Below are 56697 nucleotides of genomic sequence, written 5' to 3'. Positions count from 1 at the left end.
GGCTATCGCTTGTCTTTCAGCTGTCCGGCCCCTAGGGTGCGCGCCACCTCGGGGTGCGTCATCGACGCTGAGATCACACCCGTAGAACCTGAACCGGCTAGAACCGGCGGAGGGAAGGTATGGAATGGCTCCACCCTTGCCCCACGTCGCATTGGAGGCCGCATTGGAGGATGCCATGAAACATCTTGTACTTGCAGCGGGACTGCTGGGCGCAACGGCAGCCTATGCCGAAACGCCTGAACTTATTGTCTACACCTACGACAGCTTTGTCTCTGACTGGGGTCCCGGGCCTGCGGTGGAGAAAGCCTTTGAGGCGACCTGCGGCTGTGACCTGAAACTGGTCGGCGCAGGTGACGGCGCGGCGCTGCTCGCACGGGTGAAGCTGGAAGGGGCGCGGTCCGATGCGGATGTGGTGCTGGGGCTCGACACCAATCTGACCGCAGCGGCGAAGGCGACCGGTCTTTTTGCCGAGCACAGCATCAGCGCCGATTATGCACTGCCGTTCGAGTGGGAAGACACCACCTTTGCGCCCTATGACTGGGGGTATTTTGCCTTTGTGCATAATGCGGATGCCACGGCACCGAAGAGTTTTACCGAGCTGGCTGAGAGCGATCTGAAAATCGTGATTCAGGATCCGCGTTCCTCCACCCCCGGCCTTGGCCTCTTGATGTGGGTGAAGGCTGCCTATGGCGACAAGGCCCCTGAGGTCTGGGAGGGGCTGGCCGACAATGTGCTGACCGTGACCAAGGGCTGGTCGGAGGCCTATGGGCTTTTCCTGGAGGGCGAGGCGGATATGGTGCTCTCCTATACCACCTCGCCGGCCTATCACCTGATCGCCGAGGATGACGCCAGCAAGGCGGCGGCGGTCTTCGATGAAGGTCACTACATGCAGGTTGAGGTTGCCGGCAAGCTGGCGGCCAGCGACCAGCCGGAACTGGCTGATCAGTTCCTGGCCTTCATGGTCAGCGATGCGTTCCAGTCAATCATTCCGACCACCAACTGGATGTATCCGGCGGTGACGCCGACAGCTGGCCTGCCGCAGGGGTTTGAGACCCTCGTTGCGCCGGAGAAATCGCTGTTGCTGGGTGCAGAGGAAGCGGCGGCGCTGCGTGATGCGGCGCTGGAAGAATGGCTGACCGCGCTCAGCCGCTGAGATCCCGCTGGGGGCTGGGCGTCGCGGCCCTGGTCGCGACGTTCATCCTTGGGGCCTTGGCCGCTGTTATCCTGCGGGCCGAGGTCGGGCGCGGTCTTGGGGTCGCCGATTGGGCCGCGATCCGCTTTACCATCTGGCAGGCGGTTCTGTCGGCGGTTGTGAGCGTGACGCTGGCGGTGCCGGTGGCGCGCGCGCTGGCGCGGCGACGGTTTCGCGGGCGGCGGCTGCTGATCGCCCTGATGGGGGCGCCGTTCATCCTGCCGGTGATTGTTGCGATCCTCGGCATTCTGGCGGTGTTTGGCCGGTCGGGCTGGCTGAGCGATCTGCTGGCGGTTTTCGGGCTTGGACCGCTGCAGATCTATGGTTTGCACGGCGTTGTGCTGGCTCATGTGTTTTTCAATCTGCCGCTGGCGACACGGCTGATCCTGCAAGGCTGGCAGGAAATCCCGGCGGAGCGCTTTCGCCTTGCGGCGCAGCTCAATGCCGGACCATTGGCAATGTGGCGGCTGCTGGAGGCACCGATGCTGCGGCAGGTGGTGCCCGGTGCGCTGGCGGTGGTCTTTGCGATCTGCCTTTCCAGCTTTGCGGTGGCGCTGACGCTGGGGGGCGGACCACGTGCCACCACCATCGAACTGGCGATTTATCAGGCGTTCCGCTTCGACTTCGATCTGGGGCGGGCGGCGATGCTGTCGGGTGTTCAGCTGTTGCTGACCGGGGCGGCGGCGCTGGTGGCGCTTCGCGTTGCCAGCGGCGAAGGATTCGGAGCCGGGCTGGACCGGCCCGTGCGGCGCTGGGATGGCGAGGGGCGCTGGGCGCGGGGGCTGGATGCGATCTATCTGTCGGGGGCGGCGCTGTTCCTGGTGTTGCCGCTGAGCGCCATCGTCATCGCGGGGCTGCCGGGGCTTCTGTCGATGGGGGCGTCGGTCTGGATGGCGGCGGCGACGTCGGCGTTGATTGCCGGGCTGAGTACGCTGGTTCTGCTGCTGATCGCCCTGCCGATGGCAATTGCCGTGGCGCTGGGCCGGGGGGCGGCGGTGGAGGTTGCCGGGCTGCTTGGTCTGGCGGTGTCACCGCTGGTGATCGGCACCGGGCTGTTTATTCTGATCTACCCGGTTGCCGATCCCTTTGCGCTGGCGCTGCCGGTCACGGCATTGGTCAATGCGCTGATGGCGCTGCCGTTTGCGCTGCGCATTCTGATCCCCAGAGTGCGCGAGATCCTGGCGCGCTATGGCCGTTTGTCGCTCTCTTTGGACATGCGCGGCGGGGTGTTCCTGCGCCGGGTGCTGTTGCCACGGCTGCGTCCTCAGCTTGGCTTTGCTGCGGGACTGGCGGCTGCGCTGTCGATGGGCGATCTCGGAGTCATTGCGCTGTTTGCCGATTCTGAAACCGCAACGCTGCCCTTGCAGGTCTATCGCCTGATGGGAGCTTACCGAATGGAGGCAGCCTCGGGCGGGGCGCTGTTGCTGCTATGCCTGTCGATGGGGGCGTTTTACATATGCGACCGGGGAGGTCGGCGTCATGCTGAAACTTGATCACTGCAAAATGGATAACGGCGGCTTTATCGTGCGTGCGGATCTGTCGGTTGCGGCGGGTGAGCGGGTGGCGGTGATCGGTCCCTCCGGCGCGGGCAAGACAACGCTGATCGAGGCGATTGCCGGTTTTGTGCCGATCATCTCAGGGGGGCTGTCGTGGCAGGGGCGCGCTTTGACGGATGTGAGACCGGGTGCACGGCCGATTGCGATGTTGTTTCAGGACGGCAATCTGTTTCCCCATCTGAGCGTGGCGCAGAATGTCGCGCTGGGCATTCGCCCGAACCTGCGGCTGAGCCGCGAAGAGCAGGACAGGGTGCGCGCAGCGATTGCCCGGGTCGGACTGGCCGGAATGGAAGAGCGCAAGCCCGCCGCCCTGTCCGGTGGTCAGCAAAGCCGGGTGGCGCTGGGACGGGTGCTGGTGCAGGGCCGCGATCTGCTGCTGCTGGACGAGCCGTTTGCGGCGCTGGGGCCCGCGCTGAAGGCCGAGATGCTGGATCTGGTGGCGGAGCTGGCTCAGGAGACCGGGGCAACGGTTCTGATGGTCAGCCATGACCCGGCGGATGCGCGGCGGATTGCGGATCAGGTGATACTGGTGGCGGATGGCGTGGCGCATCCGCCGATGGCGACGGCGGAGCTACTGGACAATCCGCCGCCGGTGCTGAAGGCCTATCTGGGCTGATCGCTTGGCCGGGCCTGTAGCGGCCCGACCCGCGCTGCGTCGTGCCCCGTTTAGGCGCCAAGCGCCTCCTGCCGGGTTCTGACGATCATCAGCGCAGCATTGGCGGCCTCGCGTCCCTTGTCGACAAAATGGGCGCGGTAGATGGCGTTGTGGTGATCGGTTTCCTGATAGTGGTGCGGCGTTAGCGAGACGGACAGGACGGGCACGCCAGTCTCCATGCCTGCCTGCATCAGGCCATCCACCACAGCCTGTGCCACGAAGTCATGGCGGTAGATGCCGCCATCCACCACAAAGGCGGCGCAGGCGATGGCGTCGTATTTTCCGGTCTTGGCGAGATCCTTGGCCAGCAGCGGCATTTCAAAGGCGCCGGGCACATCAAACACGTCGATCTGCTCCGCCGGGATCAGCTGCTGAAAGCCCTCCAATGCGCGATCAACGATATCGGAATGCCAATGTGCCTTGATGAAGGCAAAGCGGGTGTGTGTCATTGTGGTATCTCCTATAGGTTTGACACGTCACCCAAGGCGATCACGAGTGATGAGGGCACACGTCCCCCGTGGCCCTGTCACACGTTCTCTTTCATCCGGACTATGACCGTCGGCTCTGGAGTTACACCAGATCTGCTGGACATCATTTCCAGCGCGTTCACAGCCCGAAAAGGGGGAACCGGTTGTCGGTTCAAGCTGTGACGGAACTCAAAATGACCGCTCGCGGGCTTACGGGGACATGCCCGCTTACCGCCGGTGGGGAATTTCGCCCCGCCCTGAGAACAGCGCGAACATGGCCGCTCGATATGGCAAAGGCAAGAGGAAGCGTGACCGAAGATGCCGAAGGGGGTGGTCCTGCCGTGAGGCCAGGCTAGAGTGTGCGCAGCCGCGCCCCATGTAAGACATGGTATCATCGTCGTGGATCTGTCTCCAAACCCCGTTCAGAAGGATTTCCGCAATGAAACTCTATCACGCGCCCACCTCCCCCTATGTGCGCAAGGTCATGGTGGTGCTGCATGAAACGGATCAGCTGGCGGATGTCGAGCTGATCCCGGTGGCCACCACGCCGATTGCCCCGGCGAGCGACCTGAAGGCCGCCAACCCGCTGGCCAAGATCCCGGCGCTGGAACGCGCGGAGGGCGCGACGCTGTATGACAGCCGGGTGATCTGCGCCTATCTGGCAGAGCGTGCGGGTGGGGCGCTTTATGAGGGCGGCTGGGACACGCGGGTGCTGGAGGCCACGGCGGATGGCATCATGGAGGCGGCAGTGCTGCTGTCCTATGAAAAGCGCCTGCGCCCCGCGGACAAGCAATGGCCGGAGTGGATCGAAGGGCAGAGCGGCAAGGTGCTGGGCGGCTGCGCGGCGCTGAACGCGCGCTGGATGGCGCATCTGAAAGGATCGCTGCGGATCGGGCAGATCGCTGTGGCCTGTGCATTGTCCTATGTGGATTTCCGGCACCCTGACATGGGCTGGCGCAAGGGGAACGAGGCGCTGGCGGATTGGTTCGCCGAATTCGATTCGCGCCCGTCGATGCAGGCGACGCGACCACCGGAAAGCTGAGATCAGGCGCGGGCGCTCCCCTTGAAATACGGCGTGCCCGCGCAAATATGTGAGGCTGTTTGCAACAGTTGCGCATAATTACTTGCGTGTGCGTCCATCTGCGCGCCTATGACCGCTGGACGAAAGCCCTTCTCCCCGCTAGATACCCGCGATGAGTCACTGCGTTCATTGCGCGGTGTATGCGCATGTTTGCCCTAAACGGGCGCTGGAATTGGAGAAAACCTCGTGTCCCACGCAGAAGACAACGAAGGAACCCGGAGAGATTTCCTCTACTACGCCACTGCCGGCGCCGGGGCAGTGACTGCGGGCGCCGCTATTTGGCCCCTGGTCAACCAGATGAACCCCTCGGCTGACGTTCAGGCTCTGTCCTCGATTATCGTGGACGTGGCAGGTGTGGAAGTCGGGACCCAGATCTCGGTTATGTTCCTTGGCAAGCCGGTGTTCATCCGCCGCCGCACCCAGGAAGAGATCGAAGCGGCACGTGCTGTTGATCTGGCCGACCTGCCCGATCCGGTTGCCCGGAACGTCAACGCAGGCGATGTGCCGGCCACCGACGAAAACCGCACCATGGACGAAGCTGGCGAATGGCTGGTCATGATGGGTGTCTGTACCCACCTCGGCTGTGTGCCGCTGGGTGATGGCGCTGGCGAGTTCAATGGCTGGTTCTGCCCCTGCCACGGGTCGCACTACGACACTGCCGGTCGTATCCGCAAAGGTCCCGCGCCCGAGAACCTGCCGGTTCCGACGGCCGTGTTCCTTGATGAAACTACGATCCAACTGGGATAAGGGAGACATTCATGTCCGGCATTCCGCACGATCATTATGAGCCGAAAACCGGTGGCGAGAAGTGGCTGCACAGCCGCCTGCCCATCGTTGGCCTGATCTATGACACCATTATGATCCCCACGCCCAAGAACCTGAACTGGTTGTGGATCTGGGGTATCGTCCTGGCATTCTGCCTGGTCCTGCAAATCGTCACCGGTATCATCCTGGTGATGCATTACACACCGCATGTCGATCTGGCGTTTGCCTCCGTTGAGCACATCATGCGCAACGTGAACGCCGGCCATATGATCCGCTATCTGCATATGAACGGCGCATCGCTGTTCTTTGTCGCGGTCTACATCCACATTTTCCGGGGTCTCTACTACGGGTCCTACAAGGCACCGCGCGAGATCACATGGATCATCGGCATGCTGATCTACCTGATGATGATGGGCACCGCCTTCATGGGCTATGTTCTGCCCTGGGGTCAGATGTCCTTCTGGGGGGCGACCGTGATCACCGGCCTGTTCGGCGCCATACCCTTTGTTGGTGAAGCGCTGCAGACATGGCTGCTGGGCGGGCCTGCCGTGGACAACGCCACGCTGAACCGCTTCTTCTCGCTGCACTATCTGCTGCCTTTCGTGATCGCGGCGCTGGTCATCGTGCACATCTGGGCCTTCCACACCACTGGCAACAACAACCCGACCGGTGTTGAAGTGCGTCGTGGCTCCAAGGAAGAAGCCAAGAAAGACACGCTGCCGTTCTGGCCCTATTTCGTGATCAAGGATTTCGTAGGTCTGGCGGTTGTGCTGGTTGTGTTCTGGGCGATCGTCGGCTTCATGCCGAACTACCTGGGCCACCCCGATAACTACATCGAAGCCAACCCGCTGGTGACCCCTGCACACATCGTTCCCGAATGGTACTTCCTGCCGTTCTACGCGATCCTGCGGGCCTTCACCTCGGAAGTCTGGGTTGTGCAGATTGCCTCCTTTGTGACCGGTGGCATCATCGACGCCAAGTTTTTTGGCGTGCTGGCGATGTTTGGTGCGATTGCCGTCATGGCGCTGGCGCCCTGGCTGGACACCAGCCGCGTGCGCTCGGGCCGGTACCGCCCGCAGTTCAAGTGGTGGTTCTTGCTGCTGGTCATCGACTTCTTTGCCCTGATGTGGCTGGGTGCGATGCCTGCGGAAGAACCCTATGCGTCGTTCTCCCTGATCGCTTCGGCCTATTGGTTCGCCTACTTCCTGGTGATCCTGCCGCTGCTGGGCGTCATCGAGAAGCCGCTGGCGATTCCCGAGACCATCGAAGCGGATTTTGATGCCCATTACGGCAAGAAGTCTGGCGCTGACGCCACGCCGGCCGAGTAATTGAGAAGGACAGCAACCATGTTGAAAAAACTAGCCATTGGTGCCGCCTTCGCACTGTCCCTGGCGCCTGCCGCATCCTTTGCGGCGGGAGGCTCGGGCCATGTCGAGGACTATGACTTCTCGTTCGAAGGCCCGTTTGGCACCTACGACACCAACCAGCTGCAGCGCGGTCTGCAGATCTACACCGAAGTCTGCGCAGCCTGTCACGGGCTGAAGCTGGTGCCGTTGCGCACCCTGGCCGATGAAGGTGGCCCGAACCTGCCAGAAGAGCAGGTCCGCGCCTATGCGGCCGAGAACTTCTCGGTTTACGATCCGGTGGAGGATGAAGATCGTCCGGCCAAGCCGACCGATAACTTCCCGGAAAACAACAACGCAGGCGCGCCTGACCTCAGCATGATGGCCAAGGCACGTGCGGGTTTCCACGGCCCCTACGGTCTGGGTCTGAACCAGCTGTTCAAAGGCATGGGCGGTGCGGAATATATTGCGTCGCTGCTGGCGGGATATAAAGAGGCACCGGACTGCGCTCCTGAAGATTTCGCAGGCCATTACAACACAGCCTTTGCATCTGGTGGTTATCCGGACGAATGCAAGATCTACGAAGAGACCGAAATCGAACAAGAGGACGGTACGGTCAAGGTAGAGAAAAAGGAAGTTGGCCGCATGGCGCCGGGCAGCTGGATTGGAATGGCACCGCCGCTGTCGGATGAGCAGGTTGAGTTCGTCGATGGCCACGCCAACGATGTGGAAGCCATGTCGCAGGACGTCGCGGCCTTCCTGATGTGGACGGCAGAGCCGAAAATGATGGCGCGCAAGCAGGCCGGTTTTGTCGGCGTGCTGTTCCTGACGCTGCTGTCGGTGCTGCTGTATCTCACCAACAAGCGTCTGTGGGCGCCGCACAAAGGCAAGAAAACCAGCTAAGCCGGTTTTCCTGAGCAATTACGAACCCCCGCATGGTGTGACCCTGCGGGGGTTTTTCGTATTGGGGGCGCTGCCCCTCTGCCCTGCGGGCATTCACCCCGGAGTATTTCGGGAAAGATGACAGCGGGCGGTGCGTCCTGATGTGCGGCTAGCGGAAAAACCCGGAGGCGGGTAGCGGCTGGTTGATGCGAGTGAGGATGTCGCGCGCAAGCTGTTCGGTGTCGCGGGTGCCGTCGCACTCCAGATCATACCGCATCCCGGCATGGACATGAGCGGCATCCGCCGCGGCGCTGCCCGGCGGCCTGTCACCCCGGCGCTGCTCGCGCTGGTGCAGCGCGGCGAGAGAGGGGCGCAATCCGACGAACAGCATTTGGTGGTCCGCCAGCAGGTCCTGCAACTGGCTGTGCCAGCCGGGAGTGTCGAGGATATGTTCGATGATCAGATCATTACCGGCGTCGGCAAAGCCTGTAACTGCGCGATGGAACCCGTCAAAGAAGGCGGGGCGGGCCGCTTGCCAGTCGGGATAATCGACCTGGCGCCAGGCGCCGCTGCCGCGCAGGTGATCAATGGAGAGGTGCAGGAAGGGGCGGGGTGACTGGCGGCGCAGTTCTGCTGCCAGGGTGGATTTGCCGCTGCTGGAGGGGCCGTGAAGGAAGAGGATGAGGCTCATGATCCTGCCATCCTCCGGCATCGATGCGGGAGGGGCAAGACTGTCTTCGCAGTAGGAGTGGCACCCAGAGTGCTGCCTGTGTGCGGCTTCAATGCGTCGACGCGCGGCCTCAGGCAGTGAGCTGGGTTCCCCTGATGCCGGTGGTGGTGGTGGCGACGATCTCGCCCTCCACCTGCGGGGTTTCAAAGCTGACCTCGGTGAATTGCTCGGTGCGGCCCATGTGCGGGTTTTCCATCAGGATGCGATGCCTGCGGCCGATCTGCGCGGTGAGATGGGCCTGTACCTGCACGTCACCGGCGGCGCGCAGACGGGCGGCGCGCTCCTTGATCACCGTGCCATTCACCTGATTGGGGATCTTGGCGGCCGGGGTGCCCTCGCGCTTGGAATAGGGGAAGACGTGCAGCCAGGTGAGATCGCAGTCGGTAACCAGTTTCAGCGAGTTCTCGAAATGGGCGTCCGACTCGGTCGGAAAGCCTGCAATGATATCGGCACCAAAGGTCATCTCCGGGCGCAGGCGGCGGGCGTCTTCGCAGAATTTGATCGCGTCATCGCGCAGGTGGCGGCGGGCCATCCGTTTCAGGATCAGATCATCGCCGTGTTGCAGCGACAGGTGCAGATGCGGCATCAGCCGCGGCTCTGTGGCGATGGCCTGCATCAGGTTCTCGTCCACCTCGATCGAATCGATGGAGGAGATGCGCAGGCGCGGCAGGTCCGGCACCAGTTTCAGGATCCGCATCACCAGATCGCCCAGACGGGGCGTGGCGGGCAGGTCGGCGCCCCAGGAGGTGAGATCGACGCCGGTCAGGACAACCTCGTTATAGCCCCGGTCCACCAGCCGCTTGATCTGATCGACCACCACACCGGCAGGGACGGAGCGGGAATTGCCGCGACCATAGGGGATGATGCAGAAAGTGCAGCGGTGGTCACAGCCGTTCTGGACCTGCACATAGGCGCGGCTGCGGGTGCCGAAACCGTCAATGAGATGGCCTGCGGTCTCGGTCACCGACATGATATCGTCGACCTGCACCTTTTCCGTGGTGCCGATGAAGTCCGGTCCCTTGGCGATCTGCTGCCAGGTTTTGGCCTGCATCTTTTCGGTGTTGCCGATGACGCGGGTGACCTCTTCCATTGCGGCAAAGGTCTCCGGTTCGGTCTGGGCGGCGCAACCGGTGACGATGATCGGCGCCTCCGGGTTTTCACGGCGCAGGCGGCGGATCTCCTGCCGTGCCTTGCGCACGGCCTCGGCGGTGACGGCACAGGTGTTGACCACCACGGCGTTGCTGAGCCCTGCCTGCTGGCTGAGCTCTTTCATCGCTTCGGTTTCATAGGCGTTCAGGCGGCAGCCGAGCGTGGTGAATTTGGGCGCGCTCATGTTGAGAGGCTTTCCAGAAAGTCGCGGGTGAAGCTGCCGTCGAACACGTGGCAGGTCGGGCCGGTCATCCAGACGCCATCGTCGCGCCAGTCAATCCAGAGCGTGCCGCCATCCAGATCTATCTGCACATGGCGACCGGTCAGCCCGCGTCGCGCTGCGGCCACTGCGGTGGCGCAGGACGAGGAGCCCGAGGCCAGGGTGATGCCGACGCCGCGTTCCCAGACGCGCATGCGGATGTGATCTGTGCCGACCAGATGGGCGACCTGCACATTGGTGCGTTCAGGGTAAAGCGGATGATGCTCGTAGCGCGCGCCAAATTCGGCGAGAGGGATCAGCTCGGCGTTTTCGACAAAAAAGGTGCAATGCGGATTGCCCATGCCGGTGGCGGTTGGCGCCCCCTCAATCGGCAGCTCCAGCGTGTCCATCTGCTCTGCCAGCGGGATATCCTGCCAGTCCAGCTGTGGCTGGCCCATGTTGACGGCGGTCAGCCCGTTTCCTGCGTCTCTTGCATGAAGCAGGCCGCGATCGGTGGTCAGACGCAGGGCCTCGCGTCCGGTCTGCTGCATCAGGTAGCGGGCCACGCAGCGGGTGGCGTTGCCGCAGGCGGCCGAGGTGGATCCATCGGCGTTGTAGAAGGTCAGATGTGCGTCTTCCTCGCCGTGGGTGATGACGGTGAGCTGGTCGAATCCCACGCCCATCTGCCTGTGCGCGATTCCGGCGGCCATGGCCGGTGTGATGGGCCACGACATGTCACGGGCATCCACAACAACGAAGTCGTTGCCGAGGCCGTGCATCTTCATGAAGGGCAAGCGGGTGTCTGATCCTGTGGTCATTTCGCGCATATAGACCTCCGTCGAAGATGAATCCAGCCTTGTGGCAAGAAAGTTGAAAAAAGGGGTTGACCGTCTCAGCCCTTACCCCTAGATACGCCGCCTATCGGGACAGCATGACTGACACGGTCGCGCCGCTCCGAAGCAAATTAAGTGCTTGATCCTTTTGGATTATGTCCTTAAAGAGCGACCAGGGAACAACACGATGTTCCGAAGAAGAAGTGGGCCGTTAGCTCAGTTGGTAGAGCAACTGACTTTTAATCAGTGGGTCGCAGGTTCGAATCCTGCACGGCTCACCACTTCCTCCAATAAGATCAATCCACTGAACATTCGTATTTGTACTATGCCGGTAGATCTCGGCCAGAGCGCCGAGTGAATACTGTATTGAAGATCCGCCTCCTTTGATTGCTCGGAAGCAGCACGTTTCCCATACTGCTATAGTTACATTGCCTGTTCTCAGACGGGACGCCAGCCGCCTTAGCACAGTCGAGCCCTCCTTGGCTGTGACATCTAGTCCGAAAGCCTGGAAGCAGAGGGCGGGCTATGCGGTTGCCCGCGCAGCCCGCCTGCGGTCGATCAGTGAACCTACTAGGTGAAGACGATATTGCTATGTAGGTCCTGTAGCTGCAGATTCAACAGGGTTATGCTGTCACCATCACCGAAGTCGAAAATCACGCTCCCTGACACGTCATTTGCATAGCCAAGCGCATCCTGCTCAGTAGAGAAACTGAACCCGCTCAGTAAAAGCGTGTCATTGCCGAGGCCAAAATCGGTGATCCGGTCGGCGTCTTCTCCCTTCGTGAATACAAATGTGTCGGCACCGTTGCCGCCGGTCAGAGTATCGTCGCCGGAACCGCCGTAAAGCGTGTCCCGGCCGCTCTTGCCATTCAGCACGTCGTCGTCCTGATTTCCCAGCAACTTGTCGTTGCCAGTGCCACCAAAGACTGTGTCGTTGCCCTTGCCACCCAGCACTCGGTCATCACCATCTTGACCGCTGATATGGTCATTTCCGGTATTGCCATAGACAGTGTCATTTCCGTCACCACCTGTCATGACGTCATTGCCGCCCTCACCACGCAGAATATTGGCGCCAGTGTTGCCGGAAATCGAGTTGTCCGCCTCATTGCCAGTGCCATTGATGTTGGCACTTCCGGTGAGGGTCAGGTCTTCGATATGTGCGCTGTGAGCAGTCAGATCGAAAGTTACTGAGCTATTGACCCGGTCCTGACCTGCGCCCGCATTTTCGGCCACCTGGTCTGCGGCATCGTCCACCCAGTAGGTATCGTTGCCTGTGCCTCCTGACATACTGTCGGCGCCGGTACCTCCATTCAGAGTGTCATTGCCGGAACCGCCGTAAAGCGTGTCCGCACCTTCTTTGCCATTCAGCACGTCGTCGTCCTGATTTCCCAGCAACTCGTCGTTGCCAGTGCCGCCAAAGACTGTGTCGTTGCCCTTGCCACCCAGCATCCGGTCATCACCATCTTGACCGCTGATATGGTCATTTCCGGTATTGCCAAAGACGGTATCATTACCTGCACCGCCTGTGATGGTGTCGTTGCCACCCTCACCACGCAGTAAATTGGAGCCGATGTTGCCCGCGATTACGTCGTTGCCAGTGCCACCTATGGCATTTTCGATCAGCGAACGCCTGTCACCATTATGGAGAAGTGCATTGTAGATATTGCCGCTAGCGTTATATCCATATCCCAGATGGGCCGTCTGTTCAGCGCTGAAGCGTGAGGATTCGCCGGGGTTCAGATCAATGTTTAGATTCTCGGCGTAGGCTGAAAGATCATAGGTGTCGACGCCGCCCCCATCCCAGATGGTGGCGAAAATCCGGTTGCCGACCGCATCGATTGCAATTTCACCATTGACCAAAGTGTCGCCTGAATTGGGGGACCACTTGTAGACTGTATCGTTGCTGTTGGTGGTGTAATCGGCACCATACATATGCTGCAGGGCCGCGATATCCAGCATCATGTAGGTTTGTGCAAAGCTCGAGGGTTCATTTCTATATCCACCTAGCGGGCTATTTTCGTAGCTCAGATAGCTCATGATCGTGTATTCCATGTGGTCGTACTCAGATGGAACAACACCGAATCCGTTAATGTTTTCATGTGAATGCGTCAGTCCCAGAGCATGTCCGGTTTCATGCAGCACAGTATGCCAGGCGTAGTTGCCCGCTGCCGGGGATCGGTAAACCGTGTTTCCAAACCAGACGTCCCCTGCGGTTGGACTGTTTTGCGGGTAATATCCATGAGCACCGAGAACATCGGGTGAGGACGTGTTGCCGTACCGAATAGCCTCCGGGCTGGTCGTATCCGGTGTTGCGTCATGCTCAATATTCAGCTTTGTAATACCTTCAACAGAAAAGCCCCTTGCTGCGGCGGGGCCGAGATCAGAGTCCAAAGCGAATTTGATCGCAGATTTCTGCAGATCGGAAACCTCTGAAAACGCAGCTGCCTCATTATAAGAAGCTGAATAATTATAGACACCGGGCTCAGACGGGTAGGCATAGTGAATAGTATCATCGCTCCATTTTTGCCCAAAAAACAAGCCGTCGACTCTTTGATCTCCGATCTGGAGAAATGATGAGACAGAGTTCAAACCTTTAGCCATGAAATTTTCCTTCAAGGGGAATTGCGTCAGTAAATGAGTTGTCGCGTCGGAAAACGGGTCAGCCTTCCCGTGACTATGTCGATGAATGCATAAATATAGATAGACATGTCGTGACATTAAAATTCACAGATGAAAGCAACCAGAAGGAGACAGCGTGCCCGGCGGCTCAGCTCTACTATCGTCAGGCGTTAGGGTGCGCAATACAAACAACGCCCAGCCATGAGCCCGGTTCTGCAACGCCTGGCGGCAATTGAGACAGCGCTGGCCGGTACGCCCTCCACCGCAAAAGTCATCGGCGCCCGGGGCACTGGACAGGTCGCCCTCAGCGCTTCTGTCCGCTGCGTCTCTATTGCGCCTGCTTGCGGTACTGTTGCACCGGCAGGCCGCCGACGCCCCAGTCTTCCAGCGGAACCTCGTCGATCACCACAAATGTGGTTGCCGGGGTCTTGCCCAGAATATCCTGCAGCAGCCCCGTCACCCCGGCGATCAGCTGCGCCTTCTGGTCTGCGCTTGGGCCGGTGCCTTCGGGGCCGCCCTCGCGGGTGACTTTGATATTCACATAAGGCATCGGTTAGTCCTTTCGCGGAACATAGGAAAACACTTTGGCCACGATACGCCATTCGGCACCGTAGCGGACAAGGGTCAGCAGGTCGTGGAAATCCCGCCCCATCATGGTCATCCGGGCGCTGACACGGGCCAGCCGGTCGCTGGCAAAGGCGATCTCCAGAATCTCCTCCTCGCGCGCCTCACCGCGTTCGGCCGGCGGCACACGCCCGTCGACGCGGGCCATGTAAGTCTCAAGATCCAGAAAAAGTTCATCGCCTTCGGTGGCGCAGACATAGGCCAGCTGCGGGTGAAAAACCTTGCGCAGCAGGGCGCTGTCGGCTTGATGGAGGCCCTCGAAATAGGCCTCCATCAGGGCGCCGACCTCATTGTGGGCGGCAGGCGTCATTGGATCAGGCCCTCTGCGCGCATCGCCGCCTGGGCCGACGGGCGGGCAGCACTGCGGCTGACAAAGGCGGCCAGATTGGGCCAGCGGGCCAGGTCGATGCCGGTGAAGTTCGCCCAGTTCGAGACCACGAACAGATAGGCATCGGCCACCGAGAACCGGCCCTCGACCAGCCACTCGCGGCCATCCGCCAGCTGGGCCTCGATGAAATCGAACTTGTCCGCAACCGCGCTGCGCGCGTCGTCCTTGCCGGCTTCGGACGTGCCCTCGCGGAACAGCGGGCTAAAGGCCTTGTGCAGCTCGGTCCCGATCCAGTTGAGCTGTTCCTGCATCCGGGCCCGGCCCAAGGTGCCGGCCGCCGGCGCCAGACCTGCCTCCGGATGGCTGTCCGCGATATACTGCAAAACCGCCGCCCCTTCAGTCAGGACGCTGCCATCGTCCAGGCCCAGGGCCGGAACATAGCCTTTGGGGTTGATCGCACGGTAATCTGCGCCGCTTTCGGTCCGCCCCGCCGCGGTATCGACGGCTTCGATGTCAAACGGGCGGCCGGTTTCATAGAGGGCGATATGGCTGGCCAGCGGGCAGGCACCGGGTTTGTAGTAGAGTTTCATGACAGTCTCCTGTTGCAGTGATGCCCTCTGACTACCTTCAGATATGATTGATTGATAATATTGTGTTTGCAGCATAACGATTAGGCAATCTGATCATGTTGGAAGCCGATGAAACACGACCAGCTCCTTGCCCTCGAGGCCATTGTCGCAACCGGCACCTTCCGCGGCGCGGCGGAGCGTCTGAATAAATCCCAGTCGGCCATCAGCCATGCAATCCGCCTGCTGGAAGAGGAATTGGAGCTGGAGCTGTTCAGCCGCGAAGCCTACCGGCCGTCTCTGACCCCGGCGGGCGAAATCTTCTACCGCGAGGCGTCGCGGGTGCTGCGGCAGATGCAGGGGCTTCGATCTACCGCCGCCCGGCTGCGCGCCCGCGAAGAACCGGAACTGACGCTTGCCGTCAGTGCCACCATGGATCTGGACCCTTTGCTGCCGGCGCTTGCGGAGACCGGGCGGCGCCACCCTGCGACCCACCTCCGGCTGCGCATGGAAATGATGGGCGGCCCGATTGCCCGGCTGATGGAGGGCAAGGCGGATATCGCGCTTGCGTCGCTTGACGGGGTGCCGCTGGACGACGTGGAGGCAGAGCCGGTTGCCGAGGTCACGATCCGGCCGGTGGCCAGCCCCGCCTTGAACCTGCCCGTCGGCCCCCACGCCTTGTCGGCATCCGAAATGCAAAGTCATGTGCAGGTGGTCGCCGCCGGCACCGGCGGCGCGGCGCATGACCAAAGCCGCGATCTCTTGTCCGGGAGCCTGAAATGGACGGTGTCTGATCTCGCGGCCAAGAAAAAGGTGATCCTCGCCGGGCTTGGCTGGGGCGGTCTGCCAGATCACATGACAGAGGAGGAGCGGCGTTCCGGGGCTTTGCTGTCCCTGAACTTGGACGGGTTCCCGCTGCGACGGACAGTGATATTCAAGATGCGGCGCAGGGAACAGCCCATTGGGGTTGTTGCCGAGGAACTCTGGAACAGGGTCGGTGCGGCTGTCTCAGCTGCGAAGCCGGTTGCCGCAGACACAGCAAGGCGCTAAGCAGGAGGCAGGCACGGTCCGAGTTGCGAGGCGAATGTGAAAGCTGTTTCTGGATGTCCCGGTGCTATAGGCTTGATCAGGAAGCGCTCTCTCTCCTTCACGCTGCTGCGCGTGATCCGCTACCATCAAAACTCCGATCATATCGCGCTTGGCACCTTTCTGGAGCAGCTTGGCGACAGGTCCTTCGGATGGGCAATCTTGCTGTCGTGCCTGATCAATCTTCTTCCTTTGCCTCCAGGGTCAACCCTTGTCACCGCTCTGCCGCTCTTGTTTTTCTGCGCGCAGATGGGACTGGGATTTTCCAGCGTCCGGCTGCCGCGACGTATCGCGCGGATCCGGTTTTCCGGCACAGGCATGCGCCGTATCGTGCTGCGCTTGCGCCCCGTGTCGCGGCGGCTGGAACGGGTTGCCCGACCGCGCCTGCGGGCGGTGTTTCAGCCACGAAGAGAACAGCTGACCGGAGGCCTGCTGTTTCTGGTTTCCCTGGCGCTGTTCGTGCCGCTGCCGCTCAGCGGTTGGTTTCCAGCAATTGCCCTGTTTGTTGCCAGCATCGGGCTGCTGGAACGGGATGGGATCATCGTGCTGGCGGGTGTCTGCGCCGGGATGTTGTCGATTGCCTTGACGGTGTTTGTGGGCGCTTCGATCCTGATCGGGGCGAACAGTCTGATACACTAACGTTTTTCTGATGAACAATCGAATGCTGTTGCGCTGATAGGTGCGATCGCAGCGGTAGCGCAACGCCTTCCGTGTTCACGACATTTGCAAGACTTGCCTCAAGGGAATGATCTGTGGTCGCCCGATCCTTAGGCGCGCTGTCTTTGGCGAGTGCGACCGCCAGCCTGTTTCATTTTGAGACGCCGGTGATCATCGAGACGATTTCATTCTTGTCCGTCTTGTCTGTCTCGCGGATCCCGATCTGCTCGCCGCGACGCAGGACACAGATACGGTCCGACAGGCGGAAGACCTGATCGAGACTATGGGAGACGATGAAGATTGCGAGGTTGCGTGCTTTCAGCGATTCAACTGTTGCTTCGACCCGGGCGGTTTCAGCGACGCCAAGCGCGGCAGTGGGTTCGTCGAGCAGGATTAGTTTTCTTGCCCAATGCGTTGCGCGTGCGATTGCGACACCCTGGCGTTGTCCCCCTGAAAGGTCGCGAATCGTAGCGGATGCGGACGGGATGCGCACATCCAGTTCACGAACAAGCGCGTCCGTTTCGGCGATCATTCTCTTGCGATCAAGCAGCCGCAGCGGCCCCTTCACGGGTTCACGACCAAGAAAGAGGTTCATATAGACAGTCTGTTGATCGGCCAGTGCCAGATCCTGATAGACAACCTCTACCCCCCGTTCCCGAGCAACTGAAGCGTCAGGAAAGTTTGCTGGCTTTCCATCCAGAAGCATCTCGCCTGAACTGGGTGTGTAGACACCTGAGATCATCTTGATGAGAGTTGATTTGCCGGCGCCGTTGTCGCCGACAAGTGCCACGACTTCACCTGCGAGCATGTCGAGCGAGAAATCCTGGATCGCCGTGACTCCGCCAAAGGATTTGCGGATATTTCTGAGTTGAAGAACCGGGGTCATCTTGTCGCATTCCGGATTCTGGGCCAGGGTTCTGCCTGCCCGTAGCTGTTTTCGATCGACACCACGCGCGGCTTGCCCTTCGATACGCCCTCGATGCCGACCGAGTGGGCGCGGGTGACGAAGGCCTGGCCGCGGAAGCCGAAAACGACCGTGTCACCGGGTGCGGGAGCGTTGGCGCCTGTGGCGTCGATCATCCCGTAATAGTCAATCGCAGATGGTGGCGGGATCTCGACGCATCTCAAATCAGTAGTGTCTACGCTGGGGGATGTGGTGACCAATGCCTTGATGTCATATTCGGGAAAGACCGGATCGACATATAGACCTCCGCCGAAGCAATAGGCGCGGCCGCCATGAAGGTGGCTGACCTCGCTGAGGTAGAGAACAGCTGGCATCTCAGGCAGATCCTCGACGGCATGGAGAGGTGTCGTGCCGTGCAGCCCGTTGCCGGGTTCGACCTGGGTTGCTCCGGCTTCAGCAAGCGCCTCAAGTGTGACAAGAGATGTCGTGCCGGGTGCGTTGATTTCGATCTTGTCAAAGCCCGCGCGCTGCAGAGCATCAGCGGTCCGCTTCAGGGTGCCAAGGTTTGGTGTATGTCTAATCTTGCCTGTGGTGTGGTCATAGAGCTGCGCAGGAAACGTGGTGATGCCAGCGAAACGCGCGCCGCTCAGCTGGGACATCCAGCCTGCGGCTGCGACCGCATCCTCCGCGGGAAACCCACCTTCATGACCGCGATAGAATGTATCTCCGGCGGTCTGCACACGGGCAAGCAGTGGTTGTTCGCGTCCGGCTGCCAGTGCGGCCTCTGCCGCCTCTGCCGCCTTGGCCTGCGAAAACACGGTCCAGTAATCGGGCGTAAGTTGTCGCGCTGCCATCGCGGCTTCTGCGCGCGGTACCTGCACGAGATGGCCGAGGTGCCCGATTTTCAACCCGGCGTTATGGCAAGCGATGGCGCAAGCCATATCGACAGCAACCGCGCGATCAATGCCGCCAGCCATCACGGCGCGGCAAAACCCCGAGTTGCGGCTCACCTGCTTGGTCATCGCGAAGACCTTGAGGTCAAACTTATCGGCTTCCGCACGGATCAGGCGTGCGTTTTCTGCAACCGCGTCCAGATCAAGAACGTAAGAGTTCGCGGGGATTTCGCCCGTCCTGTGCAGCATCTGCGCGGCGAGGACGAAATCGGGATTTCGACGGCGAAGGACATCGAGGAACATGTCTGTTTTCCTTTCAGCGGTTCGGTTCGCGTAGTGAAACGGCGACGGCGGCCAGAACGATCAGGCCCTTGATGATCATCTGCCAAGAAACAGATAGCCCCATCAGGATCAGCCCGTTGGACAGCATGCCCATCATCAGGCTTCCAACGAGCGCGCCAGGAACGCTGCCTCGTCCGCCGTTCAGGGCGGTGCCGCCCACGATGACGGCGGCGATGACAGTCATCAGATCGCTTTCGCCCAAGGTGTAGCGGGCTGACTGGAGACGTCCGGCATAAAGCAGACCAGCCAAGCCGGCGCAGGCCCCGGATACCATAAGCACCGACAACCGCAGGCGAGCGACGCGGATGCCCGAGACAAGGGCCGCGCGTGGATTGTCGCCGGTTGCCAAGACATGGGCCCCATAGCGCGTTTCACGAAAAACTAGATGTCCGATCAACAGCGCTAGAAAGGTCCAGATCACAAGCGAGGGGATGCCGAACAGTTTTCCGCCGCCAAAAATGCCGATGAAAGCATCGGCGGTGACCGGGATGGATTGCAAATTGGACAATTCACGCGCGATGCCCGCTACGACACCCATCGTGGCCAATGTAACAAGGAAGGAGGGAAGCCGGGCATAGGCGACGATGGCCCCGTTGACAAAGCCCACCGCCATGCCTGTTGCCAGCCCTGCGGCGACGCCAATAGGCCAGGGCGCGACCCGCATGACCATCGCGGCGACGATCGCCGAAAGTGCGACCGCGGCACCGAACGAAAGGTCGATCTCGCCCGCTGCCAAGACAAAGACCAGTCCAATCGCGAGCACCGTTGCCGGAGCTGTCTGTAAGACGATGTTCGTCAGGTTCTGGGGGGAAAGGAAGCCACGGTCCCAAAGCATCGCGGCAAAGAAGAGGAAAATGAGCACGAAACCCGCATAGACGATCAGCCCTTGCAGAACGGCCCGGTTAGGAAATTTTGGCGACATGGTCTCCGTCCAATTGCGGGAATTCATCTGGGCCTGCGCCCGGATCGCTCCGGGCGCAGCGGGGGTAGATTATTGCTGCGCGTCGAGAACCGATTGCGGCGCATCCAGATTCAGCGATTGGTTCCAACCTTCGTTGACATTTTTGGCGGTAACCGAGACGGCCGGTGCAACGACAAAGGGCGGGTTGTCGAGGTCGAGAACCCCGCGCGCCCCGGCAGCGGCCATGGCGCGCCCGAGCTCATAGGCCTCATCGGCAACGATGCCGACGACATTGCCGCCCTTGACCATATCGAGAGCAATCGGCTCAGACAGGTCGAGCGTCACGATACGGGTTGAGCTGTTGCCGTTTGCGCGCAGCGCGGCGAGCACACCTTCGGCCGGACCTGCCCATGTCACGTAGATCCCACCGATGTTGGGGTTCTGCAACAGCATGGCATTCGCGATTTCCTCTGCCCTTGCGGGATCGCTGATACCGGCCTCGGCGACAATCTCCATCCCGGGATAGTGGGTTTCGATCGTCGTCTTGAAGGCATTGTCGCGCTGGTTCGTCACGTAGTAAGCGGCGTCGTGAAAGATCCAGCCCACGTCGCCTGTGCCGCCTATCGCGCCCGCCAGAATGTCGGCTGCCTGCTTGCCCATCTGGAACAGATCGTCGGTCACGATGGCGGCATAGTCGGCAGGATGCTCGTAGCCGGACGGGAGGTTGGAAAGGAAAACCAACTCGACACCGGCGTCGCGTGCTTTCTTGAAGGCCGACGCAGATGCCACGGGGTCGAGCGGCAGGGACAAGATGATATCGGGGTTGAGCGCGAGCGCGGTTTCGATGTCCGCAAGTTGACGCGCACTGTCAAAGCCGGCTGATGTCGTGGCAACCACCTCGATACCAAGCCGGGTGAATTCATCGGTTGCGCCTGCGGTAACCGCGTTCACAAAGTCGGATTGATCGTGCCAGAGCAGCGCCGCCCTAAGGCCCCGGGATTGCAGCTGGCTCGCCTGCGCATCATCAACAATCACAGTCGAGGAGGGGGTTGCCGCCTCGCCCGAGGGTCCGACGGTCTGGGCCGATGCAGGCATTGCCATGAAGGCAAGTACCGACAACGATGCAAGAAGATTTCTGGAAGTGCAATTCATGGTCTCTCTCCCTGTTGTGGCCCCTGTGTTCAGTCGGACCGAATTCCACATGTGAGTGCGATGAAGGCTGCGAAGGCGACAATCCCGTCGTGGTAATCCTGCAGGGGAACGCGTTCGTGGTTCGTATGGCAGATGCTGATATCGCCAGGTGCGCAATAGACAGTCGGTACGCCGAGCTTTGCTGTCAGAAAGGGCATTTCCGACCAGAAGGGCGCACCTTCAACTGCACCGCGATCGGGCCGTACGGCCGCGATGGAAGCAGAGAGCTGCCGGACCATCTCATGATCGGCTTCGATCCCGGCCGGGGAGCCGCCTAGCGGATGGTCGCGACCGGCGGTGAAATCTATTTTGACGCGGATGTCCTCAGCAATTGCGGCGCGGATCACGGCTTCCAGTTCCGAGGTGGCGGCATCAAGGTCGTCACCGGGCAGAAGCTTGCCAATCAGCGAAAAGCGGCATTCTCCGGGAACAGCAATCAGCCCCCCGGCTTCAAGCCCCGTTACAAGGATGTTGCTGCGCCCCAGAAGCGGATGGCTGCCAGCGGCCGAAATTCGATCCGAGTGATCCCAAATCGCCTGAAGGACCTTGTGCGCGGCCTTCAGGGCGTCGCGGCCGAGCTCCGGTCGGCCAAAATAGGCGGATTGGCCCGTCAGCACGATCTCCGCGATATAAAATCCGATCTGCACCGGCAGGATCTGCAGGCGGGTAGGTTCGACATAGACCGCCAGATCCGGACGCGGCAGTCCGCCCGCCAGCACGCTTTCTGTCCAATGGCGAACGCCTGCGCTTTTTCCGCTGCCGGGTTCGCCGCTTTCCTCATCTCCGACAAATGCGAAAGACACCGTTCCCAGAAGGCGGATACCCGCCCGGTCCAGAAGATCGAGAGCGGCGAGCGATGTGCAAATGCCAGCCTTGAGATCGGCAGCGCCGCGCCCCCACAGTTCGCCGTCGATGATTGTCGCGCCAAAGGGGTCCTGTTGTGGTTTGCCAGCCCAATGATCGCTCCAGTTGCCCGGATGAACAACGTCCGTATGTCCGATGAAAAGAAGGTCAGGACCATCGCCACCCTCGCGCCGTCCTGTGATGTTCGGCCTCCCTGGACTGAAGTCTTCGACCGAGGGCGACAGCGATAGACGCTCCATTTCGGGACGCAGCATGTCAACCATCGCGACCTCGTCCCCAGTCACGGAAGCGGCGCGAACAGCCCGGGCCAGCAGATCGTTGACCACCGCCCGGTCAAGATGTTGGCTCAGGAGCGTGATCAGGGGGCCATGCGCCGTCATTCTGCGGAACCCGCAAGTTTGCCCTGTTTCGGGGTCGGCAGAGTAATGACCGCGCCGGGCGCAGATTTGGCGAACAACTCGGTATGCAATTCGGTCAGTCCAACAGCGACGGCTCCGCTCAGCGCGGCGTGATGGCCGAGTTGGGCAGGTTCGATCCTGATCGGGAAAGGAAAGCAGCGCTTCAGCTCATCGCGGGTCGCGGTCAGGATTTCGGGACGGGACCCAATTGCTCCGCCGAGGATGACCACCTCGGGCGCCACCACGGCGCCAATTGCCGCAACTGCCCGCGCCATTTGAGTTGCGACTTTATCGAGGACTTCCCGAGCCGCGACCTCACCAGACGCGGCGGCATCAAATATCGCCGGTACGTCGACATCTTTACCAGTTGTGGCGAGATATGCCGCGCGAATGCCATGCGTGGCCGACACTCGTTCGAACGCCCCGACCCGCAGGGATTCTTCCTCGAAAGGATCAGCGCCGAACGGTAGATAGCCAAGTTCCCCGGCGGCTCCTGATGCGCCTCTTACAAGCGCTCCGTTTACGATCAGCCCTGCGCCAACCCCGGTCCCGAACGCGATCAGGGCAACGTTGTCGATGCCATGGCCTGCGCCAAGCCAGTGTTCGCCGAGTACTGCGAGGTTAACGTCGTTCTCAAGCAGCGTCTTTGTGCCCGTTGCCTCTGATACCGCGGCCCGAAAATCGATCTGATCGATTCCGGCAATATTGGGGGCGAAGTTCACCTTTCCGGATAGGACGTCCGGCACACCGGGGCAGCCGACCACTGTCTGTCTGACAGTGTTGGCGGCCACATTTCCCTCGCCGATGGCGCGGCTGACCAGGTCTCCTATTTGATCGGCCACATGACGCCCGCCATCTGGATGAGTGGGGGCTACGACCTCGGCGACAATAGTACCAGCGAGATCGACGATCGCGACGCGCACCTTGGTGCCGCCAAGATCGACCGCCGCCATAAAGGCGCTTTCCGGTATCAGTTCATAGGTGGTCGCCGTGCGGCCGACATGACCAGAGGTCCGGCCCGTCTCGCGAATCCAGCCTTCGCTTTCAAGGATACGAACCAACTCGGAAACTGTCTGCTTCGATAATCCTGTCTGCTTGGAGATTGAGGCGCGAGAGATCGGACCGCAATGGATGATGTCCTGCATGACCGAGTACAGCGCCACCTGCCTGGAAAATGAGGTTTGCTGGGTCGATTCCATACATCACCTATTAGTTCGTTCTGCATATGAACTAATAGGTGGCTGGTTTGAGTGTCAAGCGACAATTGCCGTTGTGCTGGTGCTCACGAGGTGGTCCGGGCGATGACTCGATTGCCGGTAAGCTGCGTCCCGCGATCGGGCGGGTGGATCATCCGGTTGGGGGTCGCGCTGTTATGGTGAGGTTGCTAGGGTGCGGCATCTGAGTTTGGTGGCCGGTGGTGACCTGCGGGAATCGCGAGGGTCTGGCCGGTTCGATTTCCCCCAATCCGAAGGGTCTCTACCATGTCTAAGCCGTTGTTCGATCTGCCGCCGGTGCCTGCCATTCTGCTGGAGGGGCGCGAGGAGGTCTGGCCGGTTGGCCGCATTTTCTGTGTTGGGCGAAATTACGCGGCCCATGCTGCGGAGATGGGGGTGGAGGTCGACCGGGAGCAGCCGTTCTATTTCACCAAGTCGGCCTGCCACGCGGTATTGAGTGGCGCGGAGCTGCCCTATCCGCAGGGGACGGAGAATTTTCACCACGAAATGGAACTGGTCGTCGCGATTGCAGCGCCGCTCAGGGATGCGACGGCCGCAGAGGCGCGGGCGGCGATCTGGGGATATGGCTGCGCGCTGGACATGACGCGCCGGGATCTGCAATTGCGCGAACGCCAGAAGCAGCGCCCCTGGAGCCTGGGCAAGGATCTGGAGGGCGGCAGTGTCTTTGCGCCGCTGCGTGCGGCATCGGAATGGGGGGAGCCTCAGACGCAGCGAATCTGGTTGCGGGTGAACGGAGAGATCCGTCAGGACGCCTCTCTCGCGGAGCTGATCTGGTCGGTCGAGGAGATTCTATGCCATCTTTCTGGGTATTATCATCTGCGGCCGGGGGATCTGGTGATGACGGGCACGCCGGCGGGGGTTGGTCCTGTTGTCGCAGGGGATCATATCGAAGGCGGTATTGATGGGCTGACATCTGTGCGGCTGTCGCTGCGATAGGCGAATATAGCGCGTCATGTGATCAGCGCGGCGAATTTAGCGATCAGATGCAACCATGCCGTGATTTGTGTAACTTGAATACTTCTTGTTTGAAGATTTCTGTAACGTATTTTTGTTTCATCGATCCGGCAGGCTGAAGCATTTTCGCGAAATCATGCAGTGCAGATACATAATCATCTGTTGATGGTTACAAATGCACCTAATAGCTGAGGGTGTCAGGGGGCGTTTACGGCTGGATGGCCGGATAGGCTGTGCGTTGGGTTTGTTGCATCAGGGGCATCTGATCGCGATAGTTACGAAAAGACATAAGGTCAGAGGGAGGAAACATATGACCACTCGGAGACAACTACTTGGCGCGGCAGGGGCCGTTGCACTCATGGTGATGGGCGCGACCTCGGCGATGGCGCAGGAGGTGACGCTGAAGCTGCACCAGTTCCTGCCGGCGCAGGCAAATGTGCCCAAGCTGATTCTGGATGTCTGGGCCGACAAGGTCGAGGCGTCTTCGCAGGGGCGTATCAAGATCGACCGCTATCCGTCCATGCAGCTGGGTGGCAAGCCACCAGAACTGATGGATCAGGCCATTGATGGCGTGGCAGATATCGTCTGGACCGTTGTGGGCTATACCCCCGGCCGCTACCCTTCGACCGAAGTGTTCGAACTGCCGTTTATGATGACCAATGCGCGTGCGGCATCGCACGCCTATTGGGAAATGTTCGAGGAGCATATGAAGGATGGTGAATTCAAGGATGTGAAGATCCTTGGCACCTGGGTTCACGGCCCCGGCATCATCCATACCACGGATCCGGTGGAGCAACCGGATGATCTGCGTGGGATGAAGATCCGCGGCGGTGGCCGTTCGGTGAACGCGCTGCTGACGGAACTGGGCGCAACCCCGGTGGGTATGCCGGTTCCGGCTATCCCGGAAGCCCTGTCCAAGGGCGTGATCGACGGCACCACCATTCCGTGGGAAGTCACCACCGCGCTGAAGGTGCCGGAGCTGGTTGAGAACCACACGGAATTCACCGGCCGCGCGCTCTATACGCTGACCTTTGTTCTGGCGATGAACAAAGAGAAATATGAGAGCCTGCCCGATGATCTGAAAAAGGCCGTGGATGAGAACTCCGGTCTGGAATTCTCGGTCTTTGCCGGTGGCACCATGGCTGATGCCGATGATCCGGCGCGGGAGTTCGCACTGGATGAGGGCAACAATGTCATCACGCTGGATGAAGAGCAGACCGCGATCTGGCGCGAAGCCGCGAAGCCGATCTACCAGCAGTGGCTCGACGACATGAAGGCAAAAGGCATTGATGGCGACGCGCTGCTGGAGCAGGCGACCTATCTGATCGACAAATACACCGCTCAGCATAACTAACTGAGCGCAAGACTGGTGGACCTGTGCCTGCATCTGTCGCAGGTCCACCCCACCTGAAAGGGTAGGCTTTCCATGCACAAGCTGATGATGGGACTGGCCAGAACAATGGCCATGGCGGGCGGTATTGTCTTATCGCTTCTGATCCTGCTGACCTGTCTGTCGATTGCCGGGCGGTTGCTGAACGGGGGGCTGCATGGCGCCCTGATGCAGAGCATCGCGCCGGATCTGGCCGAGTGGCTGATCGCCATCGGTGTCGGGCCGATCAATGGTGATTTCGAAATTGTCGAGGCAGGCGTCGCCTTTGCGATCTTTGCCTTTTTGCCACTGTGCCAGATCACGGCGGGCCATGCGTCGGTGGATATTGTCACCAACAGTTTCCCGCGGCGGGCCAAACGGTTCCTGCGGATGGCGACTGAGATCATCTTTGCGGCTGTGCTGGTGCTGATTGCGGTGCGGCTTGGCGCGGGGATGCTGAGCAAGTTCGAGAACGGCGAGACCTCCTTTCTGCTCGAGTTTCCGGTCTGGTGGGCCTATGCCGCCAGTCTGGTCGCGGCCAGCGTGGCCGCCTTGGTGGGCCTCTATATGGCCGCCGTCCGTACGATTGAATTCATGACTGGCCGCATCCTTGTCTGGGACGGCGTGGAGGGCGAACAGTGACTGCGCTTGAAATCGGGATTGCCTCATTTCCCGTCCTGATGATGCTGATTTTCCTGCGGGTTCCGATTGGCCTTTCGATGTTTCTGGTTGGGCTGGTCGGGCTGATCATCGTGACAGATGGCACTCAGGTGGCCTTTGGCCGGATGAAGAGCGAGACCTATTCCACCTTCTCCTCATATTCGCTGACCATCGTGCCGATGTTCCTCTTGATGGGTCATTTTGCGACGCTGGGTGGCATGTCCACGGCTTTGTTCAAGGCGGCTGAAGGCTTCCTGGGGCATAGGAAGGGCGGTGTTGCCATGGCAGCGATCGGGGCCTGTGCGGGCTTTGGCGCGATCTGTGGCTCCTCGCTGGCCACGGCGGCAACCATGGGACGTGTCGCGCTGCCTGAGCTGCGCAACTATGGCTATGCTGGGGGCTTCTCCACGGCGACGCTGGCGGCAGGCGGTACGCTTGGCATTCTGATCCCGCCCTCTGTGGTGCTGGTGATCTATGCCATCCTGACAGAGCAGAACATCGCAAAGCTGTTTCTTGCCGCCTTTATCCCCGGTATTCTGGCCGCCATTGGTTATGTGATTGCGATTTCTGTCTATGTCCGGGTTTTCCCCGGCAGCGCGGGGACGCGCCCCCCGGTACCCTGGGGCGAGCGGTTTGCGGCGCTGTTCCACGTCTGGCCGGTTCTTCTGGTTTTTGGACTGGTCGTCGGCGGGATTTATCTGGGCTGGTTCACGCCGACCGAAGGCGCTGCGGTTGGTGCCTTGGGGACCGGGCTGATTGCCTGGCTGAACGGTGGGCTCAACCGTGAGACCCTGACCGATAGTTTCATGGTGACGGCGCGCTCGACCGCGATGATCTTTTTCATCGTGCTGGGTGCGGGGTTCTACAACGGGTTTCTGGCCCTGACCAAAGTCCCGCAGGAGCTGGCTGATTTCGTGGTCTCCCAGGGTCTCAGCCCCTGGGTGGTGCTGATGCTGATCCTCGCCTTCTATCTGGTCTTTGGTTGCCTGATGGACAGCCTGTCGATGATCCTTTTGACTATCCCGATCTTTTACCCGGTTATTTCCGCGATGGATTTTGGTCTGGTGAACCTGCCCGCGATGCAGGCCGATGCGGCGATGGAGGTGCTGAGGGCTGGCGTGCCACAGGGGATGGGGGCTGAAATGCTCGCCTCGATCCAGGAGGCGATTGCCACTGGCACCGAACTGACCCGCGACCAGATGAAGGAGCTGGGCATTCGTGTGACCAAGGGCATGGCGAACCGGCTGGAGACAGAATACGTCGCCATCTGGTTTGGCATTCTGGTTCTGATCGTGGTCGAGGTTGGCCTGATCACCCCGCCGGTGGGCATGAACCTGTTCGTCATCAACGCGATGGATCGCACTACCCGGATGGTCGACACCTATAAGGCGGTGATGTTCTTTGTCGCCTCTGACCTGATCCGGGTTGTGATATTGGTGGCCTTTCCAGTCATCACGCTGTTGCCGTTGATGTTGATGCGCTGAAAGTTGATGATCCTGCAAGGTGGCCATCCGTCCCGGCGGGTGGCCGTTCCCATTGTGAACACCGTGACACCCCAGAGCCGAGGCCCAGAATGACCGACAGCCAGACCCCTGACTTTGTGCATGAAATCCGCGTCGGCTGGGGTGATTGTGACCCGGCGCGTATCGCCTATACCGGTCATCTGCCGGGGTTTGCGTTGCAGGCGATTGATGCCTGGTGGGAGCAGCAGCTGGATGGTGACGGCTGGTATCAGATGGAACTGGATCGCGGTACTGGCACGCCCTTTGTGCATATGAGCATTGATTTCCGCTCTCCCGTCACGCCGCGCCACAGGTTGGCCTGTGCTGTCTGGCCCGTCGCGCTGGGGCAGAAATCCGTGACCTTCCGGGTGGAAGCGCGGCAGGACGGTGTTTTGTGTTTTGAGGGCAAATTCGTCTGCGTCTTTATCGAGCCGAGCGATTTCAGCGCCAGGCCTGCGCCCGCAGATTACCGTGCGGTGATTGAGCCGTCGCTGCGCCCCGACCTCGCCTAGGGCGCGTTTTGCCCGGTGTTAGAGTCGAACTCATAGCGGATCGCGTTGCCAGCCATCCGCAAATGTCACCCGCTCCATCTCTGTGAACCGGCGAATTCGTTCCAGTTCGGCCTCCAACCGGTTCTGCCGTGCCGGAGACCATTTGATGCCCAGTTCGGGCCAGAGCGCGGTGATATGTAGACAGCCCGCCAGATCACCCGCCTGCCGGTGTGCCTTCATGTCGATGCGGCCGACCAGACGGTCCCCCTCCATCAGCGGAAAGACGTAGTAGCCGTAGCGTCGTTTCTCGGCGGGGGTGAACACCTCGATCCGGTAGTGAAACCCAAATAGGCCCTCCGCGCGTTTGCGGTCGCGCAGGGCAGGATCAAACGGGCTGAGGAGGCGCATTCGGCCCGGTGGTGGCGGCAGGGCGGCGGCCTGCCCGACGGCGCCGGGGCGGGCAAAGACACGGCGGCTGCGCCCGTCCGAAAGCGTGATATCCAGAGGTTCGATCTGCCCGTCCGCCAGCGCCTGTTTGCACCATGCGGCGCATTCCGCCGGTGAGACCGTCGCCCAGAAGGCAGCCAGTTCACCCGAGGTGGCAAAGCCGAGACGGTCCAGCGCCGCATTGCACAGCCAGTCCAGCGTTTTCTCCGGGTCGGGCGACCCTTGGGCGGGGAGGTGACGGGTGTCGATAACCCGTTCGCTCAGGTCGTAGCGTTTCTGAAAGCCACTGCGTCCGACCACGGCCAGCGCGCCGGAGCGCCAGAGGTATTCCAGCGCGGTTTTTGATGGATGCCAGTCCCACCAGCCGCCGGATCCCTTGGCTTCATCCTTGCCCACGTCGGAGGAACTGACTGCGCCGTGGTCGCGAATGTGGTCCAGAACATGCTGGAACTTCGCCTCATAGCCGTCGCGGCGCCAGTTGCGGTATCTCTTGCGCAGAACCTCTGCGTCGCGCCGAAACCGCAAGTGCCAATGCGGGTAGAACTCCATAGGTAGAACGGCAGCGTCATGGGTCCAATGTTCGAACAGGCGGCGTTCCTGTTCATAGAGCCGTTTCAGCGCCGCAGGGCGATAGCTGGGCCTGCGGGAGAACAGGATCATGTCATGGGCGCGGGCCACCGTGTTGATGCTGTCCAGCTGAACAAAGCCAAGCCGGGTGATCAGTTCCAGCAGCGCATCACCCTTGGCAGGCCCGCTGGGTTGCTCCAGCAGGGCGTGCCGATCCATGAACAGGCGCCGCGCGGCCCGATTGTCCAGCCGCGCAACCGCCATCAGCGCCGCTTGAGCGTATCGCCGAAGGTGATGGTAGGGGTCAGGGTCACGTGTTTTTCGATCTCCTGATCCGGGTTATCCAGCTGCGCGGCGATGATCTCTGCCGCCTTGCGTCCGATTTCCAGACGGCAGGCGTCCATCGTGGCCAGCTGCCGTGGCAGCCCCTGCAACAGCTCCACTCCGTTGAACCCGGCAAGACCGATCTGACCGGGGATGTCGATCTTCTGATCCATCAGGTAGAGCATGCCACCCGCGCCAATCATGTCGTTGGAATAATAAAGGAAATCCAACTCAGGCGAGCGTTCCAGCATCTCCTGCGTCATCTCGCGGCCCTTTGCGAGGGCGGAACCGCCGGAGTAGAAGGCGCGGTCTTCGATCTCGACCCCTTCTTTTGCAAGCGCCTCGGTGAAGCCTTCAAACCGTTTGCGGGCGCGATGGTCCAGCGGCATCTTGGTGCCCATGAAACCGATGTGGCGATAGCCGGCTTTCAGTATGGCCTTGGCCATCTCACGTCCAGCGCGGCGATGGGAAATCCCCACCATCGCATCCACCGGCTTGCCATCGGTATCCATGATTTCCACCACCGGAATACCAGAGGCATTGAGCATGGCGCGCGCCGCCTCCGTGTGCTCCAACCCGGCAATGATGACGCCAGAAGGTCGCCAGGATAGCATCTCATAGAGGACTTTCTCCTCTTTCTCCGGCTGGTAATCGGTCACGCCGACCACAGGCTGTAGATCCGTGTTTTCCAGCACTGAGTTGATGCCGGTCAGCACCTCTGGGAAGACCATATTGGACAGCGACGGGATGATCACGGCCACCAGGTTGACCCGGTTCGAGGCAAGCGCACCGGCGATCTTGTTCGGGACGTAGCCAAGTTCCTTTGCGGCGCTCAGAACTTTTTGTCGGGTTTTTTCCGACACATCGCCCCGGTTCCGCAACACGCGACTGACGGTCATTTCTGAAACCCCGGTGGCTTCGGATACGTCACGAAGGGTGAGCGGGCGCTTGTTGTCCGTTGTCACGTCGATGGCCTCACATTGTTGTTGTTGTTACGTTAGCGCAGACAGAGCGCGCTGCACAATGGGGCTCAGCCGTTGCAAAATCCAATTCCACAGGATTGTCTTGCCATGGTGGGTTTGCTATCGCGTAAACAGGCTGGCCCTGATCAGGCCCCGTGGCTCAACTGGATAGAGCAGCCCCCTCCTAAGGGGCAGGTTGCAGGTTCGAATCCTGCCGGGGTCACCAAATAGCACGGCTGCCTGTCTCAATCATGACATTCAGCAGGTGCGGGGGCGCCGTGCCTTGTTCTGACGCGATGTCGATCCCGTTGACAGGGCGCTGTCGGATTGACCTCTGCGCGATGCGAGTTAGCTCAGGCAGATGAAGTACTGGTTGATAATCGGCCTGGTTTTTCTGGGGGCCTGCGGGCGCGGGGTTCCTGAGAATGCGCGCATTGTTGTGGCGGGCGACTCCGTAATGGCCTGGAACCGAAATGACAGTGGATCCGTTGCGGATCGGCTGGAAAGTCGGCTTGGCGAACCGGTTGGCGATGTCTCGCTGTCGCTTGCGCGGGTGACCGGCGGGCGCGGGGCGTTGAACATACCCACGCAGCTGAAACAAGTGTCAGCGGAGTGGGTTGTGCTGAATGGCGGTGCCAACGACCTTCGCAGCCGCGATTGTGGCTGCAAGGTTTGCGATGTCGAACTTGACCAGCTGATTTCCGCGAGCGGAACGCAGGGTGCCATCCCGGAACTGGTCTCGGATCTGCGCCGTCGCGGATCGCGGATCATCTGGCTCGATTATTACACCTCTCCGCGATACGCGGGTACGGTCTGTGTTGCGCCCTACCAAATTCTGGAGGAACGGCTGGCGCGTATGGCGGCAGCGGATGCGGGCGTGACGCTCCTCGATATGGATGCGGTGTTTCGCCCCGACGACCTGTCGCTTATTGCGCCTGACCGGATTCACCCGTCGCTGCGGGGGTCGGATCTGATCGCAGGACAGGTTGCGCCGCTGCTGAGGCGGTGACAGGCGAAGATCCTGTGGATCCCGGGGTTGCCACCCCGACGCCCCGGCCGGGAGCGGTCGGGATTTGATATCGGGGCGGCGGGGGGCAGCTATCGACGCGCGATCAATCCTCGGTGCTGAGACCGGAGAGGAAGAAGTCCTGACCGAGCTTGGGATTGCTGGCCAGACCTTCGACCATGTCTTCGTAGTATTTTCGTTTGATGGCGCGGCTTTCCTGCTTTTCCAGGCCATGACCTGTGAAGGAGGCGATGCGTGCGGTTTGATTGTCTTTCTTGACCCGCAGCGCCCGTGCCACTTTGTCCGGGTAGCGCTTCACCAGGGCGCTGCGCAGCGCCCAGGAGTATTTCGGTGAGAACGGAGAAATCCAGTCGATGAACCAGAGCCGGTCACCGCTGTTCCAGCGATCCGGGTCGAGGTGGTTTGGATCGAGGATATACGCCGCCTCCGTCTCTTCGTCGAGCAGCGCCCAGCTGCAATACGCAACTGGGAAACCGTCTCTTTCGACTATGTAATATTGCTGGCTGGCGATCGCAGGCAGGATAAACCCTGCCTGCTGGCTGACCCTCCAGTCCCGGTGCAGGACGGAATTGGACCACAGCCAGGCGATCTTGCCATAGGTCTGGAAGTTCTGTTGAGAATCCATGGTCGTTCTTTCCTGCTTCCGGTCAGCTGTGGTCACGGCGTTAGACAAAGACAAAGGAGTTTGCCCCCAGCTCGTCGATTTCCACGCCATGAAGGTCGATCAGGTCGCCATCCGAGGTCTGGATACGGGTGTGGGTCTCCTGACCATTTGCACTTGCGACGACCGAGATGTCAAAATCAGCCACGGAGCCGCCAAAGTCAAACATCAGCTTGTCCTCACCAACGGTGAAATCGGTGATCCGGTCCGTGCCGTGACCTGCGCGGAACACAAAGGTATCGAAGCCTTCGCCCCCGGTAAGCCGATCATTGCCAGCGCCCCCCTCCAGCAGGTTTCGCCCTGCTGTGCCGATCAGATCATCATCGAAGTCGGAACCGATGACGCCTTCGAACCCGGAAATCTGATCGCCGGCGATATAGTTCGTTGGCGACGGGATCAGCTCGGAGGTTTGTTGGGCCAGGTTGATACGAACGGCAGTCGAATGGCCCTCATAGCTCAGAACATCGAAGCCTTCGCCACCATTCATTGTATCGGTGCCTTCGCCGCCGATAATGGTGTCGTCGCCTTCCCTGCCGTCGATCAGGTCGGCCCCGGCGCCGCCATCAAAATAGTTGCCACCGGCATTACCTCTCAGAATATCCGACTGGCTGGTTCCGACAACACCTTCAAAATTGCTGACCGTGTCGCCTGCAAGCCATTGGCTGCCATTCCAGTATTGCGCAAACTGTTGATGCCCAGGTTGGGTCGAGGCGAGGTCGAACTGGATAGCAGATGCTTCCCCTTTGTAGCTCGCAACATCAAAGCCGGCGCCGCCGTCCAATACATCCAATCCGGCGCCGCCGACGATGACGTCATTGCCCGCCTTGCCGGAAATCGTGTCCGCCCCGGCGCCACCTTCCAGGTAATTGGCATCGTTGTTGCCGATTAGCTTGTCATCCAGAGAGGTTGCAATCACACCTTCGAAATTGCTGTAGACGCCGGCAGTCGTCAGAAGCACCTCTTCTCCGGTGTGGGCGTCATTGTAACGTACGTGCTCTGAGTGCTGGCCGATACCCAGCTCAAATTTGATACCGATTCCATAGCCTTCGCGGCTGTAGAGATCAAAGCCGGTGCCGCCGTCGATTGTGTCATCCGACAAGCCGCCATCAATGATGTCATCGCCGCCCTTGCCGTCGATATTGTCCTTACCTGACGAGCCAATGATGATATCATCGCCCTCAGTCCCGTTGATGCCGGTCAGAGAGTTTCGATCGACATCGCGAATATTCAGGAGTTTGTTCAGGTCGAACAGGCCGTCGTAGCTGAGCAGTGCACCGCCGCTCTCTGCGTCCGTTAGTTTACCCAGCTCATCGCCGAAACTGCTGGTTTCATCTCCGTTTTGAGGCGTCTTCCAGACGTCGTCCGAGTTGCGGAAGGCGTGGTAATTGGCCCGCAGCGTGGTGAAATAGCTGCTCGGTGACGCAGCTGACGTGCTGTCAAAGCTCCCCAGCGCACCATGGCGGAAGTCGACGTTTGCGCCGTTCGAGTAGACGACGTTGACCCCGAACGAGTCTGCACTGCCCGCTTGTTGAAGGATTGCATTCAGATCAGCTTTTGCCAATCCATCCAGAGTGGTCCAGCTATCTGTGTTGGTGCTCAATGCCTGGCTGCTGGTCCTCAATCCCTGCGGTGCGACGAAGTAGTCCTCGACCGTAAAGGAGAAGTCTTCACTAAGCGAGATGACCAAATCGTCGCCATAGGAATTGAACCAGATCTCACGGTCGTCGCGAACGTGGATGTTGAGGAGGTCGCCGGCGATATCTTCGGCCTCTGGCCCGGTGATCAGATGATGGCCCCGGCTGCCGCCCCCGAAGTTGGCCGGGAAATAATTGACGTTGTAGATGTCCCGCCCTTCTCCGCCGACGATAATATCGTTGCCGCTAATGAAGTCGTCATAGGTGAAGTGATCATCGCCCGCGTCACCATACAGGTAGTCGTCCTTCGATGATCCCTCAATCGTATCGTTGTGTTCGGTCCCGAGGAGCGCAACCGACCCGGAATCCCAGGCGACATCGACGCTGATATCCAGCTCGGATGTGGTGCCATCTGCGTTGACATTGGTGATGCCGTTATTGATCGCAGCCCGGTATTCGGACAGGGAATGGACGATGGTATCGCCCTCAGCGCCCTCGGTGTCCAAAACGATATGCGCGGCTTCTGTATTCCAGACATTGAGCCTTTTCAGTGCAGTATCATCCGTGCTTCTCAGGATATTCGTGAGCGACGCCGCGGTTTTTGTAACCTCCTCATCCCGGTTTTCGGTCACCAGAGGAATCAGGGCTTCTGCCATTTCGGTCGCGGTCTGTTCGCGGATCTGGTCGACCTCAAGCTCATCGACAAAGCGCTGCAATGTCTGGCTGCTGACCCCGATGGTATCTCCATCGTCTTCGCCGCCATCAATATAGAGCTCGTCTTTCTGGCCGTTCCAGTAGCTTTCCAGAAGTGCGTGTTTGAGGTTGATCAGATCGTCGCCCTCGCCGCCACCAACAACCTGAATTGAGGCGCCGACATCAATGCGGTCATCGCCGCCGAAGCCAAAGACCTGTTCAAGCTGTGTGGAGGTGTCGAGAAACATGAAGTCGCCCAGCGAGGAGCCATGCAGGATTTCGATATTGCTGAGGGTGTCGGAGACTGAGTGGATGCCACTGCGCTCGGCAAGCTCAACTTTGCGGAATTGTACAACCTCGGTGCGTTTGCCGTGGTTGGCAGTCTGCGAGTCGATGGATTCCTGATAGTATTTCGAACCTGCCGTGAGGTTCTTCGAGACATAGGTGCTGTCGCCGGATGCGCCAATGGAAAGCCCTCTCGAAAGCTCGCCACCTGACAGCCGCGCGTAGGAGGCGGTATCCTGCCCGGTGCCACCGTCGAAGGTGACCTGGCTTTCATAGGCGAACAGCGTGTCATCACCACCACCCGCGTTGATTTCGATCCCGACCTCCATCTTGTTGCCCATACGGTCTTCGGCGCTCGACACCACCTTCGACATGTTAAAGGTGGTCTGATTGTCGCCGTAGTCGCGGATATCCCAGCCGGACAGGTCGGTAATCTTGAGCGTTGTCTGATACTCGTTCTTGCCGGTCTCTTCGCGGCTGGTTTCCTCGGTGCCGGCGGAGAACAGCGGTGTTGTGAAGGTCAGGTAGGATTTGGCGCCATTGGCATTCGGCAGGTTGATAACATTGATATCGCTGCCCTCGGTCGGGGTGAGGCTGCGGTTGCCGGTCTGCCAGCCATTGTTCGTGAAGGTTTCGACGTAGTTCTTGGCGGTCTTGTTCAGTTCGCCACTGGTCTTGCTGATGGCCGACAATTCGATATCGGTTACATCCAGACCCTGGCCGCCAAGCGCAATCACCTGGTCGACATCGTCGTCCGCGATCAACTCGCCGAAGAACTCGGTGTAGTGGGCCTTGGTTTTTTCCTGTTTCTGATCAAAGCTGCCGTCGAAGAACTCTTCGACAGTCTGCGGATTGCCGTTCTCGTCAGTTCGGATCTTGGCGGCATATTTGTCGGCAATTCCTTCAAGCGCAACCTGTTCAAAGGCACCAACAATTGCCGAAATCGCACCACCAATCAGACCCACCGCAGCGGCGATCGGGGCGCCCACGCCGGTTGCCGCAAGTACGCCCGATGTGACGCCGGTGATGACGTCGAGCCCGGTGGTCACGCCATAGAATGCGGCTTCTGCGTCTTTGGATTCCTGGAGAAGGTCGCTCAGCAGGCCGGAGCTGTAGGTGTCGGCCTTCTGAATCGCGTCGATCCGATCCTGTTTCTGGTCAAATTCCGCCCATTTTGCCGGGTTGATCGCACCTACTACAGACCCGATGGCGCCGATAACCGGTACCGCCTTGCCAAGCACGTTAGCGGCCTTGCTGCCTGCCTTGACCGCAAGCTCTGCGATGCCGAGCACGTTCTCGACGGCCGCAAAGGCGAGCGCGGTTCCCTGCAGGCCGACCTCTGCCTGTACGACTTTGCGGGTTTCATCCGGCAGGTTCGGGTCGGCAAGAAGCTTAGCTGTGGGCACAAAGCTGGCTGCTGCGCCGCCAACCAGTGACAGTGCCGCAAAGCCCTTTGCGCCCTTAGCAAATTTCAGATGGCCGGCAGCATCCAGGATGTCGCCGCCAGCGCTGAACACGGCTTCACCCAGGAAGCCTGCGTTAGCAGCATGGCCTTCGGGCGTGTTGTCGGGTTTGACGGCGAAAGCGGAGATCGCCTGACTGCTGCTCAGTAGATTGACTCCGGCCTTCAGCGAGGCGGTGCGGACGGTGCTGCTGTATTCCTGGAAGCCTTCTGTCTTCTCTCGGAGGCTGATCAGCTCAAGGGATTCACTGGAAATGGCTTCCAGCTCGGCCTTTGCATCTGCGGCAAGCACATCGCTGCCGGTGTAGGTCTCCGCCGCGTATTTCTTGTATTCTTCCAGCTTATCTTGCCGGGCGATTTCGAGGGCATCAATGCGCGCTTGCAGATAGTTCGCGTGGCTTTCGCTGTGGTCGGCGATATCGCCGCCCTTCTCAAATGCAGCAAGGTCGGTTTGCAGTTTTTCGGCTGCATCAAGAACGGTGCTGGTCCGGTAGATCTCTTTGCTGACCTTGTCGGCCGCTTCGGCGTCGAAATCCGCATGGTTCGGATCACTTAGGCGGTCGTGCTGCGCCCGGAGCACGTCCAGGTCGACCTGAAGCTTTGATATGTCGTCGGTGACATTACCCTTGATCGAATTGATGAACTGTTCGTTGGTATTCGCCAGTTCGCCAGCAGCATATTGTTGTTCGATGGCGGCGACGATCTTGCCGACAATTTTCAGATCTTTTGCGATGAACTCAGCCCATTGGGCTTCAAGATTGTTGTCCTCATCGTCGTTCACCAAATCCTTACCGGCGATCTTCCCTTTCAGGCTTTTGACCAGATTGTAGTTCCAGTTCGAGTAGTTGGTCGCCTTGCTGATGGCTTTGACTTCGGGAATGCCCAGCCCGGTTTCCAAGAAGGTCTGAACGGTGTCGCGGAACGACTCCCGTGCCTCCGGTCCCAGGTCCGAAAAGATCGCATCATAGGCGATGACAGAGGTTTCCAGAATTGCGGTTTGTTCTTCGTTCAGCATGTATTGCGACCTTTCTGACGGAAGCAGCCTGTAATCCAGTTTCGCTACGGTTGTGCCGTGCTTGGACACGCATAGGGATATTCACGCGCGCGGCTATATGGCCAAATCCTTGAACTGGATAAGGCCAGTTTGCGCTTGGTTCGAATAACGCGCTTATGTTCAGGGGGTTACCGGCATCTATTCGATCAGAATTATCTACAGCGTGAAGAGGGAAAAACGCGGAGGGCCTATTCGTCGCTACAGGCCTCTGCCGCAGTTCTCAACTGAAGTGACGCATTTTGGTTTTCTGTAACATGTTCAGTGATTTGGCGAATCAAATTCGCCCATGACGGGAATCATCTGCGCGTTGTTGTCACCATCACACCGGCAGAGTTTGCTGCCGCTCTCCGTCTCTGATCAGCCTGCTGGGGCCGCCCAAAGACCGGCCGCCCACCAGGTGCCCAGCCCATGGCTTCAATATAGTTTGACACCCTAATAAGGTGAGTTGAGATTTGTAAATCGCGAGACGGCTAGCCGAGTCCGCCAAGGGTTTGGATCATCTCTCGGATCACTCCGACACCGTCGCGGGCCTTCAGATTGGCAAACAAAAATGGGCGATCCCCGCGCATTCGTTTTGCATCGCGCTCCATCACCGATAGATCCGCACCGACATGCGGGGCAAGGTCGGTCTTGTTGATGATCAACAGATCCGAGCGGGTGATCGCCGGCCCGCCTTTGCGGGGGATTTCCTCGCCTGCGGCGACGTCGATCACATAGATGGTCAGATCTGCCAGCTCGGGGCTGAAGGTGGCAGAGAGGTTGTCTCCGCCGCTCTCAATCAGGACAATCTCGAGATCCGGGTGGCGCTCCCGCATCTCCGCGACCGCGCCGAGGTTGATCGACGCATCCTCGCGGATGGCTGTGTGAGGGCAGCCGCCGGTTTCAACACCCAGGATCCGGTCCTGCGGCAGGATCTGCAACCGCATCAGGGCCTCGGCGTCCTCCTGCGTGTAGATGTCATTGGTTATCACCGCAATGGAGTGGCTGTCGCGAAACACCTCGCTCAGGGCTGCGGTCAGGGTGGTTTTGCCCGCGCCAACCGGGCCGCCAATTCCAATGCGCAGGGGGCCGTTCAATGTGCTCATGTGCGAAAGATCCTTGAATGCTGTGTTTCGTGTTTCATCGCGGCAATGTCCGCAAGAAAGCAGGTGGAGGACAGGCGCTGGAGGTCACCATCCCCGGTTTGCTCTGCGATCTGCTGGCAGAGCGGCGCAAGGGCGTGGAGGATAGCCTGTGCGTCGCTTTGCCCGATGGGGGCAAGGCGCTGAGCCGCCGCGACGAGGTTTGCGGTGAATGCGTGCAGGTAAAGCGCCGTTGTGGCCTGCAAGGGCATCGAACAGCAATTTGCCGCAAAGCCGACAGCTACGGGATAGGTGAGCCTTGCGGCAACGTCTCGGTCGGTTCCGGGCCAGATGCTGCGGGTGATCTGGCAAAAGGCTGCGCCCTGAAGATCGGTTTCGCGGAGGCGTTCCAGGGATGGTGCATAGGCGCGGCATTGGGTGTCGATCCGCTGCACGGTATCGGCGTCCGGGGCGTGATAGGCCGCAGCGAGGAACAGCGCATCCGACCAGCCGCCGCCGTCGCGCAGAACCGTTGCGATCCAGTCCTGCACGTCGGCAGCCGAGCTGACCGCGGCGGAGGTCATCGCCCATTCCAATCCGTGGGAATAGCTGAACGCCCCCACCGGGTAGCCGGGAGAAAACCACTGCATCAGGGTCAGCAACTGTGCCTCAGTGGGCATGGGGCTGCCCCTGAGCGTCGCCATGGGAATGGCTGTGGGTGCGGCCATGACCATAGGCGCCGCCCTCGGGGGTGAAGGGTTCGACCACATCGCGCAATGTCGCGCCGAGTTTTTGCAGCATGTCGCGGATCACATGGTCGCGCTGGATCAGCAGACGGTCCGCGTCGATCTGGCAGGGCATATGGCGGTTGCCGATATGCCAGGCTAGGCGCAGCAGGTGATCGCCGGTGACCTCCAGCAGCGGTTCGTTTGCCGGGTGCACGCCGATTTTGCGGCCATCGTCCAAGACAAAAGCATCGCCCATGTCGAGCGACAGCGTGGAGGGGAAATCGACCAGAAACCGCAGGCCACTATCAGAGGTCAGCACCCTGCGCCGCAGGAAACGATCCTCGTAGCTGAGGGTGATCCGGTCGTCGGCATCATGCGCGTGGACCTTGTGTTGGCTGAGGGGGAGTGACATGGGAAGGCTCCGTCAGAAAAGGAAATAGCGCTGGGCCATGGGCAGATCATCGGCCGGGGCGCAGGTCAGAAGCTCGCCATCTGCACGGACCTCATAGGTTTCGGGATGGACCTCGATCTTGGGCAGGGCGGTGTTGAGTTTCAGATCCGATTTGCCAATGTCGCGGGTGTTTCTGACCGCGCAGGTCTGTTTGGCGAGACCAAGGTGCTGGGCAATCCCGCCTGCCTGCGCCGCTTCGGAGACAAAGGTGACGGAGGAGTTTTCCACCGATCGGCCAAAGGCTGCGAACATCTGCCGGGAATAGACCGGCTGTGGTGTGGGGATAGACGCATTGGGGTCGCCCATCTGCGCCATTGCAATGGACCCGCCGAGCAGAACCATTTCAGGCTTTACCCCAAAGAAGGCAGGATTCCACAACACCAGATCAGCGCGTTTGCCGACCTCGATACTGCCGATTTCATGGGCGATACCATGGGCGATGGCCGGGTTGATCGTGTATTTGGCAATATAGCGGCGGACGCGGAAATTATCGTTTTCTCCTGTCTCCTCGGGCAGGCGTCCGCGTTGCTTTTTCATCTTGTCGGCAGTCTGCCAGGTGCGGATCAGAACCTCGCCCACCCGACCCATCGCCTGACTGTCCGAAGCGATGATCGAGAAGGCGCCCATGTCATGGAGGATATCCTCTGCCGCAATGGTTTCGCGACGGATGCGGCTTTCGGCAAAGGCGACGTCTTCGGGGATGGACTTGTCGAGGTGATGACAGACCATCAGCATATCGAGATGCTCTTCGATGGTGTTGACGGTAAAGGGGCGGGTCGGATTGGTAGAGGAGGGCAGGACATGCGCTTCGCCGCAGATCTTGATGATGTCCGGGGCATGGCCGCCACCCGCGCCTTCGGTGTGGAAGGCATGGATGGTGCGCCCCTTCAGCGCTGCGACCGTGTGTTCAACAAAGCCTGATTCATTCAGTGTGTCGGTGTGGATCATCACCTGCACGTCCATCGCGTCCGCTACTGACAGGCAGCAGTCAATGGCGGCGGGTGTGGTGCCCCAGTCCTCATGCAGCTTCATCGCGCAGGCCCCGGCAATGATCTGTTCCTCAAGCGCGCGGGGCTGTGAGGCGTTGCCTTTGCCCGCAAAGGCCATGTTCATCGGAAAGGCGTCGGCGGCCTGCAACATGCGCCCGATGTGCCATGGCCCCGGCGTACAGGTGGTGGCGAGGGTTCCATGTGCGGGGCCGGTGCCGCCGCCGAGCATGGTCGTCAGCCCGGAGTGCAGCGCCTCCTCGATCTGCTGCGGGCAGATGAAATGGATGTGGCTGTCAAAACCGCCAGCGGTCAGGATGCGCCCCTCGCCCGCGATGATCTCGGTTCCCGGCCCGATGACAATCGTGACACCGGGTTGAGTGTCCGGGTTGCCTGCCTTGCCGATGGCGGCGATGCGCCCGTCTTTCAGACCCACATCCGCCTTGTAGATGCCGCTATGGTCCACGATCAGCGCATTGGTGATGACCGTGTCAACGGCCCCCTCGGCGCGGCTCGCCTGAGACTGGCCCATGCCGTCGCGGATGACCTTGCCCCCGCCGAATTTCACCTCTTCGCCGTAGCTGAGCACGTTGCCGACACCGCTGGCTTCGGCGATCAAATCGCGCTCCACCTCGATAGTCAGATCGGTGTCCGCCAGACGCAGACGGTCTCCCACCGTGGGGCCAAACATGGCCGCGTAATCGGCGCGTGAAATCTGGGATGGCATCAGAGATCCCCCATGATGGCGGCGTTGAAGCCGAAGATCCGTCGCGCGCCGGATATCGGGATCAGCTGTACCTCGCGGCGCTGGCCCGGTTCAAAGCGCACGGCTGTGCCGGCAGCGATATCAAGACGCAGGCCCCGAGTGGCCTCCCGGTCAAAGTCGAGAGCTGGGTTCGCCTCGGCAAAATGGTAGTGCGAGCCGATCTGTACCGGGCGGTCACCGGTGTTAGAGACCATCAGGACGGTGACCGGACGATCCGGGTTGAGGTCCAGACTGCCCGCGGCGGGGATCAGTTCTCCCGGGATCATTTGCGCCGCCACAGAAGACTGGCGCAGCCGATAACGACAGTCGCGACCAGAGCCGCGAGAAGCCAGGTGTCCGCACCGTGCGGGTGAACATGCGCGCCGCCATGGGCGAGCGCGGGGCCGCCAGCCAGCAGCAACAATGAGAGGAGCGTGGGTCGCAATGTCATGGGTCTGGGTCTCCTGAATGTGAATCAGCGAATGGGGTTGTGGACGGTGACGAGCTTTGTGCCATCGCGGAATGTTGCCTCGACCTGAATGTCGTGGATCATCTCGGGCACGCCTTCCATGCAGTCGTCGCGGGTGATGACCTGCGCGCCGGCTTCCATCATGTCGGCGACTGATCGGCCGTCTCGTGCACCTTCGACAACGGCGTCGGTGATCAGGGCAATTGCTTCGGGATGGTTCAGCTTGACGCCGCGAGAGAGGCGTCGTCGGGCAACCTCTGCGGCCATGGAAATCAGCAGTTTGTCTTTTTCACGCGGGGTCAGGTTCATGTCAGATCATCCAAGGTCGGGGAAGAGGGGCGCCGCGAAGATCACGGAGGATCGGCAACAGGAGCTGGCGCAGGACATAGCTGTCCGCTGCGAGGGCACGCATGACCAGCAGGTCTGAGCCGATCAGGCTGGCCCCGGCGGTCGGGCCAAGCTGCGCGCGCAACGGGCCAAGCCGCCCGGCAGCGTCCGGTGCAACATAAATGAGCGTTGCGATGGCTCCGGCGCCGTTTGCGGTTGCGGGTCTTGCCAGATGGGCCGCGATGTCACCATCGAGGCTTACGTTATCCAGAAACAGCGGTGCGCCTGCGCGGCGGATGTCAATGCAATCACGCAGGCTCGCCTTGGTAAGGGTCTCGCCCATTGCCGCCCGCCCGAAGATCAGCGACTCGCATAGCAGCAGCCGGGCGTCTTCGTGCAGATCGACCGTCAGAGTCCGATCCAGGTTGCACCCTTGAAACAGGATGGTTTCCTGGGGCAGCCAGGCAAGGCTGGCGCGAGGCTCGACACTGAGCGAGTTGCGAATTGTGCCCGTCTCTCCGGGTTGCGCCCGATAGGCCCGTTCCGCCGCCTGGGTGGTGAGCGTAAGAGAGGTTCCGACGCGCGCGGTGGCGCTGAGTTCAAATTGATCTCCGCCAGTCACACCGCCCGCTGTATTGACCAGAACCCCCTGAAGATCCGCGTCATGGGTGCGCGGGAACAGCAGCTTCAGAGAGCCCGCCTGACGGAGTCCGGCGAGGACCGATGTGTTGCCGCGCCGCTTGGAGGATACCGAGACCGTGCCGATGGCGCGCGGCGGGGTCGGCTGGCTCGGCCATGGTTGCGTCTCGGCCGTAGGAAGGCGCGACGCCCTGGAATCACCGGAACAGGCGGTTTGCCAAGGCATCAATTGGCGCTGGGATGAAGGTCTAGGCGTCATGCTGTCGATTTCATCACAGTGCGGATCTGCCGCCAGTTCAAAGCGAACAGTTGGCTGTTCCGCGGCAAGCCCTGCGCAAAATAGAGGCCAATTGTGGGTTTGGTGATCAAAAAACAGGCTGTTGCGCGGTTGGCGGCGGGCGTTTTTCGCGCGTCGTTTGCGAAACTTGCTGCGATGCAGAATGCTCAGCCCATCCACGAGAGCGAGGCTCAAACATCGTGGATGTGTGACGACCGGAGGAATTTGCGATCTCGCCAGCCGCCACACGGATGCAACACGAAGCTGCCCGCCACAGGTAGGAAATCCGGCGCCCCGGCGCAAGGGATACACCTCTGTCCGGGCGAGGAGAGACTGAATGATCACCTATAAATCTGTTCTGGCGACGACAGCCACCTGCACTGCGCTGGGTTTGGCGACCATGGGAACTGCGGTTGCGGCGGCTGATTGCCCAATAAAGGTGGGTGTCCTGCATTCGCTGTCTGGGACGATGGCGATTTCCGAAACAACGCTCAAAGATACCATGCTCATGCTCCTTGAGGATCAGAACGCCAAAGGCGGCGTCCTCGGTTGTGAACTGGAACCGGTTGTGGTGGATCCTGCGTCCAACTGGCCCCTGTTCGCCGAGAAAGCCCGCGAATTGCTGAGTGTGCATGAGGTCGATGTGATCTTTGGCAATTGGACCTCGGTGAGCCGCAAATCGGTGCTGCCGGTGATCGAAGAGCTGAACGGCCTGTTGTTCTATCCGGTGCAATATGAGGGCGAAGAAAGCTCGCGCAACGTGTTCTACACCGGTGCTGCGCCGAACCAGCAGGCAATTCCGGCAACGGATTACTTTCTGGACGAGCTGGGTGTGGAGAAATTCGCGCTGCTGGGCACCGATTATGTATATCCGCGCACCACGAACAATATCCTCGCCAGCTATCTGAAGCAGAAGGGAATCGCCGAGAGTGATATCTTTGTGAACTACACTCCGTTTGGTCATTCGGACTGGTCCAAGATCGTTGCCGATGTCGTGGCGCTGGGCGCAGATGGCAAGAAGGTGGGGGTGATCTCCACCATCAACGGCGATGCGAATATCGGGTTTTACAAAGAGTTGGCGGCAGCCGGTATCAGCGCTGACGATATCCCGGTTGTGGCGTTTTCTGTCGGGGAGGAGGAACTCTCGGGTCTGGATACTTCCAATCTGGTCGGGCATCTGGCGGCCTGGAACTACTTTCAATCCGCCGAGGATGACGCCAACAGCGCCTTTGTCGCGAAGTGGAAGGAGCGGATGGGCGAGGACCGGGTAACCAACGATCCGATGGAAGCCCATTACATCGGTTTCAACATGTGGGTGAATGCGGTGACAGAGGCCGGCACCACAGATGTCGATGCTGTCCGCGCGGCGATGTACGGGCAGGAGTTTCCGAACCTGACCGGTGGCACGGCGGTCATGCTGCCTAACCACCATCTCGCAAAACCGGTACTGATCGGTGAGATACTGGACAACGGGCAGTTTGATATCATCAGCCAGACTGAGGAAGTGCCCGGCGATGCCTGGACAGATTTCCTTCCCGAGTCGGCTGTTCTGACTTCGGATTGGAAAGACCTCAGCTGCGGTATGTACAACACCGAGACCAAGAGCTGCGTGCAGACTCTGTCCAACTACTGACCTGGCAGGATCGTAACGGAAGGGGGGATTTCCTCCCTTCCAACCCTCTCTTCCCTCCTCGAACGGAAATGACGCCTATCATGACACGGTTTTTTGCCGCTGGTCTGTTTGTGCTTTGGGGCTGCTTGGCTGCCACGGCGCAGACAGCGCCTCAACTGGCCTCGCCTTCGCCTGTTGCATCTGCACCATCGAATACAGGGGTTCAGGACCTCCTTCAGTCGCAGTCCGCCTTGATTGTCGCCAGTTCGCGGCAGACGATCGAACCCGCGATTGATGCCTTCGCCGAAAGTGGCCTCGCGCAGGTTCAGGCTGTCTTGCAGCTCTGGCAGGACAAGAAACTGGTCCTGCGGACATCCGACCACGTGTTCTTCAGGGCCGAGAAAAACGCTGATGGGCGCTATGATCTGATTGACCTCGACAGTGGCGCAATGGTCGGGGTGGCGGATAAGGGCGATCTCAAGCTGATCAAGCCCAACTCCGGCGTGCGGGCGATGATCGGAACGGCGCTGGTTCGGTTCCAACTGGAAGACCCGGATCTGTCGATACGACAGGCGGCAGTTACCTCCATCGGGCGGGACCCGTCAGCCGCGGCGCTCATGCCGTTGCGGGCCTCAATTGCCAGTGAGACCGATGAGGATCTGCTGGCCTTAAAGCGGCGTGCGGAGCGCCTGTTGACCATTCGCTTTGGTACCGATCCAAAGGCACGTGTTGGCGCAATTGAGGAGATGTCCGCCGATCTGGGGGTTGATGTCCGCGCGACATTGAACCCGCTGTTGCAGACGGAGTTGCAGATCCATTCCTCGGGTGCGCCGACGGGTGCAAATGTCGCGGCCGAGCGGCGTATCGGGCGCGGGATCGGCGCGGAGGATGCCTATGCCGCACTGGTTGCCCGCGATCTGGCACCTGCGACGCTGGGGGCCGACGAGATCAGGTCAGCGTTGGAGGCCAATATCGCCGATGGTCGTGTGGCCGGTATTCCATTGGCGCAATTGTCTGACCCTGCAATGCGGCAACAGGCCTATGACGGTCTGGTGGCTGCCGGTCTGGCCCGCCCGGCCCCAACCCGGGAAGAGATGGCTGATGCAGTCGCAGGCTACCGGTACTTTGACATCTATGAGGAGTCCTCCTTGGCGGTGACGGATGCCGCAGAGACGGCACTGGCGCGCATCAACAGGCAGGTCGGTTTCAATCAGGCGGCGGATCTCACTCTGGATGCCATGTCTCTGGCGTCGATCTATTTTCTGGCGGCCATCGGTCTTGCGATCACCTTTGGCGTTATGGGGGTCATCAACATGGCCCACGGCGAATTCATCATGATGGGGGCTTATACCGGCTATGTGGTGCAGCTGTTCATCTCCGACCATACGCTGTCCATTCTGGTGGCGATTCCAGCGGCCTTTGCGGTGACCTTCGGAGCGGGGATTGCGATGGAGCGTCTGGTGATCCGCTGGCTCTACAATCGGCCGTTAGAGACGCTTCTTGCGACATTTGGTATTTCCATCGCATTGCAGCAGCTGGCCAAGAACATATTCGGGACGCAGGCGCGCCCGCTGACCGCACCGGGATGGCTGGACGGCGCGTGGATCATCAACGACGTCGTGTCCATCAGTTATATCCGTATCGCGATCTTCGTGCTGGCGTTGGGTTTTCTTGGGCTGTTGCTGTTCATTATCCGGCGCACACGCCTGGGGCTGGAAACCCGTGCCGTCACCCAAAACCGAGGCATGGCGGCATCCATGGGGATTAATCCGGACCGGGTGAATATGCTGACCTTTGGCCTGGGGTCCGGCATCGCGGGCATCGCGGGCGTTGCAATCGGGCTCTTTGCCAAGGTGACCTCCGAGCTGGGCAACGACTACATCGTCCAGAGCTTCATGACCGTTGTGGTCGGCGGCGTCGGCAGTATCTGGGGCACCCTGGCCGGGGCGGTGATGATCGGTTTCTCCCAGAAGGGCATCGAATGGCTGAACCCGTCCAACACGCTGGCGGCACAGACCTATATGATTGTGCTGATCATCATCTTCATCCAATTCAGACCGCGCGGAATTGTTGCCCTGCGTGGCCGCGCGGCGGGGGACTGATCCATGCAGCGTTCGTTTATTGCCCGCAATCCATCGGTGTTGGTTTTCATTGCCGTTCTGGCGCTGTTCACGCTGGGAATTACCCTGCTGTCCGAAGGGTTGGGGGCCGGGTTTGTTTCCACCTCCATGATCAAGACACTGGGCAAGACTCTCTGCCTATGTCTGGTAGCGATCGCGATGGATCTGATCTGGGGCTATGTCGGGATCCTCAGCCTGGGGCATTTCGCGTTTTTCGGGCTGGGCGGCTACATGATCGGCATGTGGCTGATGTATGAGCGTACGCGGGATGCGGTGCTCGGCTCCCTGTCGGATGCGGTGCTACCGCCAACCCAAGGCGAGATACATGATGCGATCGCACATCAGATCTTTGGTGTCGTCGGGGGGGACAGCTTTCCGCTGGTCTGGGCCTTTGCCGACAGTCTGGCAGTGCAGCTCTTACTTGTCGTGGCGGTTCCCGGGCTGCTGGCGCTGGTCTTTGGCTGGCTGGCCTTTCGCAGCCGGGTCACGGGTGTCTACCTGTCGATCCTGACGCAGGCGATGACATTGGCGCTGGCGCTATATCTGTTCCAGAACGACAGCGGATTGCGTGGCAACAACGGGCTGAGCGGGCTGCAAAACCTGCCCGGTCTGACTGATGTGCCGCAGTCGCTGGTTTCGATCTGGTTTTTCTGGGGCTCGGCCCTTGCATTAGGGCTGGGCTATGTGACGGCTGCCTGGGTGGTTGGCGGAAAGTTTGGATCCGTGCTGCGGGCGATCCGCGACAATGAGACCCGGGTCCGGTTTCTGGGCTATTCCGTTGAGGGCTACAAGCTGGTGGTGTTCACCGGAACCGCCTGTGTCGCGGGCATTGCAGGTGCGCTTTATTACCCGCAGGCCGGCATCATCAACCCTGCTGAGATGGCGCCAATCGCGTCTATCTACCTCGCGGTTTGGGTCGCCATCGGTGGACGTGGCCGACTTTACGGCGCGGTGATTGGTGCCGCACTCGTCTCGCTGCTGTCCAGCTGGTTTACTGGCGGTCAGGCACCGGATGTTGACCTCGGGATTTTCACTATTCGCTGGGTTGACTGGTGGCAGGTTGTCCTGGGGCTCGGGTTCGTTCTGGTGACGCTGTTTGCGCCCAAGGGGATCGGTGGATTGCTTGACCTGATCCAGCAACGCAGAACGATTGCAACTGAACCCGGTGAGCAGGAGGTCCAGCGATGAATCCGCTTCTGGAAGTCTCAGGTATTTCGGTCAGCTTTGACGGGTTTCGCGCGATCAACAACCTGTCGTTCAGGATTGGTCCGGCGGAGCTGCGCGCGATTATCGGACCAAACGGTGCGGGCAAGACCACCTTCATGGATATTGTCACCGGGAAAACTGCGCCCGATAGCGGCAGCATCATCTGGGATGGTCGTCGAAGATCGGTGTTTGCCGGTTCCGAAGCGCGCATTGCGCGGGACGGCATTGGCCGCAAGTTCCAGAAACCGACGGTCTTCGAGGAACAGACAGTGCAGGAAAACCTGCTGCTGGCATTGAAGGCGGACCGCGGCCCGTTTGCCGTGTTACGTTATCGCCCCAGCTCGCCGCATCTTGGCCGCGTTCAGGAACTGGCTGCGGAGGTTGGTCTGGCCGATGCCTTGCACCGTTCCGCCGGGGAGCTGAGCCATGGGCAGAAACAGTGGTTGGAGATCGGCATGTTGCTGGCGCAGGAACCACGGTTGCTGCTGGTGGATGAACCGGCGGCAGGCATGAGCCCGGAAGAACGTGAACAGACCACGGCTATCCTGGTCGCAGCGGCCAAGACGCGTGCGGTTGTCGTCGTGGAGCACGATATGGACTTTGTGCGGCGCCTCAACTGCAAGGTGACGGTTCTGCACGAAGGCGCGGTCCTCGCCGAAGGATCGCTGGATCATGTGACCGCCGATCAAGCTGTCATTGATGTTTATCTGGGGCGCTAAAATATGCTGAAGCTGGAAAATATATCGCTGCACTATGGGCATTCGCAGATCCTGCATGGGATTTCGATTGAGGTGAAACGTGGTGAGGTGGCCTGCGTGATGGGGACGAATGGCGTGGGAAAGACCAGCCTGATGAAGGCGATTTCCGGTCGCCATCCTCGATCCGGTGGAGAAATTCTGCTGGACGGCGACCCATTGCGGGCTGCCTCATCCTATCAACTGGCGCAAAAAGGCATCGCTTATGTGCCGCAGGGGCGGGAGATCTTTCCGTTGCTGACGGTGCTTGAGAATCTCGAAACCGGGTTTGGCTGCCTGCCGCGAAGCGATCATCAGGTGCCGGATCGGATCTACCAGCTGTTCCCCGTTCTACACGATATGCGTCATCGCCGTGGAGGCGATCTCTCAGGGGGGCAACAACAACAGCTTGCCATTGCACGCGCATTGATCACGCGTCCGAAGCTGCTGCTGCTTGATGAACCGACCGAGGGGATCCAGCCGAATATCATTCAGCAGATCGGAGATGTAATCCGGCATCTGCGCGACGAGCGCGAGATGGCGATTGTTCTGGTCGAGCAATATTTCGATTTTGCCTATGAGCTTGCAGATAGATTTGTCGTTCTGCGACGGGGGCGCATCACAATGTCCGGGGAGCGTGCCGACATCAGCCGGTCCGACCTGCTGGCAGGTGTTTCCGTCTGAACCTTACCGGGTCTCTGCTGTCGCGGATTGGTCCGAGGCCGGTCTGTCTGGTTAACTTGCACAAAATTTGGCACGGTCATCAGGGATTTTGAGCGTGCTGATATCTGTATCCGAGATGTTTTTCCGGTCGATATAAGCTGCTGGAAAAAGCTTTGACAGGCTGCAAGCATTTGAAATGTTTGAATCCTAATTCGTCTTTGCGATGGATTTAGATTTTCTGAAATTCGCTACATTTTATTCGAAGTGCCTGAAGCACTGTAATTGAGTAGTCTTGACCAAATGCGCGACGCCGACATGGGGACGAGGGGGCTTGGATGCACCTTCGAGACGGCGTCGGCGTGGGACAGGAGATAGGGGAGCAGAACTGAAACCGAACGGCTGCGCGTCCAGCAGAGCCTAGGTTGTGCCGAAGGGCCAGCATGGGATCTGCCGATCTGCCCGCGTGACCGCATATCGAGCCTTGCGCAGCACCTTTGCGTGCGCTGCGCACAACCCGCCACCCGAGCGCCAGGTGATACGGGGAACGACAACAACGGCGCGCGACACGGAACAGGGAACGATTATGTCAATCAAGCCACCATTTACCGAGTTGGAGATCGAAACAGCTCCATCCGGCTTCTACGAGGGCCACAGCCTTCCTATCGCGTTGATCAGTAAGATCATCATGACGACGCTGGTCCTCTGGGCCTTGGTCTGGCCAAGCAAAGCCAGCGGAACCCTGTCCTGGGTGAACAGCGAGTTGCTGAACGGATTCAACGCCTTCTACATCATCTCCGTGGGACTGTTTGCCTTCTTCCTGTTTGTTCTGGCCATTCTGCCTGCAACCGGCAACAAGAAGCTGGGGGCGGCTGATGCGACGCCGGAATTCTCCAATTTCTCGTGGTTCTCGATGATGTTTGGTGCCGGGCTGGGCGTCGGGCTAATGGTCTTTGCAACGGCGGAGCCGCTGGGCCTCTGGGGTTCCAACCCATTGGTTCTGTCCGGCGAGGTCGCAGCAAATACCGAGGAGGCGGTCCAGTCCGCCTATCGCTACACCTTCCTGCACTATGGGTTTCACGCCTGGGCGATCTACGTTCTGACCGGCCTGTCGCTGGCTTATTATGCCTATACGCGCGATATGCCGCTGACGATCCGGTCGGCCCTGACGCCGTTGCTTGGCAAGGCTGCAAATGGCTTTATCGGCCATCTGGTTGATGTTCTGGGTGTTGTGGCCACCATTCTTGGCGTGTCCGTCACCATCGGTTTTGGTGTCAGCCAGTTCGTTGATGGCGTCTATGCGGTTTCAGGGATGGAATGGCTGATGAACGGAGATGCCGAAGCGCCGAAACCGAGCACCGTTGGCCTGCTGTCGGCGCTTTTCGTGATCATGGGGCTGTCGATTCTTTCTGCAGTTTCCGGGGTTGGTCGCGGCATCAAATATCTCTCCAACCTCAATCTCGTACTGTCGGTTATCCTGCTGCTGACCTTTGTGTTCTTTGGGTCGTTCTTCTTTGCGATGACTAAATTCGGCAGCGGTCTGGTCGATTACATCCTGCATTTCACTCAGATGTCCTTTGGTGCCTATGGGCCGCAATCGGCGGATGCCTTTGCGACGGCTCTGCCGGAGGCCGCACAGGCGCTTCCTGCGGAAGATATGAGCTCGGTCTACGGTTCGGCAACATCCCCCTGGGGGTCGCTGGGCGGCTTCACCGAAGGGCTGCCGGCGTCGGCGGCAGCGCTGGATGCCGATGCGATCTATGCAGCCGGGGAACCCGGTCGCCAGTTCGGCTGGCAGGCAGGCTGGACCACATTCTACTGGGCCTGGTGGATTGCCTTCTCGCCCTTCGTCGGTTTGTTCCTGGCACGTATTTCCAAAGGGCGCACCGTGCGTGAGTTCATTCTGGGCTGCGTGATCGCACCTGCCATCGTCTGCTTCCTGTGGATGACCATTCTGGGCGGCACCGCGATTGATCTGGAACTGAACGGTACCGCCGCAGGGTCGATCATCGGGGCGACCAATACAGCCAAGCTGTTTGTGACGCTGGAGCAGATGATTTCGGGCGGCTTCCTGTCTGCCATCACCGTGATGTGTGTTGTGCTGATCATGACCTTCCTCGTGACCTCAGCGGATTCGGGTATTCTGGTGATGAACACCATCATGTCCGGTGGCGAAGAGGAAACCGGGATCAAGCACCGTATCATCTGGGGCTTGATTCTGACCTCGGTCATCGGGGCGCTGATCATCGCTGGCAACAGTGGCGCGGCTTCCAATCCATTCGGAGCCTTGCAAAACGCTATGATCATTGGCGCACTGCCCTTCACAATTGTCATGGTTTTCATGATGATTTCACTGGCCAAGGCGCTGTATCGCGACAGTTTGCGGGCAAAGGCAGACTGATCCCGACCCTCATTGATTGCTTGTTAGAAAAGGTCGCGCCTCGGCGCGGCCTTTGTCATTCCGCGGGGCGGTCTTTGACCTGAGCAGTATGAGTTTTGCTCATGGGTGCCTGCTGTAATCTCATTGGTAAGACTGGCGCATATCGGCGATAAAGCCCCTGAGCAATAAGGGGTAGGCCATGGATCGCGCCGAGATCGTACATCAAAATTTCCTTGATCGAGTGGTCGCAGGTCGCCTGCCCCCGGGGCCGTCGCCTGTGGGGGACCTTTGCAGCAGTGATGCGGTCGCGATCTTTCGCGCGCAGGTCCTGAGCCGTGCCCTGGACCGCACCAGTCGGGCCATGCAAAAGGCTGGGCAGGGTTTCTACACGATCGGCTCGTCCGGTCATGAAGGAATGGCGGCGGTTGCGCGGGCCTTGCGCGCTGATGACATGGCCTTCCTGCACTACCGTGACGCCGCATTTCAGATCGCCCGGGCAGATCAGGTGCCGGGTCAGAGCATTGCCTGGGATATGCTGCTGTCCTTTGCCTGTTCTGCCGAGGATCCGACATCGGGCGGGCGGCACAAGGTGCTGGGATCCAAGGCGCTGATGATCCCGCCACAGACATCGACCATTGCCAGCCATCTGCCCAAGGCGGTCGGCACGGCCTATTCTATCGGTGCCGCGCGACGGCATGATCCAGAGCACCGGGTTCTGCCTGACGATGGGCTTGTGATGTGTTCCTTCGGCGATGCCTCGGCCAATCATTCGACGGCACAAGGAGCGATCAATACCGCCTGTTGGGCGTCTGTGCAGTCGACACCTTTGCCGCTGCTGTTTGTCTGTGAGGACAACGGGATTGGCATTTCGGTCAAGACTCCGAAGGGGTGGATCGAAGCGTCGATGTCGCATCGACCGGGCATGCGCTATTTTCAGGCCGACGGGCTGAATCTCCACGACACCTATGCGGTGGCCGGGGCAGCTGCCGACTACGTTCGTCGCTGCCGCAAGCCTGCTTTCCTGCATCTGCGCACCGTGCGGCTCTACGGTCATGCAGGCGCAGACGTGCCGACCACTTACCTCAGCAAGGCAGAGGTTGAGGCGGATGAGGCCAATGATCCGCTGCTGCACTCCGTGCGGTTGCTGTCGCAATCCGGAGCTTTGTCACGGGAAGCGGCACTGGAGATTTACACTGAGACCTGCGCGCGGGTTGAACGGATCCGCACAGAGGTCGTCACCCGTCCGCATCTGAGAACGGCAGGGGATGTCAGTGCCAGCCTGATCCCACCAAAGCGGGTCTGTCGCAAGACGAACGGGCCAAGCGGTGAGGTGCGGGCAGAAATTCTGGGCAGCGATCTGCGTGCTCAGACGGACCCCCAGCCGATGAGCCGGTTGATCAACTGGGCCTTGACCGACCTGATGCTGGAGCATCCTGAGCTGGTCACTATGGGCGAAGATGTCGGCCGGAAGGGTGGCGTCTATGGCGTCACCCAGAAGCTGCAACAGCGGTTTGGCCCGGACCGGGTGATTGATACCTTGCTGGACGAGCAGTCGATTCTTGGGCTGGCCATCGGCATGGGACACAACGGATTTGTCCCGATCCCGGAGATCCAGTTCCTGGCCTATCTACACAACGCCGAGGATCAGATCCGTGGCGAGGCCGCGACCCTGCCGTTTTTCTCTAACGGCCAGTTCAGCAATCCGATGGTGCTGCGGATCGCCGGTCTGGGCTATCAGAAAGGCTTCGGTGGCCATTTCCACAATGACAATTCGCTGGCGGTCCTGCGCGATATTCCGGGCATCGTGATTGCCTGTCCCTCGGACGGGTCCGAGGCCGCGATGATGCTGCGCGAGGCCGTGCGTCTGGCGCGAGAGGAACAGCGCGTCGTGGTCTTTGTCGAGCCGATAGCGCTTTATCCGATGCGTGATTTGCATGAGCCGAAGGACGGCGGCTGGATGCGTCTCTATCCCGCACCTGACCAGCGGATTACGTTGGGAGAGGTCGGGGTGCATGGCGATGGTCAAGACCTTGCCATCGTGACCTATGGAAATGGCCGTTACTTGGCGACACAGGCCCAGTCCGAGCTGAAGGCCAAGGGCGTTTCTACCCGGGTCGTCGATCTGCGCTGGCTCGCGCCGTTGCCAAAGGAAGCGCTGCTTGCGGCCACGGCAGGATGCGACAACATCTTGATCGTCGACGAATGCCGCAGCACAGGAAGTCAGTCGGAGGCGCTGATGGCGCTGTTCTATGAGACGGATGGCGCGCCGATGGCACGTGTCGTGGCGGAGGATTGCTTTATCCCGACCGGTCCCGCCTATGCTGCAACATTGCCGTCAAAGGAGAGTATCGTCGCAGCGGCGCTGCGGCTGACAGGAGCTGACACATGACCCGCACCGCTGTTCTGATCTGTCCCGGACGTGGCACATACAACAAAACGGAACTTGGGTATCTGGCGCGTCACCACGCCGACAAGCAGGCTCTAATTGGATCATTTGACGCAATGCGCGAGGCCGCGGGCCAAGAGAGTGTCACTGCGCTGGATGGTGCTGAGAGATACGCGATGTCCAAATACACGCGCGGCGATGTAGCCTCTCCGCTGATCTATGCCAGCGCGATTGCGGATGCGCAGTCACTCGCCGAAGACATTGATGTCGTGGCGGTCACGGGCAATTCGATGGGCTGGTACATCGCGCTGGCCGCCGCCGGTGCGCTCAGCCCTCAAACAGGGTTTGAGGTGGTCAACACCATGGGTCAGCTGATGCAGCAGCATCTCATTGGCGGGCAGCTGGTCTACCCCTGTCAGAGCGACGACTGGCAGTTGGATAGGCAGCGCAAGGCAGAGCTGCTTCAGCTGGTGCGTGACATAGACAGCAGGCCTGATCATCACCTGTCGCTGTCAATCAATCTGGGCGGCATGCTGGTGCTGGCGGGCAATGCCGACGGTCTCGATGCGTTTGAACAGGCTGTGCCGCAGGTGCAGGATCGCTTCCCCATGCGATTGACCAACCATGCCGCGTTCCATACCGACCTACAGACCCCGGTCGCTGCTGAAGGCCGGTCGCGACTGCCGGTGGACCTGTTCTCTGCGGCAAAGAAGCCATTGGTCGACGGGCGCGGGCAGGTTTGGTGGCCTGGCGGATATTCACTGACGAGCCTCAGGGACTACACGCTGAATGCGCAGGTCGTTGAGCCTTATGATTTCACTCGCGCGGTGCAGGTCGCGGCGCAGGAGTTCGCGCCGGATCTGTTTATCATCACCGGACCGGGGGCAACGCTGGGCGGCGCTGTTGCGCAGTCGCTGGTGCAGATCAACTGGCAGGGGCTCGGTGGCAAGGCTGCGTTCAAGGCGCGGCAGGCGCAGGAGCCGCTGGTTGTAGCAATGGGGAACGAGGCGCAGCGCCTGCTGGTCAGCCGTTAGGACGCGGCGAGCTGGTCGGCATCCATCGCCACGGAAACGGCGAAAGCCTCAACCGGGCGGGAGACATTGTGCAGCGATACCGAGCCAAGCGGCGTCGCCTGTTCCGGGGTTTCCAACAGGTCGCGGCTGACCACAATCGTATGGCCGCAGGATTTACCATAGTCGCCAAGCCGTGCGGCGATATTGGCGGCCTGACCGATGACGGTGAAATCCAACCGCTCACGGGATCCGACGTTGCCGTAGGTGACACGACCGTAGGCGAGACCGATGGCCGATTCACAGCGCCGCTTGCCCTCTTCGTCGCCCATTGCGTCCAGTCCGGCAACAATTGCCCGCGCCGATTGCAGGGCCTGCGCGCGTGCCTCATCGGGTGCGTCGCCGGCGGGGAACACCGCTAGGACCGCATCGCCGATGAATTTCAGCACCTCGCCGCCGTGTTCATGCACGATCGTCGATACCGTTTCAAAGAAGCTGTTGAGTAGCTCGATATAGGCGCTGCGGCCCAGGTCCTCCTCAAGCCGAGTGGATCCACGCAGGTCGCAGAACATAATGGCGGCATCAATGTCATCGCCATCACCACGCCGGATTTCCCCACCCAGAACCCGCGCGCCGGTTCGCTTGCCTACATAGGTTTCCAGCAGGGACTGTGCGTTCTCCCGCTGCATGAACACTTCATAGTACCGGGCAATAACCGCAGAACATTCGAATATCAGCCCCAGGTTTTCGGTCGAGAACCCTTTCGGATGATGGCTGGCAACCGTCAGCACGTTTATCCTCCCATCGGAGAAGGGCAGCGGCATCGCCACGTAATCGGTTGCGCCCTCTTCCCTCAGATCGCTGAGGATCGGAAAGGCATCGCTGGGCTGATCCAGATCCAACCGCTGCCGGATGCCGCCAAGCCCGTTGGAAACATGGCGCAGGGGACTGTTCTGAAATGCCGGGTGATCGTGGATTTCATAGCTCGGGGCGTAGGTCGTGACCTTGCCGGAGGCGCGGCTCCAGATGAAGTTCTTGCCCGCGATCATCGGGTGCAGGGACCAGGCCATCACCGAGAGGCGCGACAGGTGAACACCATGTTCGACCAGTTTCTCCGACAGGCTTTGGGTGAATTCCTCAGGTGTCGGCAGATATGCAGCTTCGCGCAGCAGCCAGTCGATCAGCGGTCCTGAAATATTACCGTATTCCGGGACCTCCAGCTGATTGCTGCCAAGGTCGATCTCGACGCGCGCTTCCGGCATAAAACTGACATGGCCTGCGATGCCGGAAGCCTCAGGCAGAGCATCGTCATAGGACCAGGCGGCATTGCAGATGCTCTGTTCGCCAAGTTCCA

Annotated in this window: 50 protein-coding genes, 2 tRNA genes and 2 riboswitches (1 of these 54 cut by a window edge); of the genes, 25 read left to right on the top strand and 27 right to left on the bottom strand. The window is 60.2% G+C overall.

The features are described from left to right. The first annotated feature begins 39 nt into the window (after positions 1-39). Positions 40-132, top strand: a riboswitch (TPP riboswitch). Between the two features lie 43 nt (positions 133-175). The 3 genes from thiB to VWZ81_RS10195 are packed head-to-tail and all read left to right on the top strand — an operon-like array spanning position 176 to position 3364. After that, entirely contained in the window at positions 176-1153 is a 978-nt protein-coding gene (gene thiB / locus VWZ81_RS10205) for a thiamine ABC transporter substrate binding subunit (RefSeq protein ID WP_416534411.1), read from the top strand. Then, on the top strand, positions 1129-2685 hold the full coding sequence (locus VWZ81_RS10200; RefSeq protein WP_416542660.1) for a thiamine/thiamine pyrophosphate ABC transporter permease ThiP: 1557 nt from the start codon (positions 1129-1131) through the stop codon (positions 2683-2685). Before thiB ends, VWZ81_RS10200 begins: the two co-directional genes overlap by 25 nt. Beyond that, positions 2672-3364 (top strand): ATP-binding cassette domain-containing protein, encoded by a 693-nt coding sequence (locus tag VWZ81_RS10195; protein WP_416542659.1) that lies wholly within the window; start codon positions 2672-2674, stop codon positions 3362-3364. The genes VWZ81_RS10200 and VWZ81_RS10195 overlap by 14 nt, the downstream gene beginning before the upstream one ends. A gap of 50 nt (positions 3365-3414) precedes the next feature. On the opposite strand, the gene VWZ81_RS10190 is transcribed toward VWZ81_RS10195, so the two are convergent. Beyond that, entirely contained in the window at positions 3415-3852 is a 438-nt protein-coding gene (locus VWZ81_RS10190; RefSeq protein ID WP_340547005.1) for a 6,7-dimethyl-8-ribityllumazine synthase, read from the bottom strand. Between the two features lie 79 nt (positions 3853-3931). Next, a riboswitch (FMN riboswitch) is annotated at positions 3932-4139 on the bottom strand. Positions 4140-4309: 170 nt separating this feature from the next. Here VWZ81_RS10190 and VWZ81_RS10185 point away from each other — a divergent pair. From VWZ81_RS10185 to VWZ81_RS10170, 4 genes are all read left to right on the top strand, one after another. Next, positions 4310-4912, top strand: a complete 603-nt coding sequence (locus VWZ81_RS10185; RefSeq protein ID WP_416537707.1) for a glutathione S-transferase — start codon at positions 4310-4312, stop codon at positions 4910-4912. A gap of 225 nt (positions 4913-5137) precedes the next feature. Further along, positions 5138-5698 carry a ubiquinol-cytochrome c reductase iron-sulfur subunit gene (petA, locus tag VWZ81_RS10180; protein WP_340547003.1) on the top strand — a complete coding sequence of 187 codons (561 nt, stop codon included), beginning with the start codon at positions 5138-5140 and terminating at the stop codon, positions 5696-5698. Positions 5699-5709: 11 nt separating this feature from the next. Then, positions 5710-7044: a cytochrome b gene (gene petB, locus VWZ81_RS10175; RefSeq protein WP_416542658.1), complete on the top strand. Its 1335-nt coding sequence runs from the start codon at positions 5710-5712 to the stop codon at positions 7042-7044. 18 nt (positions 7045-7062) lie between these two features. Further along, positions 7063-7962 carry a cytochrome c1 gene (locus VWZ81_RS10170; RefSeq protein ID WP_416542657.1) on the top strand — a complete coding sequence of 300 codons (900 nt, stop codon included), beginning with the start codon at positions 7063-7065 and terminating at the stop codon, positions 7960-7962. Positions 7963-8110: 148 nt separating this feature from the next. On the opposite strand, the gene VWZ81_RS10165 is transcribed toward VWZ81_RS10170, so the two are convergent. The 3 genes from VWZ81_RS10165 to dapF all read right to left on the bottom strand — a co-directional run bounded on the left by VWZ81_RS10165 (position 8111) and on the right by dapF (position 10846). Beyond that, positions 8111-8632 (bottom strand): chloramphenicol phosphotransferase CPT family protein, encoded by a 522-nt coding sequence (locus VWZ81_RS10165; RefSeq protein ID WP_416542656.1) that lies wholly within the window; start codon positions 8630-8632, stop codon positions 8111-8113. 109 nt (positions 8633-8741) lie between these two features. Continuing rightward, the gene (gene mtaB / locus VWZ81_RS10160; RefSeq protein ID WP_416542655.1) at positions 8742-10004 is read right to left on the bottom strand and encodes a tRNA (N(6)-L-threonylcarbamoyladenosine(37)-C(2))-methylthiotransferase MtaB; all 1263 of its coding nucleotides are present in this window, start codon (positions 10002-10004) and stop codon (positions 8742-8744) included. Then, positions 10001-10846: a diaminopimelate epimerase gene (gene dapF, locus VWZ81_RS10155; protein WP_416534418.1), complete on the bottom strand. Its 846-nt coding sequence runs from the start codon at positions 10844-10846 to the stop codon at positions 10001-10003. Before dapF ends, mtaB begins: the two co-directional genes overlap by 4 nt. 211 nt (positions 10847-11057) lie before the next feature. On the opposite strand from dapF, the gene VWZ81_RS10150 reads away from it, so the two are divergent. Beyond that, positions 11058-11133, top strand: a tRNA-Lys gene (locus VWZ81_RS10150). Positions 11134-11422: 289 nt separating this feature from the next. On the opposite strand, the gene VWZ81_RS10145 is transcribed toward VWZ81_RS10150, so the two are convergent. From VWZ81_RS10145 to gstA, 4 genes are all read right to left on the bottom strand, one after another. Then, positions 11423-13453 carry a M10 family metallopeptidase gene (locus VWZ81_RS10145; RefSeq protein WP_416542654.1) on the bottom strand — a complete coding sequence of 677 codons (2031 nt, stop codon included), beginning with the start codon at positions 13451-13453 and terminating at the stop codon, positions 11423-11425. A gap of 346 nt (positions 13454-13799) precedes the next feature. Next, a complete protein-coding gene (locus VWZ81_RS10140) occupies positions 13800-14021 on the bottom strand; it encodes a tautomerase family protein (RefSeq protein WP_416541457.1) in 222 nt (73 codons plus the stop codon). 3 nt (positions 14022-14024) lie between these two features. After that, a complete protein-coding gene (locus VWZ81_RS10135) occupies positions 14025-14405 on the bottom strand; it encodes a nuclear transport factor 2 family protein (RefSeq protein ID WP_416542653.1) in 381 nt (126 codons plus the stop codon). Further along, the gene (gene gstA / locus VWZ81_RS10130) at positions 14402-15013 is read right to left on the bottom strand and encodes a glutathione transferase GstA (protein WP_416542652.1); all 612 of its coding nucleotides are present in this window, start codon (positions 15011-15013) and stop codon (positions 14402-14404) included. The genes VWZ81_RS10135 and gstA overlap by 4 nt, the downstream gene beginning before the upstream one ends. Positions 15014-15121: 108 nt before the next feature. On the opposite strand from gstA, the gene VWZ81_RS10125 reads away from it, so the two are divergent. After that, positions 15122-16039 carry a LysR family transcriptional regulator gene (locus tag VWZ81_RS10125; RefSeq protein WP_416542651.1) on the top strand — a complete coding sequence of 306 codons (918 nt, stop codon included), beginning with the start codon at positions 15122-15124 and terminating at the stop codon, positions 16037-16039. A 72-nt stretch (positions 16040-16111) separates the two neighbouring features. After that, on the top strand, positions 16112-16714 hold the full coding sequence (locus VWZ81_RS10120) for an exopolysaccharide biosynthesis protein (protein ID WP_416534424.1): 603 nt from the start codon (positions 16112-16114) through the stop codon (positions 16712-16714). Positions 16715-16883: 169 nt separating this feature from the next. Here the strand turns inward: VWZ81_RS10120 and VWZ81_RS10115 are convergent, their stop codons facing one another. The 6 genes from VWZ81_RS10115 to VWZ81_RS10090 all read right to left on the bottom strand — a co-directional run bounded on the left by VWZ81_RS10115 (position 16884) and on the right by VWZ81_RS10090 (position 23424). Continuing rightward, the gene (locus VWZ81_RS10115; RefSeq protein WP_340546992.1) at positions 16884-17618 is read right to left on the bottom strand and encodes an ATP-binding cassette domain-containing protein; all 735 of its coding nucleotides are present in this window, start codon (positions 17616-17618) and stop codon (positions 16884-16886) included. Beyond that, complete coding sequence (locus VWZ81_RS10110) at positions 17615-18832, bottom strand: alanine racemase (protein ID WP_416537699.1); 1218 nt, start codon at positions 18830-18832, stop codon at positions 17615-17617. The genes VWZ81_RS10115 and VWZ81_RS10110 overlap by 4 nt, the downstream gene beginning before the upstream one ends. Before the next feature lie 13 nt (positions 18833-18845). Continuing rightward, positions 18846-19793, bottom strand: a complete 948-nt coding sequence (locus tag VWZ81_RS10105; RefSeq protein WP_416549220.1) for an ABC transporter permease — start codon at positions 19791-19793, stop codon at positions 18846-18848. A 69-nt stretch (positions 19794-19862) separates the two neighbouring features. Beyond that, positions 19863-20924 (bottom strand): substrate-binding domain-containing protein, encoded by a 1062-nt coding sequence (locus VWZ81_RS10100; protein ID WP_416542650.1) that lies wholly within the window; start codon positions 20922-20924, stop codon positions 19863-19865. A gap of 29 nt (positions 20925-20953) precedes the next feature. Then, positions 20954-22207, bottom strand: coding sequence for a M20 family metallopeptidase (locus VWZ81_RS10095; protein WP_416542649.1), 1254 nt, complete (start codon positions 22205-22207; stop codon positions 20954-20956). Then, the gene (locus tag VWZ81_RS10090; RefSeq protein ID WP_416542648.1) at positions 22204-23424 is read right to left on the bottom strand and encodes an ROK family transcriptional regulator; all 1221 of its coding nucleotides are present in this window, start codon (positions 23422-23424) and stop codon (positions 22204-22206) included. Before VWZ81_RS10090 ends, VWZ81_RS10095 begins: the two co-directional genes overlap by 4 nt. A gap of 282 nt (positions 23425-23706) precedes the next feature. Between VWZ81_RS10090 and VWZ81_RS10085 the strand changes: the two genes are divergently transcribed. The 5 genes from VWZ81_RS10085 (at position 23707) to VWZ81_RS10065 (ending at position 28457) form a co-directional block, all read left to right on the top strand. Continuing rightward, complete coding sequence (locus VWZ81_RS10085; RefSeq protein ID WP_416542647.1) at positions 23707-24396, top strand: fumarylacetoacetate hydrolase family protein; 690 nt, start codon at positions 23707-23709, stop codon at positions 24394-24396. A 328-nt stretch (positions 24397-24724) separates the two neighbouring features. After that, complete coding sequence (locus VWZ81_RS10080; RefSeq protein ID WP_340546985.1) at positions 24725-25768, top strand: TRAP transporter substrate-binding protein; 1044 nt, start codon at positions 24725-24727, stop codon at positions 25766-25768. Positions 25769-25840: 72 nt separating this feature from the next. Next, a complete protein-coding gene (locus VWZ81_RS10075) occupies positions 25841-26425 on the top strand; it encodes a TRAP transporter small permease (RefSeq protein ID WP_416542646.1) in 585 nt (194 codons plus the stop codon). Next, positions 26422-27927, top strand: a complete 1506-nt coding sequence (locus tag VWZ81_RS10070) for a TRAP transporter large permease (RefSeq protein ID WP_416542645.1) — start codon at positions 26422-26424, stop codon at positions 27925-27927. Before VWZ81_RS10075 ends, VWZ81_RS10070 begins: the two co-directional genes overlap by 4 nt. An 89-nt stretch (positions 27928-28016) precedes the next feature. After that, positions 28017-28457 (top strand): acyl-CoA thioesterase, encoded by a 441-nt coding sequence (locus tag VWZ81_RS10065; protein ID WP_416537693.1) that lies wholly within the window; start codon positions 28017-28019, stop codon positions 28455-28457. 30 nt (positions 28458-28487) lie between these two features. On the opposite strand, the gene VWZ81_RS10060 is transcribed toward VWZ81_RS10065, so the two are convergent. Both VWZ81_RS10060 and VWZ81_RS10055 read right to left on the bottom strand, forming a co-directional pair. Continuing rightward, the gene (locus tag VWZ81_RS10060) at positions 28488-29714 is read right to left on the bottom strand and encodes a winged helix-turn-helix domain-containing protein (protein ID WP_416542644.1); all 1227 of its coding nucleotides are present in this window, start codon (positions 29712-29714) and stop codon (positions 28488-28490) included. Continuing rightward, positions 29714-30739 (bottom strand): LacI family DNA-binding transcriptional regulator, encoded by a 1026-nt coding sequence (locus VWZ81_RS10055; RefSeq protein ID WP_340546980.1) that lies wholly within the window; start codon positions 30737-30739, stop codon positions 29714-29716. Before VWZ81_RS10055 ends, VWZ81_RS10060 begins: the two co-directional genes overlap by 1 nt. 146 nt (positions 30740-30885) lie before the next feature. Between VWZ81_RS10055 and VWZ81_RS10050 the strand changes: the two genes are divergently transcribed. Both VWZ81_RS10050 and VWZ81_RS10045 read left to right on the top strand, forming a co-directional pair. Further along, positions 30886-30962, top strand: a tRNA-Arg gene (locus VWZ81_RS10050). Between the two features lie 231 nt (positions 30963-31193). Further along, on the top strand, positions 31194-31745 hold the full coding sequence (locus tag VWZ81_RS10045) for an SGNH/GDSL hydrolase family protein (protein ID WP_416542643.1): 552 nt from the start codon (positions 31194-31196) through the stop codon (positions 31743-31745). A 103-nt stretch (positions 31746-31848) separates the two neighbouring features. On the opposite strand, the gene VWZ81_RS10040 is transcribed toward VWZ81_RS10045, so the two are convergent. The 10 genes from VWZ81_RS10040 to VWZ81_RS09995 form a co-directional block, all read right to left on the bottom strand. Beyond that, positions 31849-32388: a toxin-activating lysine-acyltransferase gene (locus VWZ81_RS10040; RefSeq protein ID WP_416541471.1), complete on the bottom strand. Its 540-nt coding sequence runs from the start codon at positions 32386-32388 to the stop codon at positions 31849-31851. Between the two features lie 40 nt (positions 32389-32428). Beyond that, on the bottom strand, positions 32429-37513 hold the full coding sequence (locus VWZ81_RS10035) for a hypothetical protein (protein ID WP_416542642.1): 5085 nt from the start codon (positions 37511-37513) through the stop codon (positions 32429-32431). Between the two features lie 509 nt (positions 37514-38022). Further along, positions 38023-38637, bottom strand: a complete 615-nt coding sequence (gene ureG / locus VWZ81_RS10030; RefSeq protein WP_340546976.1) for an urease accessory protein UreG — start codon at positions 38635-38637, stop codon at positions 38023-38025. Further along, positions 38634-39293, bottom strand: coding sequence for an urease accessory protein UreF (locus VWZ81_RS10025; protein ID WP_416534438.1), 660 nt, complete (start codon positions 39291-39293; stop codon positions 38634-38636). Before VWZ81_RS10025 ends, ureG begins: the two co-directional genes overlap by 4 nt. After that, a complete protein-coding gene (locus tag VWZ81_RS10020; protein ID WP_416542641.1) occupies positions 39283-39753 on the bottom strand; it encodes an urease accessory protein UreE in 471 nt (156 codons plus the stop codon). Before VWZ81_RS10020 ends, VWZ81_RS10025 begins: the two co-directional genes overlap by 11 nt. A 12-nt stretch (positions 39754-39765) precedes the next feature. Beyond that, positions 39766-41505, bottom strand: a complete 1740-nt coding sequence (gene ureC / locus VWZ81_RS10015) for an urease subunit alpha (protein WP_416542640.1) — start codon at positions 41503-41505, stop codon at positions 39766-39768. Further along, entirely contained in the window at positions 41505-41810 is a 306-nt protein-coding gene (locus VWZ81_RS10010) for an urease subunit beta (protein WP_416542639.1), read from the bottom strand. Before VWZ81_RS10010 ends, ureC begins: the two co-directional genes overlap by 1 nt. After that, the gene (locus VWZ81_RS10005) at positions 41807-41974 is read right to left on the bottom strand and encodes a peptidase M23 (RefSeq protein ID WP_260089775.1); all 168 of its coding nucleotides are present in this window, start codon (positions 41972-41974) and stop codon (positions 41807-41809) included. The genes VWZ81_RS10010 and VWZ81_RS10005 overlap by 4 nt, the downstream gene beginning before the upstream one ends. 24 nt (positions 41975-41998) lie before the next feature. Then, on the bottom strand, positions 41999-42301 hold the full coding sequence (locus VWZ81_RS10000; RefSeq protein WP_260089774.1) for an urease subunit gamma: 303 nt from the start codon (positions 42299-42301) through the stop codon (positions 41999-42001). 1 nt (position 42302) lies between these two features. Then, a complete protein-coding gene (locus VWZ81_RS09995; protein WP_416542638.1) occupies positions 42303-43184 on the bottom strand; it encodes an urease accessory protein UreD in 882 nt (293 codons plus the stop codon). A gap of 388 nt (positions 43185-43572) precedes the next feature. On the opposite strand from VWZ81_RS09995, the gene urtA reads away from it, so the two are divergent. The 8 genes from urtA (at position 43573) to VWZ81_RS09955 (ending at position 55367) form a co-directional block, all read left to right on the top strand. After that, complete coding sequence (urtA, locus tag VWZ81_RS09990) at positions 43573-44868, top strand: urea ABC transporter substrate-binding protein (protein ID WP_416542637.1); 1296 nt, start codon at positions 43573-43575, stop codon at positions 44866-44868. An 80-nt stretch (positions 44869-44948) separates the two neighbouring features. Further along, a complete protein-coding gene (urtB, locus tag VWZ81_RS09985) occupies positions 44949-46949 on the top strand; it encodes an urea ABC transporter permease subunit UrtB (protein ID WP_416542636.1) in 2001 nt (666 codons plus the stop codon). A gap of 3 nt (positions 46950-46952) precedes the next feature. Then, positions 46953-48155 carry an urea ABC transporter permease subunit UrtC gene (gene urtC / locus VWZ81_RS09980; RefSeq protein ID WP_340546968.1) on the top strand — a complete coding sequence of 401 codons (1203 nt, stop codon included), beginning with the start codon at positions 46953-46955 and terminating at the stop codon, positions 48153-48155. Beyond that, positions 48152-48892 carry an urea ABC transporter ATP-binding protein UrtD gene (gene urtD, locus VWZ81_RS09975; RefSeq protein WP_340546967.1) on the top strand — a complete coding sequence of 247 codons (741 nt, stop codon included), beginning with the start codon at positions 48152-48154 and terminating at the stop codon, positions 48890-48892. Before urtC ends, urtD begins: the two co-directional genes overlap by 4 nt. A 3-nt stretch (positions 48893-48895) precedes the next feature. Next, positions 48896-49591, top strand: coding sequence for an urea ABC transporter ATP-binding subunit UrtE (gene urtE / locus VWZ81_RS09970; RefSeq protein ID WP_416542635.1), 696 nt, complete (start codon positions 48896-48898; stop codon positions 49589-49591). Between the two features lie 562 nt (positions 49592-50153). Next, entirely contained in the window at positions 50154-51968 is a 1815-nt protein-coding gene (locus VWZ81_RS09965) for a BCCT family transporter (RefSeq protein WP_340546965.1), read from the top strand. 178 nt (positions 51969-52146) lie between these two features. Next, the gene (locus VWZ81_RS09960; protein WP_416542634.1) at positions 52147-54336 is read left to right on the top strand and encodes a thiamine pyrophosphate-dependent enzyme; all 2190 of its coding nucleotides are present in this window, start codon (positions 52147-52149) and stop codon (positions 54334-54336) included. Next, complete coding sequence (locus VWZ81_RS09955; protein WP_416542633.1) at positions 54333-55367, top strand: ACP S-malonyltransferase; 1035 nt, start codon at positions 54333-54335, stop codon at positions 55365-55367. Before VWZ81_RS09960 ends, VWZ81_RS09955 begins: the two co-directional genes overlap by 4 nt. Here the strand turns inward: VWZ81_RS09955 and VWZ81_RS09950 are convergent. Next, positions 55364-56697, bottom strand: partial view of a DUF427 domain-containing protein gene (locus VWZ81_RS09950; RefSeq protein WP_416534447.1) — the 3' portion only. It continues 244 nt past the right edge of the window; 1334 of the gene's 1578 nt are visible here — the last part of the coding sequence; its start codon lies beyond the right edge, outside the window; the stop codon is at positions 55364-55366. The genes VWZ81_RS09955 and VWZ81_RS09950 overlap by 4 nt on opposite strands.

Source organism: Phaeobacter sp. JH20_34, assembly GCF_048056095.1.
GTDB lineage: Bacteria > Pseudomonadota > Alphaproteobacteria > Rhodobacterales > Rhodobacteraceae > Phaeobacter > Phaeobacter bryozoorum.
The sequence above is the reverse complement of the archived record's forward strand: the minus strand, read 5'-3'. Positions and strand labels throughout refer to the sequence as shown.

Excerpts from the sequence above, each read along its gene's own strand:
- VWZ81_RS10170 (WP_416542657.1), top strand. The coding sequence starts at position 7,063 with ATGTTGAAAAAACTAGCCATTGGTGCCGCCTTCGCACTGTCCCTGGCG.
- VWZ81_RS10095 (WP_416542649.1), bottom strand. The coding sequence starts at position 22,207 with ATGACGGCGCATGGCCCCCTGATCACGCTCCTGAGCCAACATCTTGAC.
- VWZ81_RS10075 (WP_416542646.1), top strand. The coding sequence starts at position 25,841 with ATGCACAAGCTGATGATGGGACTGGCCAGAACAATGGCCATGGCGGGC.
- VWZ81_RS09995 (WP_416542638.1), bottom strand. The coding sequence starts at position 43,184 with ATGCCTTGGCAAACCGCCTGTTCCGGTGATTCCAGGGCGTCGCGCCTT.
- VWZ81_RS10145 (WP_416542654.1), bottom strand. The coding sequence starts at position 13,453 with ATGGCTAAAGGTTTGAACTCTGTCTCATCATTTCTCCAGATCGGAGAT.
- VWZ81_RS10085 (WP_416542647.1), top strand. The coding sequence starts at position 23,707 with ATGTCTAAGCCGTTGTTCGATCTGCCGCCGGTGCCTGCCATTCTGCTG.
- VWZ81_RS10005 (WP_260089775.1), bottom strand. The coding sequence starts at position 41,974 with ATGACATTGCGACCCACGCTCCTCTCATTGTTGCTGCTGGCTGGCGGC.
- VWZ81_RS10080 (WP_340546985.1), top strand. The coding sequence starts at position 24,725 with ATGACCACTCGGAGACAACTACTTGGCGCGGCAGGGGCCGTTGCACTC.
- gstA (WP_416542652.1), bottom strand. The coding sequence starts at position 15,013 with ATGAAACTCTACTACAAACCCGGTGCCTGCCCGCTGGCCAGCCATATC.
- urtE (WP_416542635.1), top strand. The coding sequence starts at position 48,896 with ATGCTGAAGCTGGAAAATATATCGCTGCACTATGGGCATTCGCAGATC.
- urtC (WP_340546968.1), top strand. The coding sequence starts at position 46,953 with ATGCAGCGTTCGTTTATTGCCCGCAATCCATCGGTGTTGGTTTTCATT.
- ureC (WP_416542640.1), bottom strand. The coding sequence starts at position 41,505 with ATGCCATCCCAGATTTCACGCGCCGATTACGCGGCCATGTTTGGCCCC.
- VWZ81_RS10185 (WP_416537707.1), top strand. The coding sequence starts at position 4,310 with ATGAAACTCTATCACGCGCCCACCTCCCCCTATGTGCGCAAGGTCATG.
- VWZ81_RS10125 (WP_416542651.1), top strand. The coding sequence starts at position 15,122 with ATGAAACACGACCAGCTCCTTGCCCTCGAGGCCATTGTCGCAACCGGC.
- VWZ81_RS10065 (WP_416537693.1), top strand. The coding sequence starts at position 28,017 with ATGACCGACAGCCAGACCCCTGACTTTGTGCATGAAATCCGCGTCGGC.
- urtA (WP_416542637.1), top strand. The coding sequence starts at position 43,573 with ATGATCACCTATAAATCTGTTCTGGCGACGACAGCCACCTGCACTGCG.
- ureG (WP_340546976.1), bottom strand. The coding sequence starts at position 38,637 with ATGAGCACATTGAACGGCCCCCTGCGCATTGGAATTGGCGGCCCGGTT.
- VWZ81_RS10045 (WP_416542643.1), top strand. The coding sequence starts at position 31,194 with ATGGCCTGGAACCGAAATGACAGTGGATCCGTTGCGGATCGGCTGGAA.
- VWZ81_RS10190 (WP_340547005.1), bottom strand. The coding sequence starts at position 3,852 with ATGACACACACCCGCTTTGCCTTCATCAAGGCACATTGGCATTCCGAT.
- VWZ81_RS10035 (WP_416542642.1), bottom strand. The coding sequence starts at position 37,513 with ATGCTGAACGAAGAACAAACCGCAATTCTGGAAACCTCTGTCATCGCC.
- VWZ81_RS10135 (WP_416542653.1), bottom strand. The coding sequence starts at position 14,405 with ATGACGCCTGCCGCCCACAATGAGGTCGGCGCCCTGATGGAGGCCTAT.
- VWZ81_RS10105 (WP_416549220.1), bottom strand. The coding sequence starts at position 19,793 with ATGTCGCCAAAATTTCCTAACCGGGCCGTTCTGCAAGGGCTGATCGTC.
- VWZ81_RS10165 (WP_416542656.1), bottom strand. The coding sequence starts at position 8,632 with ATGAGCCTCATCCTCTTCCTTCACGGCCCCTCCAGCAGCGGCAAATCC.
- VWZ81_RS10115 (WP_340546992.1), bottom strand. The coding sequence starts at position 17,618 with ATGACCCCGGTTCTTCAACTCAGAAATATCCGCAAATCCTTTGGCGGA.
- urtD (WP_340546967.1), top strand. The coding sequence starts at position 48,152 with ATGAATCCGCTTCTGGAAGTCTCAGGTATTTCGGTCAGCTTTGACGGG.
- VWZ81_RS10000 (WP_260089774.1), bottom strand. The coding sequence starts at position 42,301 with ATGAACCTGACCCCGCGTGAAAAAGACAAACTGCTGATTTCCATGGCC.
- VWZ81_RS10020 (WP_416542641.1), bottom strand. The coding sequence starts at position 39,753 with ATGTCACTCCCCCTCAGCCAACACAAGGTCCACGCGCATGATGCCGAC.
- VWZ81_RS10040 (WP_416541471.1), bottom strand. The coding sequence starts at position 32,388 with ATGGATTCTCAACAGAACTTCCAGACCTATGGCAAGATCGCCTGGCTG.
- thiB (WP_416534411.1), top strand. The coding sequence starts at position 176 with ATGAAACATCTTGTACTTGCAGCGGGACTGCTGGGCGCAACGGCAGCC.
- mtaB (WP_416542655.1), bottom strand. The coding sequence starts at position 10,004 with ATGAGCGCGCCCAAATTCACCACGCTCGGCTGCCGCCTGAACGCCTAT.
- VWZ81_RS10010 (WP_416542639.1), bottom strand. The coding sequence starts at position 41,810 with ATGATCCCGGGAGAACTGATCCCCGCCGCGGGCAGTCTGGACCTCAAC.
- VWZ81_RS10100 (WP_416542650.1), bottom strand. The coding sequence starts at position 20,924 with ATGAATTGCACTTCCAGAAATCTTCTTGCATCGTTGTCGGTACTTGCC.
- VWZ81_RS10200 (WP_416542660.1), top strand. The coding sequence starts at position 1,129 with ATGGCTGACCGCGCTCAGCCGCTGAGATCCCGCTGGGGGCTGGGCGTC.
- VWZ81_RS10195 (WP_416542659.1), top strand. The coding sequence starts at position 2,672 with ATGCTGAAACTTGATCACTGCAAAATGGATAACGGCGGCTTTATCGTG.
- VWZ81_RS09960 (WP_416542634.1), top strand. The coding sequence starts at position 52,147 with ATGGATCGCGCCGAGATCGTACATCAAAATTTCCTTGATCGAGTGGTC.
- VWZ81_RS10110 (WP_416537699.1), bottom strand. The coding sequence starts at position 18,832 with ATGTTCCTCGATGTCCTTCGCCGTCGAAATCCCGATTTCGTCCTCGCC.
- VWZ81_RS10090 (WP_416542648.1), bottom strand. The coding sequence starts at position 23,424 with ATGGAATCGACCCAGCAAACCTCATTTTCCAGGCAGGTGGCGCTGTAC.
- VWZ81_RS09955 (WP_416542633.1), top strand. The coding sequence starts at position 54,333 with ATGACCCGCACCGCTGTTCTGATCTGTCCCGGACGTGGCACATACAAC.
- urtB (WP_416542636.1), top strand. The coding sequence starts at position 44,949 with ATGACACGGTTTTTTGCCGCTGGTCTGTTTGTGCTTTGGGGCTGCTTG.
- petB (WP_416542658.1), top strand. The coding sequence starts at position 5,710 with ATGTCCGGCATTCCGCACGATCATTATGAGCCGAAAACCGGTGGCGAG.
- VWZ81_RS09965 (WP_340546965.1), top strand. The coding sequence starts at position 50,154 with ATGTCAATCAAGCCACCATTTACCGAGTTGGAGATCGAAACAGCTCCA.
- VWZ81_RS10025 (WP_416534438.1), bottom strand. The coding sequence starts at position 39,293 with ATGCCCACTGAGGCACAGTTGCTGACCCTGATGCAGTGGTTTTCTCCC.
- VWZ81_RS10060 (WP_416542644.1), bottom strand. The coding sequence starts at position 29,714 with ATGGCGGTTGCGCGGCTGGACAATCGGGCCGCGCGGCGCCTGTTCATG.
- VWZ81_RS10140 (WP_416541457.1), bottom strand. The coding sequence starts at position 14,021 with ATGCCTTATGTGAATATCAAAGTCACCCGCGAGGGCGGCCCCGAAGGC.
- dapF (WP_416534418.1), bottom strand. The coding sequence starts at position 10,846 with ATGCGCGAAATGACCACAGGATCAGACACCCGCTTGCCCTTCATGAAG.